At 51.0% G+C, this 57,671-nt stretch carries 44 protein-coding genes (2 of these 44 running past the window's edge); 17 read left to right on the top strand and 27 right to left on the bottom strand.

Annotated elements, in window-relative coordinates:
* The 3 genes in view from ACJ67_RS01060 to ACJ67_RS01070 are tightly spaced (at most 58 nt apart) and all read left to right on the top strand, a layout consistent with a single transcriptional unit that may run on beyond the window.
* Positions 1 to 2,885 carry the 3' portion of a DUF2126 domain-containing protein gene (locus tag ACJ67_RS01060; RefSeq protein WP_049637514.1) on the top strand. 406 nt of this gene lie to the left of the window's left edge, so only the last 2,885 of its 3,291 coding nucleotides appear in the window; its start codon lies beyond the left edge, outside the window; its stop codon occupies positions 2,883 to 2,885.
* A gap of 58 nt (positions 2,886 to 2,943) precedes the next feature.
* Positions 2,944 to 5,484, top strand: a complete 2,541-nt coding sequence (locus ACJ67_RS01065) for a circularly permuted type 2 ATP-grasp protein (protein ID WP_049637515.1) — start codon at positions 2,944 to 2,946, stop codon at positions 5,482 to 5,484.
* A gap of 8 nt (positions 5,485 to 5,492) precedes the next feature.
* Positions 5,493 to 6,380: a transglutaminase family protein gene (locus ACJ67_RS01070; protein ID WP_049637516.1), complete on the top strand. Its 888-nt coding sequence runs from the start codon at positions 5,493 to 5,495 to the stop codon at positions 6,378 to 6,380.
* Between the two features lie 152 nt (positions 6,381 to 6,532).
* On the opposite strand, the gene ACJ67_RS01075 is transcribed toward ACJ67_RS01070, so the two are convergent.
* On the bottom strand, positions 6,533 to 7,426 hold the full coding sequence (locus tag ACJ67_RS01075) for an N-acetylmuramoyl-L-alanine amidase (RefSeq protein ID WP_049637517.1): 894 nt from the start codon (positions 7,424 to 7,426) through the stop codon (positions 6,533 to 6,535).
* Between the two features lie 272 nt (positions 7,427 to 7,698).
* Here ACJ67_RS01075 and ACJ67_RS01080 point away from each other — a divergent pair, with 272 nt between their 5' ends.
* Positions 7,699 to 8,370 carry an HAD family phosphatase gene (locus ACJ67_RS01080; protein ID WP_049637518.1) on the top strand — a complete coding sequence of 224 codons (672 nt, stop codon included), beginning with the start codon at positions 7,699 to 7,701 and terminating at the stop codon, positions 8,368 to 8,370.
* On the opposite strand, the gene tmpT is transcribed toward ACJ67_RS01080, so the two are convergent.
* The 14 genes from tmpT to ACJ67_RS01150 all read right to left on the bottom strand — a co-directional run bounded on the left by tmpT (position 8,353) and on the right by ACJ67_RS01150 (position 20,956).
* Positions 8,353 to 8,991: a thiopurine S-methyltransferase gene (gene tmpT / locus ACJ67_RS01085; RefSeq protein WP_049637519.1), complete on the bottom strand. Its 639-nt coding sequence runs from the start codon at positions 8,989 to 8,991 to the stop codon at positions 8,353 to 8,355. The two genes, ACJ67_RS01080 and tmpT, sit on opposite strands and share 18 nt — an antisense overlap.
* A gap of 62 nt (positions 8,992 to 9,053) precedes the next feature.
* On the bottom strand, positions 9,054 to 10,301 hold the full coding sequence (locus ACJ67_RS01090) for a hypothetical protein (protein ID WP_049637520.1): 1,248 nt from the start codon (positions 10,299 to 10,301) through the stop codon (positions 9,054 to 9,056).
* A 177-nt stretch (positions 10,302 to 10,478) separates the two neighbouring features.
* Complete coding sequence (locus tag ACJ67_RS01095; protein ID WP_049637521.1) at positions 10,479 to 10,790, bottom strand: hypothetical protein; 312 nt, start codon at positions 10,788 to 10,790, stop codon at positions 10,479 to 10,481.
* A 57-nt stretch (positions 10,791 to 10,847) separates the two neighbouring features.
* Positions 10,848 to 12,878 carry a M3 family metallopeptidase gene (locus ACJ67_RS01100; protein WP_049637522.1) on the bottom strand — a complete coding sequence of 677 codons (2,031 nt, stop codon included), beginning with the start codon at positions 12,876 to 12,878 and terminating at the stop codon, positions 10,848 to 10,850.
* A gap of 127 nt (positions 12,879 to 13,005) precedes the next feature.
* Positions 13,006 to 14,757, bottom strand: coding sequence for a phosphoenolpyruvate--protein phosphotransferase (gene ptsP / locus ACJ67_RS01105; protein ID WP_049637523.1), 1,752 nt, complete (start codon positions 14,755 to 14,757; stop codon positions 13,006 to 13,008).
* Entirely contained in the window at positions 14,758 to 15,027 is a 270-nt protein-coding gene (locus tag ACJ67_RS01110; RefSeq protein ID WP_018986886.1) for an HPr family phosphocarrier protein, read from the bottom strand.
* Between the two features lie 12 nt (positions 15,028 to 15,039).
* A complete protein-coding gene (locus ACJ67_RS01115) occupies positions 15,040 to 15,447 on the bottom strand; it encodes a PTS sugar transporter subunit IIA (RefSeq protein ID WP_049637524.1) in 408 nt (135 codons plus the stop codon).
* A 23-nt stretch (positions 15,448 to 15,470) separates the two neighbouring features.
* Entirely contained in the window at positions 15,471 to 16,352 is an 882-nt protein-coding gene (rapZ, locus tag ACJ67_RS01120) for an RNase adapter RapZ (RefSeq protein ID WP_049637525.1), read from the bottom strand.
* 13 nt (positions 16,353 to 16,365) lie between these two features.
* On the bottom strand, positions 16,366 to 17,316 hold the full coding sequence (gene hprK / locus ACJ67_RS01125; RefSeq protein ID WP_049637526.1) for an HPr(Ser) kinase/phosphatase: 951 nt from the start codon (positions 17,314 to 17,316) through the stop codon (positions 16,366 to 16,368).
* A gap of 142 nt (positions 17,317 to 17,458) precedes the next feature.
* Positions 17,459 to 17,785, bottom strand: a complete 327-nt coding sequence (hpf, locus tag ACJ67_RS01130) for a ribosome hibernation-promoting factor, HPF/YfiA family (RefSeq protein WP_018986882.1) — start codon at positions 17,783 to 17,785, stop codon at positions 17,459 to 17,461.
* A 180-nt stretch (positions 17,786 to 17,965) separates the two neighbouring features.
* Positions 17,966 to 18,604: a DNA oxidative demethylase AlkB gene (gene alkB / locus ACJ67_RS01135; protein ID WP_049639699.1), complete on the bottom strand. Its 639-nt coding sequence runs from the start codon at positions 18,602 to 18,604 to the stop codon at positions 17,966 to 17,968.
* 32 nt (positions 18,605 to 18,636) lie between these two features.
* Positions 18,637 to 19,539 carry a hypothetical protein gene (locus tag ACJ67_RS01140; protein WP_049639700.1) on the bottom strand — a complete coding sequence of 301 codons (903 nt, stop codon included), beginning with the start codon at positions 19,537 to 19,539 and terminating at the stop codon, positions 18,637 to 18,639.
* Between the two features lie 24 nt (positions 19,540 to 19,563).
* The gene (locus ACJ67_RS01145) at positions 19,564 to 20,136 is read right to left on the bottom strand and encodes a hypothetical protein (protein ID WP_049637527.1); all 573 of its coding nucleotides are present in this window, start codon (positions 20,134 to 20,136) and stop codon (positions 19,564 to 19,566) included.
* Between the two features lie 247 nt (positions 20,137 to 20,383).
* Positions 20,384 to 20,956, bottom strand: a complete 573-nt coding sequence (locus tag ACJ67_RS01150) for a hypothetical protein (protein WP_049637528.1) — start codon at positions 20,954 to 20,956, stop codon at positions 20,384 to 20,386.
* Positions 20,957 to 21,195: 239 nt separating this feature from the next.
* Here ACJ67_RS01150 and ACJ67_RS01155 point away from each other — a divergent pair, with 239 nt between their 5' ends.
* The 3 genes from ACJ67_RS01155 (at position 21,196) to ACJ67_RS01165 (ending at position 23,729) form a co-directional block, all read left to right on the top strand.
* Complete coding sequence (locus ACJ67_RS01155; protein WP_049637529.1) at positions 21,196 to 21,657, top strand: FxDxF family PEP-CTERM protein; 462 nt, start codon at positions 21,196 to 21,198, stop codon at positions 21,655 to 21,657.
* 396 nt (positions 21,658 to 22,053) lie between these two features.
* Positions 22,054 to 23,286 (top strand): MFS transporter, encoded by a 1,233-nt coding sequence (locus tag ACJ67_RS01160; protein WP_049637530.1) that lies wholly within the window; start codon positions 22,054 to 22,056, stop codon positions 23,284 to 23,286.
* A 65-nt stretch (positions 23,287 to 23,351) separates the two neighbouring features.
* Complete coding sequence (locus ACJ67_RS01165; protein ID WP_049639701.1) at positions 23,352 to 23,729, top strand: DUF4186 domain-containing protein; 378 nt, start codon at positions 23,352 to 23,354, stop codon at positions 23,727 to 23,729.
* Between the two features lie 51 nt (positions 23,730 to 23,780).
* On the opposite strand, the gene ACJ67_RS01170 is transcribed toward ACJ67_RS01165, so the two are convergent.
* The 5 genes from ACJ67_RS01170 to metH form a co-directional block, all read right to left on the bottom strand.
* Complete coding sequence (locus ACJ67_RS01170) at positions 23,781 to 25,244, bottom strand: TolC family protein (RefSeq protein ID WP_049637531.1); 1,464 nt, start codon at positions 25,242 to 25,244, stop codon at positions 23,781 to 23,783.
* On the bottom strand, positions 25,234 to 28,422 hold the full coding sequence (locus ACJ67_RS01175; protein WP_082163879.1) for an efflux RND transporter permease subunit: 3,189 nt from the start codon (positions 28,420 to 28,422) through the stop codon (positions 25,234 to 25,236). The genes ACJ67_RS01170 and ACJ67_RS01175 overlap by 11 nt, the downstream gene beginning before the upstream one ends.
* 35 nt (positions 28,423 to 28,457) lie before the next feature.
* Positions 28,458 to 29,540 (bottom strand): efflux RND transporter periplasmic adaptor subunit, encoded by a 1,083-nt coding sequence (locus ACJ67_RS01180; RefSeq protein WP_049637533.1) that lies wholly within the window; start codon positions 29,538 to 29,540, stop codon positions 28,458 to 28,460.
* 222 nt (positions 29,541 to 29,762) lie between these two features.
* Complete coding sequence (locus ACJ67_RS01185) at positions 29,763 to 30,104, bottom strand: hypothetical protein (RefSeq protein WP_049637534.1); 342 nt, start codon at positions 30,102 to 30,104, stop codon at positions 29,763 to 29,765.
* A 921-nt stretch (positions 30,105 to 31,025) separates the two neighbouring features.
* Complete coding sequence (gene metH, locus ACJ67_RS01190) at positions 31,026 to 34,814, bottom strand: methionine synthase (protein ID WP_049637535.1); 3,789 nt, start codon at positions 34,812 to 34,814, stop codon at positions 31,026 to 31,028.
* Positions 34,815 to 34,998: 184 nt separating this feature from the next.
* On the opposite strand from metH, the gene ACJ67_RS01195 reads away from it, so the two are divergent.
* Positions 34,999 to 35,385 carry a CidA/LrgA family protein gene (locus ACJ67_RS01195; RefSeq protein WP_049637536.1) on the top strand — a complete coding sequence of 129 codons (387 nt, stop codon included), beginning with the start codon at positions 34,999 to 35,001 and terminating at the stop codon, positions 35,383 to 35,385.
* Positions 35,378 to 36,118: an LrgB family protein gene (locus tag ACJ67_RS01200; protein WP_018986869.1), complete on the top strand. Its 741-nt coding sequence runs from the start codon at positions 35,378 to 35,380 to the stop codon at positions 36,116 to 36,118. Before ACJ67_RS01195 ends, ACJ67_RS01200 begins: the two co-directional genes overlap by 8 nt.
* Before the next feature lie 800 nt (positions 36,119 to 36,918).
* Here the strand turns inward: ACJ67_RS01200 and waaA are convergent.
* On the bottom strand, positions 36,919 to 38,202 hold the full coding sequence (waaA, locus tag ACJ67_RS01205) for a lipid IV(A) 3-deoxy-D-manno-octulosonic acid transferase (RefSeq protein WP_049637537.1): 1,284 nt from the start codon (positions 38,200 to 38,202) through the stop codon (positions 36,919 to 36,921).
* A 396-nt stretch (positions 38,203 to 38,598) separates the two neighbouring features.
* Between waaA and ACJ67_RS01210 the strand changes: the two genes are divergently transcribed.
* The 5 genes from ACJ67_RS01210 (at position 38,599) to ACJ67_RS01230 (ending at position 44,994) form a co-directional block, all read left to right on the top strand.
* Positions 38,599 to 40,764: an adenosylcobalamin-dependent ribonucleoside-diphosphate reductase gene (locus ACJ67_RS01210; protein WP_049637538.1), complete on the top strand. Its 2,166-nt coding sequence runs from the start codon at positions 38,599 to 38,601 to the stop codon at positions 40,762 to 40,764.
* Between the two features lie 268 nt (positions 40,765 to 41,032).
* Positions 41,033 to 41,725, top strand: coding sequence for an NrdJb (locus ACJ67_RS01215; RefSeq protein ID WP_049637539.1), 693 nt, complete (start codon positions 41,033 to 41,035; stop codon positions 41,723 to 41,725).
* 312 nt (positions 41,726 to 42,037) lie between these two features.
* Positions 42,038 to 42,922, top strand: a complete 885-nt coding sequence (locus ACJ67_RS01220) for a phage exclusion protein Lit family protein (RefSeq protein ID WP_049637540.1) — start codon at positions 42,038 to 42,040, stop codon at positions 42,920 to 42,922.
* A 71-nt stretch (positions 42,923 to 42,993) separates the two neighbouring features.
* Complete coding sequence (locus tag ACJ67_RS01225; protein WP_049637541.1) at positions 42,994 to 44,580, top strand: LA2681 family HEPN domain-containing protein; 1,587 nt, start codon at positions 42,994 to 42,996, stop codon at positions 44,578 to 44,580.
* Between the two features lie 84 nt (positions 44,581 to 44,664).
* The gene (locus ACJ67_RS01230) at positions 44,665 to 44,994 is read left to right on the top strand and encodes a hypothetical protein (RefSeq protein WP_156171617.1); all 330 of its coding nucleotides are present in this window, start codon (positions 44,665 to 44,667) and stop codon (positions 44,992 to 44,994) included.
* Positions 44,995 to 45,166: 172 nt separating this feature from the next.
* Here the strand turns inward: ACJ67_RS01230 and ACJ67_RS01235 are convergent, their stop codons facing one another.
* The 6 genes from ACJ67_RS01235 to ACJ67_RS01260 all read right to left on the bottom strand — a co-directional run bounded on the left by ACJ67_RS01235 (position 45,167) and on the right by ACJ67_RS01260 (position 53,648).
* Positions 45,167 to 46,336 (bottom strand): Wadjet anti-phage system protein JetD domain-containing protein, encoded by a 1,170-nt coding sequence (locus ACJ67_RS01235; RefSeq protein WP_049637543.1) that lies wholly within the window; start codon positions 46,334 to 46,336, stop codon positions 45,167 to 45,169.
* Positions 46,336 to 49,785: an SbcC/MukB-like Walker B domain-containing protein gene (locus tag ACJ67_RS14555; RefSeq protein ID WP_082163881.1), complete on the bottom strand. Its 3,450-nt coding sequence runs from the start codon at positions 49,783 to 49,785 to the stop codon at positions 46,336 to 46,338. The genes ACJ67_RS01235 and ACJ67_RS14555 overlap by 1 nt, the downstream gene beginning before the upstream one ends.
* Positions 49,782 to 50,441 carry a DUF4194 domain-containing protein gene (locus ACJ67_RS01245; protein WP_049637544.1) on the bottom strand — a complete coding sequence of 220 codons (660 nt, stop codon included), beginning with the start codon at positions 50,439 to 50,441 and terminating at the stop codon, positions 49,782 to 49,784. The genes ACJ67_RS14555 and ACJ67_RS01245 overlap by 4 nt, the downstream gene beginning before the upstream one ends.
* Positions 50,438 to 51,928 (bottom strand): Wadjet anti-phage system protein JetA family protein, encoded by a 1,491-nt coding sequence (locus tag ACJ67_RS01250; RefSeq protein ID WP_049637545.1) that lies wholly within the window; start codon positions 51,926 to 51,928, stop codon positions 50,438 to 50,440. The genes ACJ67_RS01245 and ACJ67_RS01250 overlap by 4 nt, the downstream gene beginning before the upstream one ends.
* A complete protein-coding gene (locus ACJ67_RS01255) occupies positions 51,907 to 52,797 on the bottom strand; it encodes a YafY family protein (protein WP_156171618.1) in 891 nt (296 codons plus the stop codon). The genes ACJ67_RS01250 and ACJ67_RS01255 overlap by 22 nt, the downstream gene beginning before the upstream one ends.
* Positions 52,798 to 52,961: 164 nt before the next feature.
* Positions 52,962 to 53,648 (bottom strand): hypothetical protein, encoded by a 687-nt coding sequence (locus tag ACJ67_RS01260; RefSeq protein ID WP_049637547.1) that lies wholly within the window; start codon positions 53,646 to 53,648, stop codon positions 52,962 to 52,964.
* Positions 53,649 to 54,124: 476 nt separating this feature from the next.
* Between ACJ67_RS01260 and ACJ67_RS01265 the strand changes: the two genes are divergently transcribed.
* The 3 genes in view from ACJ67_RS01265 to ACJ67_RS01275 are tightly spaced (each overlapping or abutting the next) and all read left to right on the top strand, a layout consistent with a single transcriptional unit that may run on beyond the window.
* The gene (locus ACJ67_RS01265) at positions 54,125 to 54,856 is read left to right on the top strand and encodes a TnsA endonuclease N-terminal domain-containing protein (protein WP_156171619.1); all 732 of its coding nucleotides are present in this window, start codon (positions 54,125 to 54,127) and stop codon (positions 54,854 to 54,856) included.
* Positions 54,823 to 56,775 (top strand): DDE-type integrase/transposase/recombinase, encoded by a 1,953-nt coding sequence (locus ACJ67_RS01270; RefSeq protein ID WP_049637549.1) that lies wholly within the window; start codon positions 54,823 to 54,825, stop codon positions 56,773 to 56,775. The genes ACJ67_RS01265 and ACJ67_RS01270 overlap by 34 nt, the downstream gene beginning before the upstream one ends.
* Positions 56,772 to 57,671, top strand: partial view of a TniB family NTP-binding protein gene (locus tag ACJ67_RS01275; RefSeq protein ID WP_049637550.1) — the 5' portion only. It continues 132 nt past the right edge of the window; 900 of the gene's 1,032 nt are visible here — the first part of the coding sequence; it begins with the start codon at positions 56,772 to 56,774; the stop codon falls past the right edge of the window. The genes ACJ67_RS01270 and ACJ67_RS01275 overlap by 4 nt, the downstream gene beginning before the upstream one ends.

Here is a 57,671-nt window from a genome sequence, read left to right on the forward strand (position 1 = left end):
AAAAGGTGATTCAACCGGAAATGGGCATCGTCGATTTTCTGGTGGCGGTCAACCAGCATGTACAGGCGGCAGTGGGATATACCGTGCGCATGGAGCCGGGCATACAGACGCCAGAAGAAACCCTGACCAAGTTGACCGGTTCCTGCCGGGATTCCGCCTGGTTGCTGGTGCAGATCATGCGCAATCTGGGCTTGGCCGCCCGCTTTGTCTCCGGCTACCTGATCCAGCTTAAGGCCGATGTCGCCGCGCTGGATGGCCCCAGCGGGACGGATAAGGATTTTACCGACCTCCACGCCTGGACTGAGGTATTTATCCCTGGTGCCGGCTGGGTCGGGCTGGATCCGACGTCCGGCTTGATGGCAGGTGAGGGGCATATCCCGCTTGCTTGTACGGCGTTGCCTTCTTCGGCCGCACCGGTGACGGGATATACAGATGTGGCGGAGGTGACGTTTAACCATGAGATGACCGTGACGCGCATTCACGAAGACCCGCGTGTGACCAAGCCTTACAGCGAAGAGGACTGGCAGGCCATCCTCAAGCTGGGAGACAAGGTAGATGTGCAGCTCAAAAAGCAAGATGTGCGGCTGACGCAAGGCGGTGAGCCGACATTTGTCTCGATTGATGATATGGATGGCGCCCAATGGAATACCCAGGCGCTGGGTGAGCATAAACGGCAATTAGCCGGTGACCTGGCCTTGCGTCTGAAAGCGCATTTTGCGCCCAACGGCTTTTTGCATTACGGCCAGGGCAAATGGTATCCCGGCGAACCGTTGCCTCGCTGGGCGATTAATATTTACTGGCGGTCCGATGGCAAACCAGTCTGGCGCGATGCCAGTTTGTTTTCTGCCGAGGGCGTCAGTGATGGCTATGGGGTGAAGCAGGCACAGATGTTTGCGACGCACCTGGCAGGCATGCTGGGCTTTCCTCCGGCGTGTGTCATTCCCGCTTATGAGGATGTGATGAGCTTTGCACAGCAGGAACAGCAACTACCTGCCAATGTCGATCCACTCAAGGCTGACCTGAAAGATGCGTCCGAACGTAAACGACTGGCCAGCTTGCTTAACCAAGGCTTGGGGCAGATTGTGGGTTACGTCATGCCGCTCAAGCCGGACGAAAGCCGCAGTGCTGGCGAATGGTTGACTAGCAAATGGCCGTTACGGCGTGAGCATTTGTACCTGCTGGGCGGGGATTCGCCAATGGGCTTGCGCTTGCCGCTGTCTTCATTGCCCTGGCAACTGCCTGCGGATATTGAGCCAGAGTTTCCGCTGGATCCGTTTGCTGACCAAGAAGCTTTGGAGACATCGAAAACGCCCAAAGTCAGGCTCAAGCACAAAACCACCCAGCCGCTGGCGCGCGAGGTGGTACACACCGCATTGTGTGTGCAGGTGCGCAACGGCCGCTTGCATGTGTTTATGCCGCCGGTAAACCGTCTTGAAGACTATCTGGATTTGTTGAGTGCCATTGAGCAAACCGCCAGTGACTTAAAACTGAAGTTGTGGCTGGAGGGCTATACGCCGCCGCGTGACAGCCGCCTCAAGTTGCTTAGTGTGACGCCGGACCCCGGCGTGATCGAAGTCAATATTCATCCAGCCAGCACCTGGAAAGAGCTGGTCACCAATATGAATGTGCTGTATGAAGAAGCCCGTTTGTGCCGGCTGGGGACGGAAAAATTCATGCTGGATGGCCGCCATACCGGTACGGGTGGCGGCAACCATGTGACGCTGGGAGGCGAGACCGCCGCCGATAGCCCGATGTTGCGGCGTCCCGATGTGCTGCGTAGCCTGATTACTTACTGGCAGAACCATCCGGCACTGTCTTATTTGTTCTCGGGCACCTTTATTGGCCCCACCAGCCAGGCACCGCGTGTGGATGAGGCGCGCGATGATAATTTGTATGAGTTGGCGATTGCCTTCCAGCAAATGGCGCAAGCCTTGCCGGTTGGCGAGGAGAGCCAGCAGCCTTGGCTGGTTGACCGCTTACTGCGTAATCTGCTGGTGGATTTAACCGGTAACACGCATCGCTCTGAGTTTTCCATCGACAAACTGTATTCGCCTGATGGCCCGACCGGCCGCTTGGGTCTGGTGGAATTCCGCGCTTTTGAAATGCCGCCACACGCACGCATGAGCTTGCTGCAAGGTCTGTTATTACGTGCGCTGGTGGCCCGATTCTGGAAAACACCTTATACCGGCAAACTGGTCCATTGGGGGACCGAGTTGCATGACCGCTGGATGCTGCCGCACTTTGTAGCGCAGGATATTGCCGATGTGGTGGCCGATTTGCGTGAGGCCGGTTATGCCTTTGAGCAGCGCTGGTTTGAACCATTTGTTGAGTTCCGTTTTCCGCGCTATGGCACAGTGGCCTATCATGGTGTGGAGCTGGAGTTGCGTCAGGCGATAGAGCCCTGGAATGTGCTGGGCGAAGAGATGGCGGGCGGCGGCACGGCGCGCTATGTGGATTCCTCGGTGGAGCGCATGCAGTTGCGCGTGCGCGGCCTCACCGATGGACGCCATGTGGTGACCTGTAACGGACGGCCTTTGCCACTGCAAGCCACTGGCCATGCGGGGGAATATGTGGCCGGGGTGCGCTTCCGTGCCTGGAGTCCGTGGTCGGCCTTGCACCCGACGATCCCGGTGCAGGCGCCACTGGTATTTGACCTGGTGGATACCTGGAGCGGAAAGTCCTTGGGTGGATGTACTTACCATGTTTCTCATCCGGGTGGCCGTAATTACAATACTTTCCCGGTCAATGCCAACGAAGCCGAGGCGCGGCGCTTTGCCCGTTTCTGGGCGCATGGCCATACACCGGGTAAGGTGACTGTGGTAAAAGAGCCACCAAATCCGCGTTTCCCGTTTACGCTAGACCTGCGTTGGCAGCCGAATGTGTGAACATCCTGTTACACTCAGTGTCTTGTTAGATAATCCCTCAACGATCACTTAACGACGCATGCAACCGGTGCTTAACCAGCTTTATTTCTCTGACCGCTATAACGAATTGTTGGATAGCCAGGGCCAGCCACGTCCGCATTGGCAGGCGCTGGTGTCGCAATTGGAGAGCGAAGAGCCGGCCGTCATGCGTAAGCGCATGGAGGCGGTGCAGCGGCAGATCCGCGATAACGGTGTGACCTATAACGTCTATGCGGACACGCATGGCGTGCAGCGGCCCTGGGATCTGGATGTGTTGCCGCTGATCATTCCCTCGCATGAGTGGCAGGAGATTGCCGCCGCGGTGGCACAGCGCGCCACCTTACTCAACCAGGTGTTGCTGGATATCTATGGCGAGCAGCGGCTGTTTGCCAGTGGCCAACTGCCGCCTGCGCTGATTTATGGCCATAATGGCTTTTTGCCATCTTGTGTCGGCATTCCGCATTACGACAATATTGCTTTGCACAACTATGCTGTCGATCTTGCGCGTTCCCCCAACGGGCAGTGGTGGGTGTTGTCTGACCGTACGCAGTCGCCCACAGGCGCGGGTTATGCGCTCGAAAACCGTACCATTATTTCCAGTGTGTTCCCCGAAATGTTCCGCGACCTCAATATCGAGAGGTTGAGCGGCTTTTTTGCCAGCATGCGGGATAGCCTGGCGCATTGGGGCCACCGCGTGGCACAAAATCAGGCACAGACGGTCCCTGGCATTGCCCCACTCAGCCAGGGGGAGCCGCCACTGGTCGTGATCTTGACCCCAGGGCCGTATAACGAAACCTATCATGAGCAGTCATTTTTAGCTGGGTATCTGGGCTATCCACTGGTGCAAGGCAGCGACCTGACCGTGCGTAACGGGGTGGTCTGGCTCAAGACTATCGCCGGGCTCAAGCCTGTGCATGCCATTTTGCGCCGGATAGACGATGATTACTGTGACCCGCTGGAGCTGAATGCCGAGTCACTGTTAGGCGTTGCGGGACTCACGCAGGCCGCACGCCTCGGCAATGTGCTGATTGCCAATGCGCTGGGTGCGAACCTGTTGCAGTCCGGGGCTTTGCTCGGCTTTTTGCCCAATTTGTGCCAGTCCTTGCTGGGCGAATCGTTGCGCATGCCTTCGGTGGCGACCTGGTGGTGTGGCGAATCCGCTGCGCTGGAATATGTGATCGATCATCTGGATGACCTGGTGATCAAACCCGCGTATCCGCAGGTGCAATATTCGCCGATTTTTGGCGAAGATCTGAATGCGGCACAAAAAGAGGCGCTGATTGCCAAGCTGCGCGCGCAGCCAGGACACTATATCGCTCAGGAGCAAGTGGATATTTCGCAGGCCCCTGTGCTCAGCCATCATCACCATCAAACGCAAATGAGTTCGCTGGCCGTGAGTTTGCGCGTGTATGCGTTTGCCACGCCCAATGGTTATGCCATTATGCCGGGTGGCCTTTCCCGGGTCGCCAGTGGTAAAGATTGCCGGGTGGTCACCATGCAACGGGGCGGGACCAGCAAAGATACCTGGGTACTGTCAGAGTTTACCCAGTCGCCCTTTAGCCTGTTGCGCAAAACCACTTCCAGCCAGGACTTGGTGCGTGAAAATCGCTCGCTCTCCAGCCGCATGGCAGAAAACATGTTCTGGTATGGCCGTTATTCGGTACGCAACCTGCAAAAAGCCATGATGTTACGTGCGACCTTGCGCGCCTTGCTCGAATATACGCCGGAGTCGCGCGAAGGCGAGTGGCCCACCATGCAGGGACTCTGCCAGTGGTTTGACCTGTTGCCTTCACCCAAAGATGAAGAAGAGTGGGCGACATGGCAGCCGTATAGTGATGATGACATTGAGCCTTTGCTGGTGCAGGCGGTGTTCTCGCAGCAGTCCGGTAGCCTGGCCACCAGCGTGCAACAGTTGTATCAACAGGCGTTTAACCTGCGTGAACGTATCTCCAATGACCATTGGCGCACCGTGAACGTGTTGTCCCGGCAATTTATTACCCGGCATGCGCATGCCACCCTGCAGGATGCGATGTCGTACATCGAGCAGGCGGTGAATCATTTTGTCACCTTGACAGGCTTTGCTATGGACTGGATGACGCGTGACCTGGGCTGGCGTTTTATGTCGCTGGGGCGGCGCATTGAACGCTTGCAATTCATGTGTGTACTGTTGAGCCGCGCCTTGCAAATGCCTCAGCACAGCAACCTGGAATGGTTGTTACAAGTGACCAATAACCTGGTCACTTACCGTGCCCGCTATGCCTCGCAACCCGAGTGGTTGCCCGTGCTTGATCTGTTGCTGATGGATGATAATAACCCTAACTCTGTGGTGTTCCAGATCAAGGGGCTGGTCAAATACCTTGAAGAGATGGACGCGCAAGATAATGCGGGCGGGATCGCCGCCGAGCTTCAGGACTGCTGGCAAGCCCTGCTGCAACTGGATCCTGATCAATGTTTCCTGCCAGGCGACGCGACATTGTCGGCCTGGTTAAACCGCACCTACGATGTGACCCTGACTTTGTCTGATCGGCTGAGCTTGCGCTTTTTCAGTTACGCCAGCCCGGTGGTAATGTCAGGACATTAAGGCCCACGATGCGTTACCAGGTCGAACATCAAACAGTTTATAGCTACGATTTGCCGGTGATTCAATCACAGCAATTGCTGCATCTCATGCCACGGCAGACGCCTTTCCAGCAATGCATTTCTTATACGTTGGCTTGCGAACCACAACCCGCCGAACAGTCACGGCGGCAGGACTTTTTTGGCAACAACAATGATTACTTCACCATCATGACGCCCCATCAGGCGCTAGAGGTCACTTCCAGATTTCAGGTTGATATCCAGCCGCGGCCGCTGATGGCTGATTTTGTGCAAAGTCCGCCCTGGGAGCAAGTAAAAGCCCTGTTAAAAGACCAGGACACCCAACATCTGGATGCGGCCCCGTATATCTATGCCACAACCCGGGTGACTTGTAGTGAAGCATTGGCCAACTTTGCCCTGAGCTGTTTCACGCCGCAGCGGTCGCTACTTGAGGCTGCCATGGCCTTGACGCAAAAAATTTATACCGAGTTTGAGTTTGACCCCCAAGCCACCGATATCTCCACCCCCCTGGATACGGTACTGGAAGGCCGCCGCGGCGTCTGCCAGGACTTCGCGCATCTGATGATAGGCGCGCTACGCTCTATCGGCCTGGCTTGCCGTTATGTCAGCGGGTATATCCTCACCCATCCGCCCGCTGGCCAGCCACGCATGATCGGTGCAGATGCATCGCACGCCTGGCTGTCAGTGTATTGCCCGGTCTACGGCTGGGTAGACTTTGATCCTACCAATAATTGTTTGGTCCAACAGGAACATATTACTGTGGCCTGGGGCCGTGACTTTGGCGATGTGTCACCCATGCGCGGCGTGGTGCTGGGAGGCGGCGCGCAGCAACTCACGGTGAGTGTGACTGTGACGCCACTGGAATATGCGGTGGCTTAAACGCGATCAAAAACAGAGTTTCTCCTGTGTTTTCAGCCAACCTTTGATATTGATCAAACCTGTATGCGGGCACATTGTTTAATCTAAGGCCTTGAGAGATAGGTAAGTCCACAATTCGCCCCGATCCATCGGGGCATTTTTTTGCCTGGTGCTTATCCGTAACGCTTTTTATATTCGTCTTTCAGCAACTGCCTGAACTCCGTCATGGTCATCGACAAGGCACCGCCAGGATCATTCTTTCGCCAGCGTCCTATGCCTTTGGGGCCTGCCACTTCGTCATGGCCCAGCACATAGTCAAAGTTAAATACACTGGGATTGTTTGCCTTGGCCCAGACTAAAAACTCAATTAACGTCGTTTCCTGTGCTTTGGTATAAGGCAAGTAAGCGCCGGCCAGAATATTGTCCTGGTTTTGCGTGATCACGCGTACTTTTTTGGCATCCAAAGGGTATTTGCGGCCAGTGTCCCAATAGGTATAAAACTTGCCGTCATATACATCGAGCCGACCTGGATTAGTGATTTCAATCCCCACCAAAAAATTGGAGACCCCATTGCGTTTTGCGCCATCAATGGTCCAGGCACTTTCACCGGCATGATAGCCCCATTGGTTGAGCGGGTTGGCCTGCACCAACTTGCCGTCGGTGCCTATGCAGCAGAAAAAATAGGGGCTGCTTGAGATGGCCGTGACCGCATTTTCAACACCCTTGGAATATTGGCCAGCCGTAAAGTGGATGATGGCACCAGAAGGATACCCTTTAGGGTATTCTCCCTGCGCTGCACGTTTGATATCAGCGCGTATCAGGGCTTCGGGGTACCACAATTTTTTTTCGCCGAGCGGGTAGCGCTTTTTTGCCGGGGCCGCCTCTTCAACATGCAAACTGGGGCGGGGCGGTTCGGGCGGCCTGAATTCTTCAGGCATAGGCTCTTCGAGCAATTGCGAGAGGATTTCAATCTGGCTAAGCGCCAGCGCATCCACTTTGGGGTCGGCGGATAATCTGGCAATTTGCATGGCAGACCAGCGCAAGGTATACAGTTTTGCTTTATCCATCAGGGGCTCCTTAACGATATGCTTCGCTATTGACTGCCGTCACATGCTGCTGCTCCCATCCTGTGGCGGGTCGCTTCATGGCATGACGTTCCGTGATGCAAAATCTGAATACCGTGGTGTCATGTGGTTTTATATTAACCAGCCTTTGTTAAGTTGTGTAGGAATTTCAAGCTGGCAAATTTTAAATAAATGATCGATTCGTGAAAGTGTCTGTTTCACCGCAACGCAGTCGCGATAAAATGCTGTTTTGTCTGGTGGCGGGTGTTGTTTAAGTGATTAAAGCAGCTATTTTTGATATGGACGGTCTGTTGATCGATTCCGAGCGCATTATTATGCAAGGCTGCATACAGGCCGCAGCTACCATAGGGATTACCTACACACAGGCCGAGTATGTGGAACTCGTTGGGCGTGTCTGGTCAGACTCCACCCGGCTCATGACGCAGCAATTGGGCAGTGAGGCTAACTTTCAACACGTGATGCAGGGGCTGAATGCCTTCCTGGAAACGCGAGACCATGCTTTTCCATTGAAAGATGGCGTGCAAGCATTGTTACAGTATTATCAGTCGCATGGGATTATTTGTAGCGTGGCGTCTTCATCACCCATTCCTCATATTACACATCGGCTGACGCACACCGGCGTACTGGATTATTTCAGCCATGTGACGAGTGGCCAGGAGGTTAAGCGCGGCAAACCGCATCCTGATATTTACTTACTAGCGCTTGAGAAACTGGGGCTGCCCGCAGACGAATGTATCGCGTTTGAAGACAGCGAGCTGGGCGCACAGGCGGCGATTGCGGCTGGTTTGCGTGTGGTGGTGGTGCCTGACCTCAGGCAACCCAGCGAGCAGGTGCGGGCAAACGCACACCAGGTGGTAGAAAGCTTGCAACACTGGCTGGAGCACCATGACAGCCTGGTTGGATGCGATTTATCGCGGACGCAGTAACCAGGCCGTTTCTTCAGCAGGGTATTGGCCCTTCATGCCTTTCTCCTGGTAAGTACTGGCCCGTTCTGTCAGCACATAGTGTGGCTCATAGTGGGCGCTAACTTCTGTTCTGCTCACACTAAATGGCGGGCCAGGCACCAGCGACTGATCATATTGAAAGCTGATCAGCAGTTGCGGTGCCGTTTGCGTGATGGACATCAGATGACGAGAATATTGCTTGCGCATTTCGTCTGGCAAGGCAATGAGTGCTGCGCGGTCATAAATGGCATCCACAGTGCCTAGCTGGTCTTGCGTTAACGCGAAAAAGTCGCCCTGCAATATCTCTATCTGCTCGGTACGATAATGTCTCAGTGAGCCTGATTGCGTGATCTCTGGGGCTAGTTTGAGTTCTGTAAAAAAAGCGTCCACTGCTAACTGGCTCAGTTCAGCGCCAACCACCTGATACCCTTGCGCCAGCAACCAATGCATATCCAGTGATTTACCGCACAGCGGAACAAAGACGCGCTGACCAGCCTGCAACCCCAGAGCCTGTAAATGTGCCAGCAAAAACGGGTTGATATCACCCTGGTGAAAGCCTATCTGCTGGTTCTGCCAGCGCTGGTGCCAGAAGTCGTGTTGCATGGAGGTCTCTGCTTACTCAAAACAAGTAGTATAAAACAGTCGCCCGCGGTGCACCGGCAAAATTATTTGGCTCCCAGCTGGCTCAGCTTGGCTTGCGCTTCCAGTACGCCTTCTTCCACCCCGGCGGCTTCCGTGAGTTTAGCCACATTGTCGCGTGTGAAAAAGCCATCAAAACCATCGTAGCGCTGCACGTATTCGATAATCAACGATGAATGTTCGGAGGCATTAGAGAATATCTGTTTCAGGCCTTCTTCCTTGGAGCCAATCACATCGAGTAAAAAGCCTTTGCCCTGGCTGGCAATCGCATCCACCACAAAATCGATATTCTCCTTGCCATCGCGCGTGCCGTCTTTCACCGACAGGGCAATATGATGCAGGCGTGGGCCATAATTACGCACAAAAGTCTCAGTAGGCGAAGGTAGTTTTTCCAGGTGATTGACAAAGTAAGGTGTGTTGTTGGCAGTAAATACTTTGGCCGGGCTTTTGGTTTCGGCAAACCCATGTGCACTTTTGGTGACGTTGGTGGATGAGTTCTGGTCCCAGATATTGTAAGCACCCCAGAAAAAGTAACTGGACCAGGACAGGTATTCCAGGATCGCCACTTCGCGGTTCTGGCTATATACGCGCGTGGCCAGATGGTCCACAGGCAAAATCAGGTCATCTATACGCAGCTTGGCCTGTTGGTCCTTGGCCTGCTCATAGGCGGCCTGCACATCCGGGCGTATGGTACTGATGCCCAGTGAGTACACACGTAATTCACCTGGATCGCGTTTCATATAACCAACAATATTATGCGTATAGGGCGACGGCTTGCTGATCGCGACATTGCCTGGCAGTTCCAGCTTACGCACTTCGTCCTGCGTAAAGAAGCGGAACTCGCGTTCCTCCTGTAATCTGACTACTTCATGCATATTGGTGACACGGATAATCTCACCCATATATCGGCTGTTCGGTTTACGCGCGCCCACCGGGTAAATCTCGTTGAGTGAGCGGAAAATGCCGCGCAGGTTGGGGTCCTTGACTTCGCGCACCAGCAAATCCGGCGAGTTGAGGTCTATGCGCAGGATATGCGTCCAGTGCTTTTCACTCTCCAGCGTCACAAGATAATGGTAAGAGGTCATTAAAGACAGTTCGGCGATGTACTGGATCGAATGATCCGGGTCCACCGTGATCATCAGGGCATCAATCTCCTGAATCATGTCGGTCAGGCCCATCTGGTCGCGTTCTTCTAGCAGTTTTTGCAGATACTCCTCAAAGAAAGCCGAGTTCTGTTTATCACCGTGGCGCGCAAAATCGAGAGAGTTAATCATGATGCTTCAGTATTAAAGGTAATACTACGTTTAAGCAAGGTACGTTCCCGCTGCGCAATCAGCGCCTAAGCCTGTCCACTAGCGCTTTGCAAGCAGGTTTGTATAAAGACATCGCCAACAGCCTGCATTAAAAAGCAACAGGGCAACCTTGGTTGCCCTGTTTTAGTGCTTTAAAGTTTAACGGCCTTTACCACTGAGTGAGCCACGTTTGAGGATAGGGTCATCATAGGCAATGCAGCGGCCTATGCCCAGAAAACTTGGCCGCATCCCCAAGGGGCAACTATTGCTGCGCTCAAACTGCTCTACTTTGGTTTTCGCGACTTCTGCTTTTTTGGCATCCTTGAACTCCCAGTAACCGTTGGAGTGCAGGATCACTTCGTCGCCTTCAACGGTTTTGGCTTGTATGTCATCCTCTGCAGGCTGGGCGGCAAAACTGTATGAGCAACTGAGGCATACTGCAATCAGAAGCCAGCGAGCTGTGTGTAACATAGGGCGGTCCTTGAGTACGTAATAAATAAAAGCCAGGTCTGCACGACCTAGCTTGGGTTATTGTGACATGCCATTATGCCTGAGCAAAGCATCCATGCTCGGTTCGCGGCCTCTGAAGGCCACAAACGATTCCATCGCCGGACGAGCACCGCCTTGTGCCAGTACCTCATTCTTAAAGCGGCTTCCCGCTTCTTCAGACAATACGCCCAGTTCTTCAAACAGGCTGTAAGCATCCGCAGAGAGTACCTCTGCCCATTTGTAGCTGTAGTAGCCAGCCGCATAACCACCGGCAAAAATATGGCTAAAGCTGTTGGGGAAGCGGTTCCACTTCGGTGGACGTAATACCGCCACTTCTTCACGTACTTGCTCTAGCACGTCCAGGGCGGTTTGTTTGCCTGCCGGATCAAAGCTGCTGTGCAGACGCATATCGAATAATGAAAACTCGATTTGGCGCACGGTTTGCATGCCAGCCTGGAAGTTTTTGGCCGCGACCATTTTGTCGAATAGCGCACGTGGCAGTTGCTCACCACTGTCGACATGTGCCGTCATATGGCGCAACACGTCCCATTCCCAGCAGAAGTTTTCCATAAACTGGCTGGGGAGCTCTACCGCGTCCCATTCCACACCCTTGATGCCGGAGACACTATATTCCTCGACCTGGGTCAGCATATGGTGCAGGCCGTGTCCAAACTCATGAAACAGCGTGATCACTTCGTCATGGGTGAAGAGCGCAGGCTTGTCGCCCACCGGTGCGGAGAAGTTGCAGGTCAGGTAAGCGACGGGCAGTTCAATGCCACTGGCTGTTTTGCGGCGCGTGATACATTCATCCATCCAGGCGCCGCCACGTTTGCCATGACGCGCATACAGGTCGAGGTAGAAATAGGCAACTGGCTGGCGTTGCTGGTCGCTAATTTCGTAGAAACTTGCATCCTTATGCCATAAGGGCGCGTCGGTTTTGCGTACCTGCACGCCAAAAATGGTTTCAACCACTTTAAATAATCCGGCCAGCACTTTGTCTTCCGGGAAGTATTGTTTCACTTCCTGATCAGAGAATGCGTATTTTTCTTCACGCAGTTTTTCGCTGATATAGGCCACGTCCCAGGCCTGCATATCGCTAAAGCCCAGTTTCTCGGCGTAAGCTTTGAGCTCGGCCATGTCTTTTTCAGCGTATGGTTTGGCGCGTTTAGCTAACGTATCCAGAAACTCAATCACTTGTTGTGGTGTATCGGCCATTTTGGTGGCCAGTGACAGCTCGGCGTAGTTTTTAAAGCCTAATAGCTGCGCCTCTTCCTGCTTCAGTTTGAGCAGGTCGGCAATTAAATGGGTGTTGTCCCATTCCGGTTTGCTGAACTCAGAGGCGCGGGTGGCATAGGCGCGGTAGAGGGTTTCGCGCAATGAGCGATTGTCGCAATACTGCATCACCGGCATATAAGACGGGAAATGCAGGGTAAACAGGTAACCGCTCTGGCCGTCCGCTTTTGCAGCTTCGGCAGCTGCTTGCAGCGCGTCATCAGGCAGGCCTGTTAACTCAGCAGCGTCTGCAACCACATGCTTGAAGTCATTCGTGTTGTCCAGAATATTCTCTTCAAACTTACTGCCCAGTTTGGAGAGCTGTTCGGCAATTTCTTTGAAACGCACTTTTTCCGCAGGTGGCAGCTCGGCACCGCCGAGTTTAAAACCACGCACTTCGTTATCGATGATTTTCTTTTGTGCCCGGCTGAGTTGGGCGTATTCGGCACTGGCTTGGATCGCTTTGTATTTGTTATACAGGCGTTCGTCCTGCGACAGGTCGCTATAAAAGTCGGTCAGTTTGGCCAGGTTTTCGTTGTAGGCTTCACGCAACTCCGGCGTGTTCACCACTGCGTTCATGTGTCCGACCGGTCCCCAGCTACGCGACAGTTTTTCCGAAAAATCTTCAATCGGCTGCACGAAGTGTTGCCAGTCAGGGGTCTCTGTGGCCGTTGCCAGTTGCTCGACCAGGGCGCGGCCTTCAGCAAGCAAGGTGTCGATGGCCGGAGACACATGCTCCGGGCGGATGTCATTAAACTTAGGCAGGCCAGTAAAAACGAGTAATGGGTTAGTGCTCACAACGTTATCCTTTGATGAATACAATGCTTGATAGAGGCTATTATTAGCCAAATGTTCGCGTGTGGGTCATTGTATATTTTGATGATGGTGATGAATTTTGCAAATACAAGGACAGGGCTAGTCCTTGTTACAACAGCTCACCGTTAAATTTTTTAATCAGGGGTTCAATTTTTTCCAGGTCACTAAACGACAGGATCTTTTTGGCCTGTTTGGCCAATATGCTTTCTTCGCTTTGCAGAATTTGTGATTTCACGCTCAGGATATGGGAAGGATGCATGGACAACTGTCGCATGCCCATACCGACCAGCAGGCGCGTCAGCTTGATATCGCCCGCCATTTCACCACAGACCGAGACCGGTTTCTGGTATTTTTCTGCGGCTTGTATGGTGAGTTGTATCAGGCGTAACACGGCCGGATGCAACGGGTTATACAAATGCGCCACCGCATCGTCAGCCCGGTCAATCGCCAGAGTGTACTGAATCAGGTCGTTGGTGCCTATGGACAAAAAGTCGAGTTCTTGCGCAAACGCTTCAGCATTGATGGCCGCCGCTGGCACTTCTACCATGCCGCCCATGTGTATCTGCTCGTCAAACGGGATGTTTTCCTTGCGCAGTGACTCCTTGGCCCGCTCAAGTAACAGCCTGGCCTGGCGCAGTTCGGCCAGGTTAGACAACATGGGGATGAGGATTTTGACCTGCCCGTAACGTGATGCCCGTAACAGGGCGCGGAACTGGGTGTGGAAAATATGTGGCTCAGCCAGGCAGTAGCGCACAGCACGCAAACCCAGGGCCGGGTTAGTGGCAGTGACCACTTCGTCCGGGTTCAGTTGCTTGTCTGCACCGATATCCAGCGTACGGATGGTCACCGGATAGCCTTTCATGGCCTCGGCCACGTGCTTGTAGGCCTCAAACTGCTCCTGCTCGCTGGGCATCTCGCTGCGGTTCATAAACAGGAACTCGGTGCGGTACAAACCTACCCCCACAGCGCCAGACGCTTTTGCACTGATCACGTCTTCGGGGACTTCAATATTGGCCAGCAAATCAATCGCTACGCCATCGACAGTCACCGCTTTAGTGGTTTTGATCAGTTGCAGCTTTTGTTGTGCTAGCTGCCACTGGTTTTGCTTGAGCTTGTATTCGGACAGGACTTCCGGGTCCGGGTTGACAATAACAACCCCGGCGGCGCCATCGACAATCATCAATTCGCCGTCGTTGATGAGGTCACGTGCGCGTTGCAATGCCACAATCGATGGAATATTCAGGCTGCGAGCCAGAATCGCAGTATGTGAGGTCACGCCGCCGACATCGGTGATAAACGCCGCAAACTGGTGATGCTTGAACTGGATGGCATCGGCCGGCGATACATCATGTGCCACCAGGATCATGGCACGCTCTTGCCGGGCTTGCAGTTTCTTTTCGCTGGCAGCCAGCTGGTCTCGGCCCAGCAACACTTTGATCACACGTTCAACAACTTGCACCACGTCCTGTTTTCGCTCACGCAAGTAGGCATCTTCAATGGCGTCAAACTGGGCCACGATATCATCCATTTGCTGCTTGAGCGCCCACTCGGCATTGCATAGCTCATCGCGGATAATGGCCTTGGGTGCCTCGGAGAGCGACTTGTCACTGAGCATGGCCAGGTGCGTGTTGATAAAAGCACCCAGCTCGGCGGGAGCGTTTTTGGGCAATTGTGACTTGAGTTGCTCAAGATCGTGTTTGACCAGGGCAATCGCGCGTTCAAAACGGGCGATTTCGTCATCGACACCGCTAGCCTCAATCTTGAAGTGCACGACCTCCAGCAAGGCATGGGAAATCAGGTGGGCATGGCCAATGGCGATGCCACTGGACACACCGACGCCGTGCATGCTGAAACTGGTCAATTACTCACCCTCACCAAAGTAGTCATTCACCAGCGCTTGCAGTGCCGCCAATGCCTGTTCTTCGTCCGGACCGGTGGCTTCAATGTCGATGATGCTGCCTTTGGCTGCAGCCAGCATCATGACACCCATAATACTTTTGGCGTTGACACGACGGCCGTTTTTTTCGACCCAGACTTCGCTTTTGAACTGGCTGGCCGTTTGGGTGAACTTGGTCGAGGCGCGAGCATGTAAGCCGAGTTTGTTAATGATTTCTACAGAGAGTTTGGCCATAAGTGTTTAAAGTTATTGTGCGTGATGACAAGTGGTTTTGGTGAAGTGGACGACGCCATCGCGGCCGCCACTCAGTGCTTTCTGGATGCAGGAATGCAGGCCTTCGTGGCGGTAATTGAGAACGCGGACCAGCATGGGCAAATTCACTCCGGCAACGCCTTCGATTTCATCTGGCGTTAGCAGGCGAGTGACAATATTGCAGGGCGTTGCGCCGTAAATGTCTGACAACACTAATACCCCTTGGCCGCTATCGAGGTTTTTAACCAGTGCCTGTGCTTTGGGCAATATTTCGGCTGGGTCGTCATGTTTGGAGATTTCCAGGAAATCCAGCTGTGCCGGGCGATTGCCCATCACATGCGTCGCGCAATCAATCAGGCTAGGCCCCAGGCTGCCATGCGCAATAATCAATACACCAATCATAAGTTTGCTCTCAGAATCCGTAATTAAGGGGTGGCGGTGACAGGCGCATCGTGCAATTCACGATGACGTGTCATCACTTGATGCTGTTGCTTGAAATAGGCGCCCAGTTGTTCCACCAGATAGACGGAACGGTGTTGCCCCCCGGTGCAGCCGATGCCGACAGTGACGTAGCTGCGATGATCGTGATAAAAGCTTGGTAACCATTTTTCTATATAGTGCTGAATGTCTTGCTGCATTTCAAGCACCATGGGTTCGTTTTGCAGAAATTGCTGGATAGGCGCTTCCTTGCCATTGTAAGGGCGCAAAACCGGGTCGTAATGGGGATTAGGCAGACTACGCACATCAAACACAAAGTCAGCATCCAGCGGGATGCCATGTTTAAAGCCAAATGAGATAAATGACAGCACCAGTGAGTGGTCGCGCGCTTGCTGGTAGCTTTGCTCGAGTTGCAGCATCCAGTCACGCGTATGATGACGCAATGCATTGGCCGACAGGTTGCTGGTATCTACATGATGGCCCAGGTTACTCAGCCCGGATAACAGGTCACGTTCGTGATTGATGCTTTCGTCCAGCGCCTGGTCAGGCGTACTCAAGGGATGTTTGCGCCGGGTTTCGGAAAAACGTTTCACCAGCGTCTCGCGGCTGGCATCCAGAAAAAGCAGGTGAACAGCAATGCCCTGTGTTTTCAGCGTTTGCAGGATATCTGGCAGCGATTCAATGGCAATGCTGCGGCTATCGATACTCACAGCGACTTTGGCCGCGTCACGGTCAGCCACATGGTTTTGGATGTGGGGCAACAAGGTGGCAGGCAGGTTATCAATACAATAATAGCCGCTGTCTTCAAACACGCGCAAAGCAATGGTTTTACCCGAGCCCGACAGACCTGTCACGATCACCAGCTGCATGTACCCAACCTTTTCATCTTAATTTGCTTTCCCGGAGCATGATTTGTTTTTGCCGTTGCGTCAGCTGTTTGGTGGCATTCACGCCGCGCAGCAGCAACATATGGTTGCGCACGGCGGCTTCAACCAGTACCGCGATGTTGCGGCCAGCCGCAATGGGGATAATGACCTTGCTGACTTCCACATCCAGCACGTGCTGGGTTTGACGGTTGGCGCTCAGGCGGTCCAGGTCTTGCGGTTTCAGTTCATCCGCCAGTTCCAGCTGTATCATCATGTCCAGTGGTTTAGTCGGTTTGACCGCATTATCGCCGTAGAGTGCGCGGATATTGAGGATACCCAGGCCACGCACCTCTAAAAAATCTTGCAGCAATTCCGGGCAGCGGCCTTCTATGCGTTCCGGCGAGATACGGTAAAAATCGACAATATCATCCGCCACCAGGCGGTGACCGCGCGAGATCAGTTCCAGCGCCAGTTCGCTTTTACCAATCGCGGCGCTACCGGTGATCAATACGCCAAAGCCTTGCACCTCCATAAACACGCCATGCATGCTGGTGGTTTCTGCCGTGGCCACCGCCAGGTAATGGCTCAGCAACTCCATCAGCTGCGGGCTAATCAACGGTGTAGTAAACAAGGGAGTTTGTGTTTGTTGCGCGGCTTCGAGCATGATGGCAGGGACTTTTTCGCCGTTGGCGACCACCACCATGGCCAGGTCTGTTGAAAATAAATTACTCACCGCCTGCTGCACCGCGAGTATGCTCAAACCGCCCAGGTAATCCATTTCGGCACAGCCCAGCACTTGTACGCGATTGGGATGCACAAAATTCAAATGACCGACCAGCGCCAGCGACGGTTTGGTCACGGTGCCTGAAGTCAGGATTTTTTGACCACCAGACTCGCCAGCCACCCATTTCAATTTGAGTTTGCTGCGTATCTGTTTGTACAAATCAGCGACAGAGATTTGCGCCATACGGGGTGTCAACATGTCCACAAGTGATTGAGGCTCATTTTACAACTGAATAGCAGGTGGTGGGAGTGAAACGACGTAAAAGTGATACAGAAGTGGTTGTTTGAATTCTCTACCCGAGCGGGTAGAGAATGTGAGGCAAAACTTAGGAACTCAACTGGTGTTTCACTGCGCCACCAGATTTATGGTGGTCACCGTTTTTTTCCTTGTGTTTTAATACCTGACGGTCAAGTTTGTCAGTAAGCATGTCGATGGCACTGTACATGTTCTCATCGGTGCAGGCAGCGTGCAAATCGTTGCCTGGAACGTGCAGTGTGGCTTCAACCTTTTGGGCGAGCTTTTCAACAGACATGGTGACTTTGACATCGATCACATGGTCGAAGTGATTGCTGATACGCGTAAATTTGGATGAAACGTAATCGCGTAATGCCGGAGTGATTTCTAAATGATGTCCAGTAAGTTGTAAATTCATGACAAACTCCTTTTCTCAGAAATGGTGCCTTTCCAGAGCCAATTGCCTTATCAATTGGATAGAGAGGACAGTTTCAGTTTACTCTTTTGAGAAACAGATGCAACCCGGAAGTGAAGTGCTTTATTGATGTTAATCAGGTGTTGCGCAGACTTTTTATCAACTCCATCATTGAGCGCAAAATCATCCCGCCTTTCTCAAGGTGAGATTGATACGGCAGTTGCCTGTCAGAGAATGTGTGCCTGCCTTAACGGGGCTAACACCATGGTAAAACCTTCGGCTGGCACCTCCCCAGACCACCACATCGCCATGCTGTAGCGGAATTTTCACCGGTTTGTCACTACGCTTGCTGCCCCCAAACAGAAACGTGGCCGGCAGGCCAAGTGAGACAGAGACAATCGGCTGAGTGAAGTCTTTTTCGTCTTTGTCCTGATGCAGACCCATTTTGCAGCCCGGCGCATAGACATTGATCAGGCAGCTATCAGGCACAAACTGGGAATAGCCCGCTTTACCGGCGGCCTCTGCTGCCAGTTGCAAAATCACTGCGGGCAGGGGAGGCCACGATACATTGGTTGATGGGTTGACGGGGCTGTAACCATAGCCTTGTGCGTTACTCACCCAGCCTAGTGCCCCCATGCTGCTGGTTTGCACCGACATCACATAGCCCATGGGGGTCATCATGTGCTGCGGTGGGTGTGCGGTCAGATGGTGTTTTACACAGGGCCACAAGGCATGCATTTCTGGCAGCGCAAATCCAGGCAGCCAACAGGCGCCTTCCGCAATTGCAATTGAGTGTGGGCGTTGTTCGGTAAATAAATCCATCGTCATGGTTTGCGTTCGAAGAGAAAAGTGGATTAGTGCATCCACTCGATACGGACATTCTTTTGCCGCGCAAGTTTTTCCATATGCGGGATGGCGCGTTCCAGATTTAGCAAATGATCCGATGCCGTTTCCTGATGAAAACCTAGCACCATCACAGGATGCCGTGCACTCAATAATTGCTCAAACAGTTGCACCAGCTGTTTGGCACTGGTGTAGTCGGCCAGGCCAGCGTTATTGGGGCATTCCATGAGTTCAACACTCAGTGCAAATGGCTGCTCAAAAGGCGTGCTCTGTGGATGTAACTGTTTAAGCAGGCGGACCAGGCGACTGTCTTTGTGCCAGCGGGTGGTGAGCAAGTTAGCATCAATATAAGAGCTATCCCAGATAAACCGGTTAGCTTCCAGTGCCGCTTGTAATTTGGGGCCAAATTGCCATGCCCCGGCACGAAAGTGACGGGGGCGTTGAAAGCCATTGGTGACCAGCAGATCACTGCTGCAAGCAACGAGTTGCGTCAGTTCCAGTTGGTTGTAAGCATATTCGAGGCTCACTGAGTAACCACAGCTTGCTTCGCGGCAGTCCTCTTTGGCATCGGAGATGGAGGGAGCCGTTTGAAAGGTGACACCGCAGTATTGCACCAATGAACGCATGGGATGCAGATGCAGGCCGACTGTATCCTGCGGCAGGAATGTGCTGCGGATATGGCTGCCGATTTGCGCACGGTTGGCGCCAGGTTGCAAAAAATAGGCCGGGTTAATCAGATGTAATAAGGGGATGTGCGGAAATTTTTCCCTGAAACTGCGCATGGCATGCAGATTGTCTTCCTCTAGCGACAGGCCTTCCCAATCGACTGTGACCCAAAGCTGCATGGTTTCCCCTGCCTTTAGCGGTAAAGCCAGGCAAGCAATCAAGACCGTGAACACTATTTTTACAAGCATGTCCGCGGTCTTTGCATGCATGGGCTAATTCTGAGCGCATTTAATGAAGTGTTGTACCATTCTGCCATCCATCATTTGCGAGGTTTGCTTGGTCAACCGACATTCTTTTTCGGGATCCAGCGTCCACTCGGTATTATCAATTTCTGTGTAGCGGTCTCTGTCCCATGACCAAACGGAGTCATGGCCGCGCGTGGGTTCCTCGCCCATTTCTTTGAGTTTTCTGTATCCGCTTAATTTCTTATCCAGAATTTCCAGGGTATGCGTAGCCGGGTGAGTCCAAATAGGCTTCGCTGTCTTTGCTTTCACAGGAAACATCCACATTGGGCAGTAATGCGCGGTGCAGACACACATATGCGCAGGCTTCACCAGGTAAGCTTTTGAGGCAGCATTCAGGTGAACGATCTCAGCTTCAAATAGATCATGCGGTTTCACTTCCTGGCAACTGGCAATGCGGCTTGGCCCTACTTCTTTGGTCAGGTAAGCGGTAATGTTTGCAGGCAGTTTAGCGGGATTCTGGAAGTGTTTTTCTATGCTGTATTCTTCAGATGCCATTAAGGCTGACGGGAACAGGAATAAAAGCAGGAAAAGTGTTTTCATGAAAATGACTCATTGATTGCAAAGTAGTATTTTCCAGCAAATTTGAGTTTTTTGCGCGTGTATCTTCAATTTTTACAATGCTAGGTGCTTGTTTGCAAGGAGCAAACACGAAGAGGGCGCGCGTCATCTATTTAATTTGGTATTTTTACTGTTTTATTAGTTGATGCGTATGAGGCAAAGCTTTATTGAACAATTTTTGAGTCAGCGTGAGGTACACCCTAAGCTGACATTTTGACAGGAAGAAGGCTTAAGTTGATAAAGGTTGTGCTGCGGCTAAAAGGTAGGTGCGTACGTTATCTAGGGAGCTGTACACAAACTCATCCTTCACTACGATGTAAGAGAGACACAATGAAACTCCCTGTATGTGCTTAAACTTTGGCTCGAGTGATTGTTTTACATGACCACCACTATGCACTAATACATTTCTAACAATACGTAGTTGATTTATACAGGTGTAATTGTCCTTAACTGCATCAAGATTAATTCCTGCATGCTGGGTTAGATAGTTGTGCATGCATTTACGGTCATCTCGACCTTTGGCATCCCACCATGGGAGGCTCAAGTTGTGAAGGTTTTTGTAAGTATCACATAGCTTTATCAGCCAAAACTCTAGAAGGCTGTATGAGTCGATAACCATCCCTGGCTTGATAAGGTGAGAGAAGCCATGGTATTGCGCCTGTGATAACTCAGAGTCAAGGTCTTGAACCTCAAGCGGGGTCTGACTCTCTTCCTTTGTGGCATCATAGTAGACTGCAAAGAGCTTATTGAAATAGTTCTCCAGACTTTTGCAAGAAGAATCAATTTGTGCGGTGAGTTTCATTTCCTAGTCCTACCTGGTTGAGTGCTTGTGTTTAAACAAAACCGAAAGCTACATCTGTTGCTACAGCTCGACGGGAGGCACGGGGGGATTGGCTCCGCCCTAAATCTATTAATGTCCTTACGAAAATTTGCTGTGGAATTTTTCTATTTGGCCTATCCGGGCTATTGTTGAGAGTATATGCCTCTATTAGAATGCATATCGCAGTAAATATTAATAATAAATCACTTTAGGAGAACACTATGCTCGGGAAAGCATTCTTACTTGGAGGAATGTTAGTTTCATTTGGAGCTAACGCGGCTGTTATAGATTTTGATGTCAATGATATTGACCCAACAAACGCTACTACCATTTTACAATTACCTAGCCAGAACGGCGTCTTCAATTTTGCTGGTTACTTAAACACAGGAGGCGAAGTCCAAACAAATCAAAACCCAGGTGATACTTTTGGTTTGTATTTGGGTAGCACTTTATTGAAGCCACTAAGTAGTTTTACTTTTGACAGTACAAATGTGGGCTATTCATTTGACTTCAAAAACTTAGCCGCAGGAAGCTACACTTTACGTTTCAACATAAATGGCAATGCAACTGCTAGAGCTTTCGATTTAACTTCAACGATAACTCCGGTTCCAGAGCCTGAAAGCTTTGCCTTAATGGCAGTTGGTCTCGGTATACTTGGATTAATTGCACGTCGTAAGGCGTAATGTTATGAAACGGATTCTTATTGCAGTGACAGTTTTAAGCCTATTATTGCCCGGTTGTGTGGTTGTAAGAGACCATTGTCCACCCGGACAGGCTAAAAAGGGTAATTGCTAAGGCGAACGCTTATTTTCAAAAGAAAGACTCAGGGTAACCCCTTGGGTCTTTTTTGTTTGCTCTAGGCAAACTCAGGGAATGGATAAAACACGTTGTTGCTGGTAATGCGAGGTATTAGGGTGCATACAAGGGAGGCGGGTGCGCCTCATCTATAGCGGCAGAGTCGCACGAGGTCAACGACGGCTCATCAGCTTTCGCCTACTGCCTGATTCACTGCACCCGCCCTGGAATTGTAGGGCATTCCACGACATTCGGCCATGCATGCATAGCGTATAATTCGTGCTATGTCTTTATCCATCCGTCAGATTCTGGCCCATCAGGGCTATGCGCTTCCCAAGTTGCTCACTTACCGTATTTTCATGGTGCTGTCTTACCAGATGATGATGGTTGCGATTGGTTGGCATGTTTATCAACTCACGCATGACCCTTGGTCTTTGGGCCTGATTGGCCTGGCCGAAGTGATTCCGTATATGGGTAGCGCATTATTTGCCGGACATGCCGTGGATCACTATTTTTCCCGTCGTGGATTTGCAATGGTCTCGGCCCTTTTCCTGGCCATGAATGCTGGTTTGCTGGTGTGGATTGCCCAATATCCCGGACCGCATACTGCGACATGGATTTATGCCACGGTAGCCTTGACCGGGTTTGCGCGCGCCTTGATTTCACCAAGCTACAACACCCTGTTTGCGCTGATTATTCCGCGGGCTTCCATTGCCAAAGCCTCTGGCATCGGCAGCTCCATGTTCCAGATAGGCCTGATTGTCGGCCCCGCCATCGGCGGCCTGCTGGTTGGCTTTGCCGATACATATGTGGCCTATGAAATTTCTGCCTTGTTGGCGCTTGGGGGCGCCGTGGCTGCGCTGGCTTTGCGTGTCCAAGAACACCGCAGCCATGCGCCTATGCGGGTGTTCGCCAGCATAGGCGAAGGCTTGCGTTTTGTGCGGCGCACGCAAGTGGTGCTGGCGGCGCAGCTACTGGATATGTTCGCTGTGTTGTTTGGCGGGGCGGTTGCCATGCTGCCAGCCTTTGTACATGACATTTACCAGATGGGTCCGGAAGGGCTGGGCGTACTGCGCGCTGCACCTGCTTTGGGCGCGATTGTGACCGGCATCTGGCTGGCAAAACATCCTATTCACAAACATAGTGGCCGCTGGTTATTGCTGGCTGTCGCCGGATTTGGCCTGTGCATGATTGCGTTTGGTTTGTGTCGCACCTATTGGCTGGGTATTATCATCCTGGCGATGTCTGGCATGATGGATGCAGTGTCTGTGATCTTGCGGCAAACCATTTTGCAACTGGCCACGCCAGATGGCATGCGGGGGCGTGTGTCAGCCATCAATGGCATTTTTATCGGCTCGTCCAATGAGCTGGGGGCATTCGAGTCCGGACTCACAGCCAGGCTGATGGGCCTGGTGCCTTCGGTGGTCTTTGGCGGATGCATGACGCTTCTGGTGGTCGGCGTGACTTGGTTTAAAGCGCCTAAATTAAGAGATTTGCATCTCATGGATCTGCATTAGTACCTCGTGATAGGGACTCGCTATAACTAGTCAGCTCCCTGCAGTATGGTTGAAGGGTTATGTTCATGCGTGATCTGGATCAGTTATTTCAAGCTTTGCAACGCTCCACATTCCGCACAGGTTTTCGCCTGAATGCTAAAGACCAGCACTATCTGCAGCAAAAAGGCTTGTCAGTGGTGCTGGATCATGCCGAAAAATTCATTGCCGAACGGTTGGCACCGGCGGAGATTGCCAATGATGGTCAACAAACCCCCATGCGTGGTCATCCGGTGTTTGTGGCGCAACATGCCACCGCCACTTGTTGCCGTGGCTGTTTAGCCAAGTGGCATAGGCTGCCCGCAGGCCGTGCGTTAACGCTGGAAGAGCAGGCGTATGTGGTTGTGGTGATTGAACGCTGGTTGCAAAGTGTTATGGCTGATCCAGCAAGCGCTGAAGAAGAATAAAAAAGGAGAAGGCCGTGAGGCGCTTCTCCATGACACGTAGTCCTGATTACCTTATGGATTCGGCGTTGGCTTGGTTTCAGCGGTCTGCCAGCCGCCACCCAGCGAGCGGTATAAATCCACCACGGCCGCCACTTGCTGCTGCTTGGTTTCTATCAGCTCCATCTTGGCATCCAACGCATCACGCTGTGTCAGCAACACTTCCATGTAGTCTGCACGCGCGGCTTTAAACAACTGGTTGGCCACGTCAATTGACTGCGTCAATGCCTCTACCTGCTTATTCTTCAACTGGTAGTTTTTATCCAGGTTGTCGATATTGGCAATCTGGTTTGCGACTTCCATATAAGCATTGATGATCTTTTGCTCGTAGTCATAAGCCGCCTGGATCTGCATCGCATTGGCACTCTTGTACTGTGCCTCAATCGCATTCCGGTTAATCAGCGGTGCCACCAGCTCGCCACCAAAACCGGCCATGACTGAAGCCGGAATATTCAGCAGGTATTTCGGATCAAACGCCTGGAAGCCCAGCCCGGCGCGGATAGAGAACGACGGGTAGAAGTTGGCTTTGGCTACATCAATATTGAGCTTGGCGGCCGAAAGCTCCAGCTCCGCCTGGCGAATATCCGGGCGATTCGACAGTAACTCCGAAGGCACGCCAGTTTGCACCACCTTGTTTTGCATGGACATGAAATTTGCCGATGCACGTGTGATGGGTTGTGGCGTCCTACCCAACAGGAAGTTGATGCGGTTTTCGGTTTCAACAATGCTTTGCTTCAGCACATACTGGCGGCTCTGGTTTTTCTGTACTTCTGCTTCAAACCGTTTCACCGCCAGAGAGTTGGCGCGTGCATATTGCTGCAACTGCTTCACCACTTCGAGCGCGTTCTGCTGGATCTGGATATTCTGGTCCAGCGTGGTCAGCTCGTTATCCAGTGCGATCAATTCATAGTAGGCATGCGCCACCTCGGCCACCAGGTTGGTGACCAGGAAGTTTTTACCTTCAATGGTCGCCATGTACTCCATGACGGCCACTTTGGTTGCATTGCGCAGTTTTTTCCATACGTCCAGTTCCCATGAGGCCACCAGGCCAAACTGGTAGTTGCCGAGGAAACGCGGATTGGAACGGCCTTCCTTGATATCCAGGTTCTCTTCCACCGCCCCGTTACGGGTGTACTTGCCGACTTTCTCTTTATCGGCGCTGGCGCCGATGCCGACAAACGGTAAGTACTCCCCCTTGCGGGCCTGAATTTCATTCTGGGCAACACTAATGCGTTGCGCCATCATATGAATTTCCTTGTTGTTGTTGACGGCAGTGTCTATCAGTGAGACCAGGTGAGGGTCATCAAAAAAGTCCTGCCATTTCACCGCGGCACTGTTGCCTGCTGGCGCCACGGTTTCCTGATATTGCGTAGGCAGCGTGGTATCCGCCTGTTTGCTGTTAATCAGCGGGATGGCGCAAGATTGCAGCATCAGCGACACTGCACCTGCCACTATCCAATATATGTGCTTATTCTTCATCGTCATCATCATCCTGATGGGTGTTGTAATGGTAGGTCTCGGTGAGTGGTTCTGTCTCTTCCTTGCGGATCAGGGATTTGCCATCAGCCAGCGTGCCAAAAATGTAATAGAGGCCAGGGATGATGATCACGCCAAAGATGGTCCCGAACAGCATGCCACCCATGGCCGAGGTGCCGATGGTCCGGTTACCCACGGCACCGGCACCGGTGGCAATCACCAATGGGATCAGGCCGGCAATAAACGCGAATGAGGTCATCAGGATAGGGCGGAAGCGGGTTTTTGCCCCCTCAATCGCCGCATCGCGGATAGACATACCCTGGCCATGTTTCTGTACCGCAAACTCCACAATCAGCACGGCGTTTTTACCTAACAGGCCAATCAGCATGATTAAGCCTACCTGCGCATAAATGTCATTAGCGAGCCCAAGCGCCTTGAGCAGGAACAGCGAGCCGAAAATACCGGCAGGCAATGACAGGATGACGGCAAACGGCAGGATAAAGCTTTCATACTGCGCGGCCAGCACCAGATACACAAAGCCCAGCACCACCAGGAAAATCATCAGCGCTTCGTTACCGCGTTTTTCCTCGTCGTATGACAAGCCCTCCCAGGCGATGTCATAGCCTTTGGGCAAGGTGGCCTTCGCCACCTCTTTGACCGCAGCAATGGCAGCAGCCGTGGTGTAGCCAGGGGCAGGTTCAGCACGGATGGCGGCTGAGTTATACAGGTTGTAGCGGGTAATTTCGTTCGGACCCTGGCGCTTTTTCAGTGTCATGAAGGCCGAGTAGGGCACCATTTCACCATCTTCATTTTTTACAAAGTAGTTCAGCACGTCACTGGGGTAACGGCGGAACTCAGGTCCTGCCTGTGTATACACCTTGAAGAAGTTATTAAAGCGGATAAAGCCTTGCTCATAAGTACTCCCGATCAGGATGTCCAGGTTGTTCATGGCATCTTCAATCGAGACCTTTTTCTGCATGGCCAGCTGGTTGTCAATGATCAACTCATACTGCGGATAGTTGGCAGCGTAGAATGTAAACAGGCCGGTCAATTCCTTGCGTTTGCCCAACGCAGCCATAAACTCCTTGTTCAACTTGTCAAAGACATAGTAGTCAGCCGTGGTCGTTTTATCCAGCAAACGTAATGAAAGGCCTGAGGCCGCACCATAACCCGGTACTGCAGGTGGCTGGAAATACTCCACCACCGCACCAAAGTTCTTGGTTTTTTCTTCCAGCTCTTCGATGATTTGTTTCACCGACTGCTTACGCTCAGACCAGTCTTTCAGGTTGATAATACAAGTACCGGCGTTAGAACCGCGCCCTTCGGTCAACACTTCATAACCGGCCAGAGACGACACAGACTCGACGCCTTCCACCTGTTTGGCCAGTGTTTGCAGATGACGCGCCACCTGGTTGGTGGTTTCTAGTGTAGACCCCGGTGGTGTCTGGATAATGGCGTAGATCATGCCTTGGTCTTCACCTGGGATAAAACCAGCAGGCAGCGTTTTGTCGACATAGAAAATACCAGCAGAGAATAATGCCAGGACCAGGAAGGTCACACTGCGCAAGGTAACCACTTTCTCCAGGAAGTTGGTATAGCGACCGGTGACCTTCTCAAAGACCCAGTTAAAGCCATCCAGAAATACTGAAATAGGCGTTTTGCGTTTGGGTTGGCCGTGGGTATCCTTGAGGATCATGGCGCACAAGACCGGTGTCAGTGTTAACGCGACGATACCGGACAGCACGATGGAAGACGCCATGGTGATCGCAAACTGGCGGTAAAACACGCCGACCGGACCTGGCATAAAGGTGATCGGGATAAATACCGACGTCATCAGCAAGGTAATTGCCACAATGGCGCCACCGATTTCACCCAAGACACGTTGTACTGCTTTATAGGGCCCCACATGGTCCGAGGCCATTTTGGCATGCACGGCTTCTACCACCACGATGGCGTCATCCACCACCACGCCAATCGCCAGTACCAGGGCAAACAGGGTCACCAGGTTGATACTGAGGCCAAACGACTTCATGACAAAGAAGGCACCAATCAGCGAAATCGGTACCGCCAGCGTCGGGATCAATGTCGAGCGCCAGTCGCCAAGGAAAATAAAAACCACGATGGCTACCAGAACAAACGCTTCGCCCAAGGTGTGGATCACTTTTTCAATCGATGCATCCAGGAATTTGGAGACGTCGTAGTTGATTTCATAATCCATGCCGGCCGGGAAGCTCTGTTTTAGCTCCTCCATTTTGGTTTTCACGTCAGCAATCACTTCACTGGCGTTGGTACCATAGTTCTGCTTGAGCACAATCGCGGCGGAAGGGTAGCCGTCCTTGTTGGAATAAATGTCGAAGAACTCACTGCCCAGCTCTACTTTCGCCAGGTCTCTCAGATGCAGGATTTCGCCGTTGGCATCGGCACGGATAATGATGTTGCCGTACTCTTCAGGCTTGTTGTAACGGCCCTTGTACACCAGCACGTATTCTTTTGACTGTGCGTAAATCCCCGAGCTTTGACCCAGGCGGCCAGGACGGCCAATCACGCTCTGGCTGCTGATCGCATCCATCACCTCTTTGGTGGAGACCTTGTATGCCCGCATACGCTCGGGGTTGAGCCAGATACGCATGGCGAACTGGCGGCTACCCAGGTTTTGTGCCTGTGCAATGCCGTGTACACGCTGGATTTCAGGAATCACGCTGACGTTCACATAGTTAAACAGGAATTTCTCGTCAGCGTTTTTATCTTTACTGTACAGGTTCACATACATCAGCATGCTGGGCTGCACGGTGTTAACGATGACCCCCTCTAACTGCACCAGCGGGGGGAGCTTGCTCATGACCTGGTCCAGCCTGGTTTTCACCAGCACCATGGCAGCGTTGGGGTCTACACCCAGGTCAAAGATCACCTGTATCGTCGCTTCACCGGCACTGGTGGCGTCAGACACAATGTACTTCATGCCTGGCACCCCGTTGATGGCTCGCTCAATCGAAATCAGCGAAGACTGCACCAGTACGTCGGCACTGGAGCCTGGAAAAGCCAGCGTTACAATGACGCGGGGTGGCGCAATTTCAGGAAACTGCGAGATAGGCAGGGTTTTAATCGATAAAAACCCCATAAAAATCATGACCAGCGATAACACTATCGCCATCACTGGTCGTCTGAGAAAGATGTTTAGCATGGATGTGTCACTTTCGTGTGATGTCGGCCTAAGCCTTATTCTGCGTAAAGTTCGAGCTCAGGCAGGACTTTCTCGGGTGCCTTGTAGTCGATATCGATTTTCTGGCCATTCTTCACGCGGCGAAGCCCCTCTAGCAGTACGGTGTCCGTGTCCTTGAGGCCGGATTTGATAATGAACAAATGCGGCACTTCGGCAGCGATTTTAACCATGCGCTGTTCCACCTTGTGGTCCTTGGTCACCACATAGACAAAGGTCTTGTCCAACACTTCAAAGGTGGCTTTTTGCGGGATTAGCATGGCGTTGGGGTAAGGCACATCCATGAGGATAGTGCCGGTCTGGCCATGGCGTAGGAGGCGGTTAGGGTTGGGGAAGTCTGCCCTGAATTCGATGTTACCGGTTTTGTTGTCAAAGTCGGCTTCCACCGTTTCAATCGCCCCCGGCTGGTCAAAAATGGCGCCATTGGCCATGCGCAGTTTGACCGGCACGCCTTTCTCCTGCTTCTGGTGCAGCTTGAAGTCCAGATATTCTGCTTCTGGTACGTTGAAATACACCCACATGCGGCTATTGTCAGACAAGGTCGTCAGCAAATCACCTTCGTCCAGCAGGCTGCCTTTTCTCACCAGCAAATGATCCATGATGCCGGTAAAAGGGGCATTGATGTTGGTAAAGTTCAGGTGCGTTTGCGCCAGTTGTACCTCGGCATTGGCTTTGTCCAGTTTGGCTTTGCCCAACGCCAGTTCGTTTTGCGAAACGATGTTTTTCTCAGCCAGAGCCTTGGTGTTTTCGTATTCAATCTGCACAGTTTTGGCTTCTGCCTGTGCTTTCAGCAAATCCACCTGGTATACGTTAGGCATGATTTTAAACATTGGCTGGCCCTGTTTGATCACCTGACCTTCACCTGCGTATACATCCTGTAAATAGCCGCGTTCCAGTGCACGTAACTCAATATGCTGGATGGCATGAATCTGGCAGACATACTCCTTGGTGATCATGGTGTCTTTGTGCCAAGGATGGGTGACCTCCAGTTTTGGCGGCGCCTCTTCATGCGCCTCCTCGTGGTGACAAGCGCTGAGCAGGGAGCCAAGCAAGCCTAAAACGATTAAGTTCTGTTTAATCATAAGTGTGTTCTTATCTTGAAAATGAAGAAAGTTACTTGCACAAATCAGGGGGCGGTGTATGCCTGGCTGCATAAGCCACGCTGAATCACTAAGCTATTCTTCTCTCACTGCTAAAACGTACACCGTTGGTAGGCACAGTTCTGGCGCCACAGCGCAGGTGCTGTCATCGTCGAGGGAATAAGGGCTGGCGATCAGCGGCATCATGGCTGATGCAAGCGCGGATTACACCTGGGGCAGGGCGGGAGGTGCGCGTGAGTGTAGGTGCCGAACACACACCGGGCGTGGAATCACGCGACGGCGAGGCAGCGCCAGTAAAGCAAAGGGAATCACGCAGGCAATGGTCATGCTTGCGGGAGGAGAAATGAGTGGCGTCAGCGAGGTCAGGGGTGACTCGCCGTCCCCTGTATATTCCACCACTTCCGCGACGCGCACACGGACCGTGTCGTCACTGTAACCAGAGTGATCGGAAAACTCTGCGACTAATGCAAAGCCGAGCACAGCCAGCAGCACTGTGACGACCCACAGTCTGAGTTGCAACGCGGCGGTGTTCAGATGTTTATGCATTAAGTGAGTAACGGGAAATAATCAAATTTCTTTAGAGGGTTAACAGTGAGGGCTGTGATCAGCGCTACTTTTTATACCTTTACAATGCTTACATTAAACCCTTTTACATAGCAAATGACAATAAGCGAAAACGCGTAGTTCGAAGAAAAACGGGGTTTGTAAGCTGGGTGTCAGTTTCAGAAGCATTTATTACAATTTATGGATCTATATCGCGATGGAAGAGGACTGAGGTCTCCTCTTTTTGGCCCGAGGCTAGATGAATAAATATTCTTTTCGCCTCTAGGCGAGTTACTTTTCTTTGCTTGCACAAAGATAAAGTAACCAAAAGAAAGTGCACCCTAGCTTCCGCTTATTTCCTGCGTTGCTCACCAAAATAAGCGCTCGCAGAACTCATCCTAGCGGCCTGCACACAACGCCGGCCACTGCGGGATTCGGACAGCCGCTCGCTTAATCTTATTTTGCCTGCGCTACTCGGCGCGTCAGATAGGGGCCCAACAAACCATGAGCGCCACGATTTGTGAACTGAATAACAGAATGTGTGTTTTTTTAAACGTCCAAACTTCTACGCTGTGAGTTTGGCGAGACAAATCCCATCCCATCACGCTTGATTTCATTGCTTGGCAGGCGGAATAAGGTTGCAGCTTGTTTGAATCCCGCAGCAGCTTACGTTTTGTGTAAGCTGCCAGGTTGAGTTCTGCAACCGCGACTGACGAGTAATGAAATCAAGGGAGCCGAAGGCCGTGATGGCTGGGTGCCCTCTTCTTTGGTTACTTTCTGTGGGGCAAGCAACAGAAAGTAACTCGCCTACAGGCGAAAGAGAGCATGACAAACAATCACCAACTACACGCGTGCGCATACATGCCCACGCTACCGTTATTGCAGAGCGCACAGTAGTGCGCTTTTTGTTGTGCAATTAACCCCTTACCCTAGGTTCGGCGCTAACCATCTCTCCAACCAAGCCTTATCCACATTCCGTCTCTGTGCCATGTCTTCCAGCTGGTCATTGCCAATCTTATCCACACTGAAATAGCGGGACTCAGGATGCGCCAGGTAGAACCCACTCACGGCTGCCGCCGGGATCATGGCATAGCTATCGGTGAGTTGCATGTCGATCTCGGTGGCTTGCAGCACCTTAAACATCTCGGACTTGACCGTGTGGTCCGGGCAAGCAGGGTACCCTGGTGCCGGACGGATGCCTTTATATTGCTCTTTGATCAGCGCTTCATTGCTCAAGTCTTCATCCGCAGCATAGCCCCACAGGTCTTTACGCACGCGCTCATGCATGTATTCGGCAAACGCTTCTGCCAGACGATCCGCCAGTGACTTGAACATGATGGCGTTGTAGTCATCGTGGTTTTTCTCAAACTCGGCCAGGCGTTTTTCCATGCCAAGGCCCGCTGTCACCGCAAACAGCCCGATGTAGTCTTCCACGCCCTTAGGTGCAATAAAATCTGCTACACACTGGTTGGGTCTGGCGACACCGTCGATGACCGGCTTTTGCGTTTGCTGGCGCATGCCGTACCAGGTCAGGGCGACCTGGCTGCGACTGTCGTCGGTGTAGATTTCGATATCATCTTCATTAACGCGGTTGGCGGGCAGCAAGGCAATCACGCCATTGGCGGAGAGCCAGCGGCCATCAATGATGCGCTTGAGCATGACTTGCGCTTCGGCGAACACTTTGGTGGCGGCTTCGCCGACGATTTCATCTTTTAAAATCGCTGGATAAAAACCAGCCAGGTCCCAGGTCTGGAAGAACGGACCCCAGTCGATGTATTGCGCGATGAGGGCGAGGTCGATATTTTTGAACACGCGGCGGCCAATGAATTTGGGTTTTACCGGCGCAGCAAGGCCAGTAAATTCCAGTTTGGCAGCGTTGGCACGTGCATCGGCCAAGCTCAGCATGGGCACGCCTTTTTTGTTGGCATGCTGAGAGCGGGCTTTTTCGTAATCAGCCTGGATCTCGGCTAAATAAGCACCACGGGTTTCCGGTGTCAGCAGGTTTTGCATCACGCTGACCGAACGCGAAGCATCCGGCACGTAAATAACCGGCCCTTCATAGTTAGGCGCGATTTTCACGGCGGTATGCGCGCGTGATGTGGTCGCGCCGCCGATCAGCAATGGCGTCTGATTTTCGACAAAATGCGGGTCGCGCTGCATCTCTTTGGCGATATAGGCCATTTCTTCGAGCGATGGCGTGATCAGTCCGCTGAGGCCGATAATGTCCGCATTCTCACGTTTGGCCATCTCCAGAATTTCGGCCGCAGGCACCATGACGCCCATGTTCACCACTTCGAAGTTGTTGCACTGCAACACGACAGAAACAATATTCTTACCGATGTCGTGCACATCGCCTTTGACCGTGGCGATCACCACTTTGCCTTTGGGCTTGGCGACCATGCCGGTGCGGCGTTCTTCGGCGGCTTTTTCTTCTTCAATAAACGGGATTAAATGCGCCACGGCGGATTTCATCACGCGCGCAGATTTCACCACTTGTGGCAAAAACATCTTGCCTTGACCGAACAGGTCACCGACCACGTTCATGCCGTCCATGAGCGGGCCTTCAATCACATGGATAGGGCGGCCGCCCTTGCTCATAATATCCTGACGCACTTCTTCAGTGTCGGCGACGATAAAGTCGGTAATGCCATGTACCAGCGCATATTCCAGGCGCTTGGTCGCTGGCACCGGATTCTCGGGTGTACCGCGCCAGGCCAGCGTGGCTTCGGCTTTTTTGCCACCTGCGACCAGCGTGCCAGCGATTTCAATCATGCGCTCGGTGGCCGCTAATGGATTATCAGGATCCACCACACGGTTAAGCACCACATCTTCCACACGCTCGCGCAATTCCGGGTCAATATCATCATACACACCGACCATGCCAGCGTTGACGATACCCATGGTCATACCTGCTTTAATGGCGTGGTAGAGGAACACGGTATGAATGGCCTCACGCGCTGGCTCGTTGCCGCGGAAGCTGAAGCTGACGTTGGACACGCCGCCAGAAATCCGCGCATACGGCAGGTTTTGCTTGATCCAGCGCGTAGCTTCGATAAAGTCGACGGCGTAATTGTTGTGTTCTTCAATGCCGGTCGCGATGGCGAAAATATTCGGGTCGAAAATAATATCTTCTGGCGGAAAGCCAGTGCTCACTAACAAATCATAAGCGCGTTTACAGATTTCGGTTTTGCGTGCAAAGGTATCGGCCTGGCCTTTTTCGTCAAACGCCATGACGATGACCGAAGCCCCGTAGCGGCGGCACAATTTGGCCTGGCGTAAAAACTCGGCTTCGCCTTCTTTCATTGAGATCGAGTTGACGATGGCTTTGCCCTGCACGCACTTCAGGCCAGCTTCAATCACGCTCCATTTAGAGGAGTCGATCATGATGGGCACGCGGGCAATGTCCGGCTCAGAAGCGACCAGGTTGAGGAAATGCGTCATCGCCTTGACCGCATCCAGCATGCCTTCATCCATGTTGATATCGATGACCTGTGCGCCGTTTTCCACCTGCTGGCGCGCCACGCTGAGCGCTTCTTCGTATTGCTCGTTGATGATCATGCGCGCAAACGCTTTGGAGCCGGTGACGTTGGTGCGCTCACCGACATTGACGAACAAGGATTGCTCATCAATCACAAACGGCTCCAGGCCTGACAGCTTGGTCGTGACCGGCAAAGTTGGCACCTGCCGCGGCGGCAAGTCTTTGATCGCGTTATAAATGGCATTGATATGTGGCGGCGTAGTCCCGCAACACCCACCAGCAATATTAATAAAGCCGCTTTGCGCAAACTCTTTGACCAGGCTGGCAGTGATGTCTGGAGTTTCGTCAAAGCCAGTGTCAGACATCGGGTTGGGCAAACCTGCATTGGGATAGATACATACGAAGGTATCGGCTACTTTGCTGAGCTCTTCGGCATACGGGCGCATCAGGGTCGCACCCAATGCACAGTTGAGGCCCACGGTCAGTGGTTTGGCGTGGCGTACCGAATGCCAGAACGCGGTCACAGTCTGGCCGGACAGGATACGGCCAGAAGCATCAGTCACGGTACCCGAGATCATGATCGGCCAGGTCTTGCCCTGTTCTTCAAAGAAACTGTCGATGGCAAACAGCGCGGCCTTGCAGTTGAGCGTATCAAAAATGGTTTCCACCATGAGGATATCCGCCCCGCCTTCGACCAGGCCACGAATTTGCTCCAGGTAAGAAGTCACCAGCTGGTCAAAGCTGACGTTACGGGCCGCAGGGTCGTTGACATCCGGCGAGATGGACGCGGTTTTTGGCGTGGGCCCCAGGGCGCCCGCGACAAAACGTGGCTTGTCCGGTGTGCTGTATTTGACACAGGCGGCCTTGGCCAGTTTGGCGGCCTGCACGTTCATCTCATACACCAGGTGCGCCATATGGTAATCGTCTTGCGCAACGCTGGTGGCACCAAAGGTATTGGTTTCAATGATATCGGCCCCGGCTGCCAGGTATTGCTCGTGGATTTCCTGAATCACGTGCGGCTGGGTCAGGGTCAGCAGTTCGTTATTGCCTTTGACAAACAGTTCGCGCTCACCAGCAGGCCCCTGAAAATCCTTGAACCGCTCGCCACGATAATCGGCTTCTGTCAGCTTGTAGCGCTGAATCATGGTCCCCATGGCGCCATCCAGGATCAGGATGCGCTGGGAGAGGGCTTCACGTAGCCATTGCTCAGTGGCAGAAACCGGCAGCTGTGTCATGCGTTTCAACTTGAAAATAAAAGCAATATTTTATCACAAGGACAACGCCACCCCTTGCACCTCGGCCACAGGACTTGTCGCATTATGCATTACTCCCGACCTTGCTCGCACCGATAGGCGAATTCAACAAATGTCTTTAACATATCGCTGATAAGGCGCATGGCGCATATAAACGGATCACCACATGATTTCAGGCTTGGTACAACTTTTCTTATGGCAAGGGCTGGGCGAACTGCTCAGCAAATTCTTTTTACCCGGCATCCCCGGCCCCGTGTTGGGCCTATTATTGCTGCTGGCATTTTTATGCTTGCGCGGCCAGGTGGATAAAGACCTGGCCGAGGTGGCGGACAGTTTTCGCCAGCATCTGGGCCTCTTGTTTGTGCCTGCCTCAGTCGGTGTCTTGCTGTTTTTGCCAGAGTTAAAGACCCATGCGCTGGCAGTGAGTACGGCGCTGGTGGTCAGTGTGATTTTGACCATTGCAGTCACCGCCATTGTGTTGAAGGTATTCTGGTATTTTTCACTAAAACGCAACAAAGGCAACGCTTTGCACAGGGAGCAGCGCCATGAATAAGCGTTTGCCGATTTCCGACATCTGGGTCTACCTCTCGGGCGATCCGTTGTTTGCGCTGATTATTACCTTGGCCACTTACCAGCTGGGCTACCTGCTGTATGTGCGTGCCAAGCGCAATCCACTGGTCAACCCGGTTGCTATTTCCGTGATCCTGACTTGCCTGGCGATAGACGTGTTGGACATGCCCTATGAAAAGTATTTTGAAGGCGCCCAGTTCGTGCACTTTTTACTGGGCACCGCGACCGTGGCACTCGCAGTGCCTATCTATCACGGGTTCAAGCGCATGCAGGGCAAAATTTTCCATATCTGGGTAGCGCTCACCGTGGGCAGCACAGTCTCAATTGCCAGTGCAGTAGCCATTGCCAAACTGATGGGGGCAACTGACAACATTGTCGGAAGCATGTACGCCAAGTCAGTCACGGCCCCGATTGCCATGGGCATTGCCGAGCGCTTGAGCGTTTCACCGACACTCACCGCAGTGTTTACTGTCATTACAGGCATGCTGGGCGCGATTCTGGCGCCTTACATCCTCAATGCTGTCAAAGTACAGCAATGGTGGATACGCGGCACCGCGATTGGCGTGGGTGCACACGGGCTGGGGATTACGCGAGCGTTTAGCGTGAATGAAGAGGCGGGGATTTACGCCAGCATGGCCATGGGGCTCAATGGCGTGATCAGTGCCATAGGATTGCCGATAGTGTTGACTTATTTACGGCCGCATCTGGGGTTTTGAAATGTGGTTGGGATAACTCCCACTGTAGTCATTTCATCTGATGGTCGTTCTGACGTAGGGTGTAGCAGGGGTTTCGCAGAGCATGCTCTGCGCCTGCGGAACGGCTGGCTTATGCAGAAGCCAGCGCGCCCTGCAAGGGGGAATCCAGGCGAGGTTAACATTAAGTTGTAGGGTGGGTATGCATGCCCACGCGGAGGACTCGTGGTTGTTTGTGATGTTTTCTTTCGCCTCTTGGCGAGTTACTTTCTGTTGCTTGCCCCACAGAAAGTAACCAAAGAAGAGGGCACCCAGCCATCACGGCCTACGGCTACCTTGCGTTGCTCAACAAAGTGGGCGGCCATCGAAACTCGCCCTAGTAGCTTGCACACTACGCAAGCCACCGCGGAACTCGAACAGCCGATGCCCGACATCCCCCACTTCGTCTGCGCTACTCAGCGTGATGGGATGGGATCATCTCGCCAAACTCGCATCGTTGTAGTTTGGACCGTTGAAAAACACCAATTCCTTTACTAAATCCACGGACCGCTGCGCCCATCTGGTGTTCGGGGCCCCTATCTGCCGCGCCGAGTAGCGCAGACAAAACAAGAGTAAAGGGAGCGACTGTTCGAGTCCCGCAGCAGCTCACGTATTGGGTGAGCTGCCAGGTCGAGTTTCGTGACCGCTTGTTTTGGTGAGCAACGCAGGAAAGAAGCGGAAGCTAGGGTGCACTTTCTTTTGGTTACTTTATCTTTGTGCAAGCAAAGAAAAGTAACTCGCCTAAAGGCGAAAAAGAAGGCTGAAAAATTCTTGGAGTGCTCCAGTCACTGTGCGCTAGAAGAATTAACTTTTAACAACTGCGCTATCGCCATCATCAACCTCTCCGTTGTCCCTCTATGCTGCGCCGTAAACCCCTTCGCCGCCTGCGACATCGTCGCTACTTTCCCCTTGTCCGCCGCCAAGGTGGCAATCATGTGATGCAACTCACTCACATCACTTAATTGCACTGCGGCATCCGCCATGACTGCCGTTTGCGTGACCTGCGCAAAATTAAACATATGCGGCCCCAATATCGTTGGTACGCCCATGGCCGCCGCTTCAATCAGGTTTTGCCCGCCCAGCGGTTGCAGGCTGCCGCCCATCACCGCGAAATCACTGGCGGCATAATAGGTATACATTTCCCCCATGCTGTTACCCAGCACCACTTGCACATCCATATTCAGTGGCTGGGTCAATTCAGTGCGCAATACATAGCGTAGGCCACGTGCCTTGAGCAGCGACTCCACCTCGGCAAAACGTTGCGGATGGCGGGGCACCAGCAGCGTGAGTACGCCGGTGCCTTGCACGGCATCCAGTATCAGTGATTCTTCGCCCTCGCGCGTACTGGCTGCCATCAATACGGTGCGGTCTTGGCCAAGCAACTGCCTGAATGCAGCACCTTTGTCGGCGCTGTCTGCTGGCGGGGTCACGTCAAATTTCAGGTTGCCGCAGATCATCGGATCTTTTGCACCCAGCGCTTGCAGGCGTTCGGCATCGGCAGCGGTTTGGGCGGCGACCAGTGCCAGTTGTTGCAGGCCTTGGCGCGTCAGGCTGCCCAGTTTGGCATATCCGGCAGCGGATTTTGCCGAGAGGCGTGCGCTCAGCAGCGCGATGGGGATATGCTTACGCGTCGCGTGATCAATCAAATGGAACCAGAGCTCGGTTTCCATCAATAAACCTAATACAGGCTTGAAGTGCGCAAGGAAGCGTTTGCTGGCGCCAGGCGTGTCTATCGGTAAATAGGCTTGCAGCACGCGTCCACTGGTGATCTGCTGTTGAAATAGCTGGCTGCTGGTGTCGCGGCCCGTCGGCGTGCCGTGGGTGATGAGTATCTGGTGCTGCGGATACTGTTCAAGCAAGGCGAGGATCAGCGGTTGCGTGGCGCGCGTTTCGCCAACCGAGACGCAATGTATCCAAATCAAAGGCGCCTTGACGGTGTGTGTGTAAAAGCCATAGCGTTCGCGCACATGCTGGCGGTATTCGGGTTGTTTCAGGCTACGCCAAAGCAGCTTGAGTGGCAGCAGCAGCGCTACCAGTGTCATGAGTAGGGAATACACGAATTTTGGCATGGCGCTATTCTCGCATTAATGCTACCAAAATGGGTGCTTCTGGTCGTTGTTTAGAGACTTGTTGTATTGCCGACACACCCTGAAAAACAGGTGAGTGATGACTCACCTATGCGTTGGCGCCTGTTTCTTTCATACTCAAAAAAATGCAAGCCATACCCCACAAAAAAAATCACAAAAAAAGCATTGACGTCAACAAGCTATAGGCATAAATTATTGCCAGCAACACAAGATATTGTGTTTGACCGGCGCCGCTGCTCAAGCCATAGCGTGCGGCAAAATAAGCGTATAAACGCTTGCCACAGGCCGGTCTCGTTGCAACGCGTTGTTTACCGCAGGGTTTTTCCGGTGCACAACGCGTTATCAATTTAATAAGAAACACCAAGGTGGGAGAACTCGATGCTGAAAGCAGTTGAACAAAAGAAAGTCCATTCAGAAGAGGTCGCTGTGGAGATTCCAGTGCAACCTGTCTCACTCGATATTTGGGATAAGAAATACCGTCTCAAAACCAAGTCCGGTGAGCATGTAGATAAAGACATGGACGATTCTTACAGCCGCGTGGCACGTGCGCTGGCGGACGTCGAAACCACTGAAGAGAAAAAGCACGAATGGCACGAAAAATTCTTGTGGGCGTTGCGCCGTGGCGCGATTCCGGCAGGCCGTATTACCTCCAACGCTGGTGCGCAAGAGCACAAGCCAGCCACCTCTACCATTAACTGTACTGTGTCTGGCGTGGTCGAAGACAGCATGGACGATATTCTGGGCAAAGTGCACGAAGCTGGCCTGACGCTCAAAGCCGGTTGCGGCATTGGTTATGAGTTTTCTACCCTGCGTCCAAAAGGCGCGTTTGTCGCGGGTGCCGGTGCTTACACCTCTGGCCCATTAAGCTTTATGGATATCTACGACAAAATGTGTTTCACCGTGTCTTCTGCCGGTGGCCGCCGTGGCGCGCAAATGGCGACTTTTGATATTTCACATCCAGACGTGACTGACTTTATCAAAGCCAAGCGTGAAAATGGCCGCCTGCGCCAGTTCAACCTGAGCTGCCTGATCACCAAAGAATTTATGGAAGCCGTCAAAGCCGATGCCGAATGGCGTTTGGCGTTCCCGGTGACTGAAAAAGAAGCCATTATTGATGGCCTCAATGTCAACGACGAGTCACAAGTGGTGTGGCGCGACTGGCCGATCAAAGGCAAGTACCTGACCAAAACCGAAGGTCCCGAAGCCGGTAAAGTGGCTTGTCGCATCTACAAAACCATCAAGGCGCGCCGTCTGTGGGATGTCATCATGTCTTCCACCTACGACTTTGCCGAGCCCGGCTTTATCCTGATCGACCGCGTCAACGAAATGAACAACAACTGGTTCTGCGAAAACATCCGCGCCACCAACCCTTGTGGTGAGCAGCCATTGCCGCCTTACGGCGCTTGCCTGCTGGGTTCAGTGAACCTGACCAAGTTTGTGCGCGAGCCATTCACCGACAACGCGCATTTTGACTGGGACGAATACCGCAACGTTGTGGCTGTGTTCACCCGCATGCTCGACAACGTGGTTGAAATCAACGGTTTGCCACTCGAGCAGCAACGCCAGGAAATCGCCCGCAAACGCCGTCACGGCATGGGCTACCTGGGCCTGGGCTCAACACTGACCATGCTCAAAATGAAATACGGTGATGAAGATTCAGTGAAATTCACTGAAGAAGTGACCCGCATCATGGCCGAAGTGGGCTGGGAAGTCGGCGTGCAACTGGCTGAAGAAAAAGGCCCGGCACCGATCATGGACGAGAAGTTTGAAGTGACCGCCGACATGCTACGCGTGCGCCCGGAAATGGCCGCTGACGGCATCAAGGTCGGCCAGAAACTAGCCGGTAAAGTGTTGCTGGGTAAATACAGCCGCTACATGCAGCAGTTCCCAGAAGGCCTGCGTAACCAGATCGCGACCAAGGGTGTACGCTTTACGCACCACAGTTCCATCGCGCCTACCGGCACCATTTCACTGAGCCTGGCCAACAACGCCAGCAACGGTATCGAGCCGAGCTTTGCCCACCACTATGCGCGTAACGTCATCCGTGAAGGCAAAAAGTCTAAAGAGAAAGTCGACGTATTCAGCTACGAGCTGCTGGCTTACCGTGAACTGGTGAACCCAAACGCCATGCCGTTCAGCGACAAGCCAGAAGAGCAATTGCCAGACTACTTCCTAGATTCATCCACCATCATGGCCAAAGCCCACGTGGATATTCAGGCCGCTGCGCAAAAATGGATTGATAGCTCCATCTCCAAAACCATCAACGTGCCAACCGACTACGACTTTGAGGATTTCAAAGACATCTACCTCTACGCTTACGACAAAGGCCTCAAAGGTTGCACGACCTTCCGTTTCAACCCTGAAGCGTTCCAAGGTGTGCTGGTGACCGAGAAAGACTTAGAGAGCACCACCTACAAGTTCACGCTCGAAGATGGCACCGAGATCGAAGCCAAGGGGAATGAAGAGATTGAGTACGATGGCGAGATTCATACGGCGGCGAATTTATTCGATGCATTTAAAGAAGGCTACTACGGAAAATTTTAGTGTTTGACTGCTGCGCTCGCCATTGCGGCGTTACAAAGCAGTTTTAAATCCTCATGTACTTGCTTGTACACTCCGGTTTAAAACCGTTTTTTGCCTGGCACTGGCTTCGCTCGCGACGGCAACCATCTGAAATTTTAGCCGTCATTCCGACGAAAGTCGGAATCCAGTGGCTCAAGGTTTAAAGCAAAGGCGCTGGATTCCATGTCCAGCATGGAATGACAGAAAACAAAGGAATGGGAACGCCAAAAAGACCCCACAGGAGAACAACATGGCAATCAAAATCGACAAAAAAATCACCGCATACAAACTGGTGACCGATGAAGACAAAAAAGCAGCCGAGGCCGCAGCAGCGCCTGTCACAAACATCATTCAAATGGGTGAACCCTTGAGCCGCCCAGACATGCTCGTGGGCAACACCTACAAGATCAAAACGCCGGTGACCGAGCACGCGCTCTACATCACCATCAACGACGTCATCATGAACGAAGGCACGCCACAAGAGCACCGCCGCCCGTTTGAGATATTCATTAACTCCAAAAACATGGAGCACTTCCAGTGGATCGTCGCGCTCACCCGCGTCATGTCCGCCGTGTTCCGTAAAGGTGGCGATGTCACCTTCTTGGTCGAAGAACTCAAAAGCGTGTTTGAACCTAGCGGTGGCTACTTCAAAAAAGGCGGCAAGTTTGTGCCTAGCCTGGTGGCCGAGATTGGTGAAGTGGTCGAAAAACACCTGCAAGAAATCGGCATGCTTAAAAAACCAGGCTTAGACGAACACCAGCAAAAACTGGTAGAAGAGAAAAAAGCCGAATACCTGGAAAAACACGCCAAGTCGGGTGAAGAATCAAACGACGAAGGCTTCCCCAAAGGGGCGCAGCTTTGCAAAAAGTGTAATACCAAAGCAAGCATATTGATGGATGGATGTATGACTTGCTTGAACTGCGGGGATAGTAAGTGCGGATAAGAGAAAGCCAGCTTCGCTGGCTTTTTTGTTGTGAGCGACAGTATAAGTTGCAACTTTGTCCTCAAAAGCTGCAATTGATGTCCTCATAAATTGCAATATTAAGACCCGCAGAAGCGGGTTTAATATTATTTAAACGTGATGTGGTAGCGGTTGCAAAACTTCTTTTGGTCACTAATGCATAGTGGCCTTATGATTAAATACATGGCATTACGGCTTAATGGAGTACATGCACAAAAAACGCGGAAAAATGCCCATAGCCAATGACCTATTAAAATAAAAGTGTTCTAACTTTAATACAAGTCACTTCAAAAAATGAACGCTCCGCGCTCTCCAATCTTAACTCTTGAAAATGCGATTGCTGGATGCGCCTTTCGTATTGCGCCTGAACGTAATCATGAGCTGGCCGAATTTCGCGACTCCAGAAATATTAAATTATCTCTTGTCGATGAGCGTGATTTTAATATCAGAGTTCTACTCGATAAGAATGAAATCATCATTGGCATAGCAGCGCTCGAGTTTCTCTGGGCAAGTTGCCATGCTCACTTGGTCATTTATCATGAATACGGTCTGGCACAAAAAAGCGACGCTACTACATTTGACACTGGTGGATCAGATCGTCGACTCAATGCAATGAAGCTTCTGAATTGGGCTGGCCATAATATCCAGAACAGCGGTAAAGAGCTTTGGCCTGCCGATCTTCCTCAACCAGTTCGATATCCTGTACCGCTTAGTGATATTCATGCTGCGAATGAATTATTTCTTTGTGCCATCGCCTGGATCATTCATCACGAACTTGCGCATCTACGGTTAAATCACCAGGCGCTATCTTCACCTTGTACGATCGTGGAAGAAAAAGATGCTGATTTGGAAGCTACGAAATGGATTCTTGATAAATGCACGGACTCAAAAGAGACTCGCAAACGAACTTATGGCATCGCCGCTGCCATATTGGCATTGCAAGGTTTTCAAAACGAAGATCAATTTGTTTCGCTTAAAACACATCCCTCAACTTTGGAGCGCATTGATTATTGCTTAACGGCCGCTAATATTGATGACGATGATGAAATCTATGCGTTCTCTGCGGTCACGATGCAAATACAACTCGCACATCGTGGTATTCATAAGAGTCATGCAGGAAGCAATTTTCGTGAACTTTACTCAGAGTATTTAATTGAATTTTCCAAAGCATCAAGTTAAAGATACCTATTTGATAATACTCTGTGCACATCTATTCAAGCTTACCGCTATTCATCTCGATTGGGAATTAAATGGACCTTAAAAAGATAGACGCTACACTGGCTCATCTCTCTGACATGGTAAGCATGGGAGCGTTTGATGAAGCATTCAACGGTGCTGAAGCGCTATATGCAATTATTTGCTATCTTGATAAAAATGCCATTTATTTCACAGTCTTATCTAATCTCGCATCGATATATATAGATATAGGTGCGATGAAACCCTGCAAGATCTCAGCACAAAAAGGGTTGGATATTTTGATGCTTCATCCTAGTGAAATCGCTGAACAAATTGGAGAGCATCATTATTTTTATAACCTGAGCAATGGAAAATTCAACTTAATAGAAAATAAAAATCCCTTTGATCATACTTTCTCGACGATTGAACAGCTTATCGAAGTAAAAACACTACTCTGGAAAGCCATCAAATCTTACGAGCAATCGCATCACACTCGTGCTGATCCAAAATTTATTGTTAATTTAGGCAATGCATTGAATCAACAATTTCGATTATCTGAAGCTTTGGCTTGCTATGATGATGTGAATCTTCTGCAGCTGGATATTCCTCAATCCTGGATAAATAGATCTAGGACGCTCATGATGCTTAATACGGTCAGTAATTCTTACTCCATACAAATGCTGGAACAAGTTAAAAATGGGTATGAAAAAATATTATCTTCTCCAGAAATTCCACCGCCATGGCTGGATTATTACAAACAGCAAATTGAATATTTTCAATCTGAGCTTACTGAGGCTTGCAGAAGAGATAATATCCAATACGATCCGCATGACTTAGATAAAACAAAAGCTGAATACAACGATTTAAGCGATTACAGAAAATTTTGTTTGGCGCATAACCTGACCTTATCGGAGCATGGTCTATATTGCGCATGCGCGGGCAGTGCCAGAGATAATTTAACGATCCCTACTTTGTCCGGGGTTGTTGGTGACTTTGTAGTACCCATGGAAATGGTACTCAATCGATTGAAATCAGAGTTTTCATTTGCAAGACATTTGTATTATGGCTATTTATCCGAAGAACCTGATGATGAATTGCTTCATGACTCTTGTTTTTCAGAGCTACTCAACGATGAATTGCTTGGTATCGATGTAGAGAAACTCAGAACTGCGTTTAGAGGATGCTTTGGTATATTGGATAAAATCGGAGTGGCGATTTGTGAGTTATTCGACGTGTATCCGCCGAATGATAGCGTTTCTTTTCAGAGTTTTTGGCAATTAGACAGAGATAATCGAAGAGCAAAGTTTAATAGCATTAAAAATCCGGGCCTATTAGCCTTGTACAGTATTGCCACAGATTTGAACGATAGAAAAGATGGTGAATGGTCATTTCTTAAAAAATTAAGAAACGATTTAGAACATGAATTTGTTGTGATTCATAAAACAGAAACGCCTAGTGATATCTATAAATCTTATGATTTTATGAGCCAAATTGTCTTTATTCAGGAAAAAGACTTCCTCAATCATCTTAATAGACTTCTTCAATTAACCCGTTCAGCTATATTTTCATTTGTTTTTGCCGTTAGAGATAAAGCGTTGAAAGAAAAGCAAGACGATAAACTGTATTTTCCCAACTCAATTCTTCGCAAAGATTACATTTAAATTTAAATAGATCACGAGAAGCAGTATTTGTGAGAAACATGCAAATCTGCACGCACCATTAATCACAATCGAAACACTAAAAGTATGAATAAAATGAAAAGCGTTACATACCTGGGAACTTTCGCGGCGACCTTTCTTATTCTGTGCACAGGATGCAGTCATAAAATCGAAGAGACATATGAGTCAATTTCTAATCCAAAACTCAAGCTTGAAATAAACAACAAAGAGGCAACGATCTCTTCTGACAGTGGTTCAATTAAATACGAGGTGGCAGCAAGTGGAAGCAACGGATTCCGTTTAAAACGTCCAGGCAGCTCCTATGAGCTTGGGTTCGATCGTCAAGGAAATACATGGGTTTGCGATCAATGTGTCCAACCTGAGCATACCCTGCCAACCACTTGGGAGAAGAAATGACATTCAGCACATGTTTTTTCGACGCACTAGCAGAAGCCTAAAATTCAACGCTTGACGAAGCAATTAAGTGAATGACGTACCGGTCAGGCCCCGGTATTGTCGCGATCAGCGTTGATGCTTTGGCGTCATTTACCTTGAGTGTTAAGCATCTGCAAATGCTTAGTTAGTACATTTATAGACTTTCCTGCTCAACAACGAACTCAGCTTCACTAATTGCATCTCCTAGTTCCGACCATCCGGCTACTGCAGAAAAGTGTCTGATTTGTGCCAATGTATGCTGAGTAGCTTTTCGCCTCACATTTTTAGGAACGTCATCAGGGTGCATCTTCCATGGTAACAGTTTGTATCCAGCTGAGTTAGCATCGCTGGCCAAGGTGGCGGCAATTCTGAATCCACCTTCATCCACATCTCCCCAATGATACAGGGGTACATCATTTGAAAGGCTTCCAAGCAATCTACGGTACATTGCTCGCCAAGCAGGGGATGGCATCCCGGCAGTGTAGATCAGCAGCACATTTTCATCGCATCGCTGGCGTGCCTCGCTATGAAAGGTAGTAAGGTTCTCGATGGTCATCACCATACTTGGAGTGCTGGCTAATCGAAGGACCGTTTGCGCCGGTAATCCACTGTATGGTTGATCCAGGCAAGCTGTGACGCGTTCACGCTCTATAATCACATTCCCAGCAAGTCTGGCGGGATGCTCCTCCCGGAAAAGCCCAAGTTCCTGCAAGACGCCGGACTCTGGTCGAATATCACCATCTAACCCTCCAACGAGCAAAACATCCAATGGAGCAATCAGCTTCTCTATACGCTTGCTGTCTTTAAACAATTGGCTGCTGAATTTTCGCACAGGCAAGGACATTGTTTGGGTAGATGGGGCGTTTTGGCATGCCACTATCGTGCGAATGGCATCCATCCAATCCTGATATTTTTCCGGCCCAAGGCTTCTCACCTTACGTAGCTTTTTCCAACGATCAATAACTTCCTCTAACACTGGGTAGTCGGCAACGAATGGCTGCAAATGCTCCCTTGCCTCATCGACCTTGTCGTCGGAAAGACGGATTCCCAGAAAGGCTGCTAGATTTCGTCTGTCGACAAGGTTAATTCGCTTGATAAAACCTTCACCGGACTTCTTTCCATCCCAGACAAGTTCAACGGCTCCCTCGGCCCGCGCAGCCCGCATTGTTTCCTCGAAAGATTCCTTTTTTGGTAGTGAGGAAAAGCCGCGATATTCAGCCAGGGTTGATTCAGTCAATGCCGCCTGGCGTGATCTTCGACCCGCATTACACATCTCAGCGGCAGAGAGTAGTTTGCTTAACAGGGAGTGAGCTAGTGTATCCATTACTCAGCCAACTCCCTTTGCCTCGCCATTGCAATAGCCTCTGCTCGCATGACTTCTATTTCCTGCTCGACGAGATTAGGGTTGAATTCCGGTAAGTCTTCCTTGAATTGGATGCGGATTTCTTCAGAAACGTTGTGCCCTTCAAACCTGACCGTGTTATTTTCAGGATCGCGCAATATGTCATAATATCGCCGCAGGAACGCAGTAAGAATTCCAAGATTTTCTCCTGGGCTGGCCATAAATACCTGCAGGCCTAATTGCTCCAAGTAGCGCATGGTAGCAACAATGTTAGTAATATCCATCTTGTTAAAGGCTTCGTCTAGCAGCATCAGGCGCAGCCCGTCATGATTTCCACGATCCAGCCTGTACGCCGAGGCAAGTGCGGCACCGGCGATCACATACAAGGGAGAGCGATGTTCGCCGCCAGATCCAGGGCCCAGACGTTTGCTGAGGTGACCCACGACCTTGTTTTCTTTTGTGATAGTATCTTCGCGCAGAATCTCAATATCGAAGTCATAGAACTCTCGATAGTCATCCAACGGACTCTTAATGCCTGCCGCACCTGGAGCAGCCTTTTCATTTAGTAATTCCTTGAATTCTTGCGGCAAATCTCCCGCACCGCCCAGCAGGTCTTGCGTCGGGCCATAGGCCGCCACATCCTTGATAAACTTGAGCAAAGACGCTAAGTGTGGTTTTACCACGCGACGGAAGCGGTAACGCTCGCCATTCGAGAATGATGGACATTTGCTCAGGACTTCATTCAAGCGACTCATAGTGTCTCCGAGCCATTCAAGGTTGTCATTCAGCGCAATCGCAACGTCATTTCGGAATGTCTCCTGCGAGGTACGGTATGCTGCATCCATTTCTTTGCTGTAACCGGCAAGCTCTGTCTTCTCAAGACGCTGAAGCAGTTCGGCAAGCCATTTGTGTGCATCCCGCCATTCACTGGTGTCCGTCAGGGTCTGTTCCTTGTAGTTCGTAAGGAATGCGCCGAACTCCTTCATGCCACGAACGATGGAGTCATTCATACGGTCTTTGGCACGTTCCCGCTGCTTATCGCAATGTGTCACCCTTTCCGGCAGCTTATCGTCGAACATTTCAATTACTCGATCCCATTGAGACAGCCAATATTCGTGGTCATACTCTGGGTTCTTCCGAGCCTCCTCGGCCGCATTTACAGCAGCTTGAACTCTCTCTTTAGCCTGCTCCTCATCCTTAACCAACTGAATGAGTTTTTCTTCGATCTTACCGACTTCTCGGTTAAGGCTATCCTTTATAATGCTAAGTTCGGATGCTTTGTTTATCCATTCCTGTTCCTGCTGTCCCATACGGACATATTCTTCATCAGCCATGCCCTCCAACAGCGAGGCATTCGACGACGCTTCGCGCTGCGCTCGATCCATTTCGACCAACGTTTCCGTCATGGACCTGACGATCAAATCCTCATTGGCAATAAGGCGCAGACTATCTATCAACGGTTGCAGACCTCGAATAGCGTTCTTGATAGCAGATATTATGGAAGCCGCCGCGGCAACTTCTTGTTGTACAGCTGCGATATGAGCGGGGCTACCTGTTCCGATCATAAAACTACTCTTGGGTGTTGGTCGCATCTTTTCGAAATCAGCGGCGGAAACCAGCATGCCGTCTGTCGTCATAGTTCTCTTTCCGGAGAGCGCCTCTGTATCCGTTGTCACTCGCATGATGTCGCCAAGCTGACGGCGAAGGAAGGCTACGGCAGCTGGGTGGTCTCCCTCAATCAGTTCTGCAACAGTGCCGGGTTCTGTATTTCGCCCTGTCTGCTGTCGGCTCGCCATGGCGATCTTCGCGCCGTAGACCGCTCGCTGGCCATTCATGCCGCGATAGATACGAAAAGCTTCCTTTTCCTCGTTGGGTTCGACCAATAAAGCCTGCAAATTGATGTTCAGGTAGGACTCGATCACCGGTTGCCACTCTAAATCAATGATTCTGACTAAGTCGCATACTGGCGTTGGATGCAGACCGTGATCCTGTAGCTCGGTGAGTAATCTTTGCACATGATTAGCCAGTTGTGGTCGTCCATCCTTGACCCTTTCTAGTGATGCCTGTAAGTCCTTGTGATTTTTGTCGGATTCTTCCAGTTGCTGGTTAAGCAAAGTCATTTGCCTCTGAACTTCGGAAAGCGCCTGCTCCGCACTCTTGATGGCTGGACGTATCGTGGTGTCCACGTCGTCGCTGGTCAGGATTTGCTCCCGCTCGGCCAAAGTGCGAATATCTTCTGCAGCAGCCGACATGGTTTCTGCCTGTCCTTTCAGGACTTCGGACTTGGCAGCTTCCGCCAGAGTCTTCTGAACGAGCTTTAGTTCGCTGCGAAGACTCTTCTCTTTCTGCTGTACCAGTTGCGTGTCAGCCTGAATTCTCGACTGCAAGACGCCATAATCTTTATGTGCGCCATGAGCTTCCTTCAAGGTCCGGTATCGCAGCGCCTCCTGGCTAGCAGAAGAGATATCGTCTTCCACTCTCTTCAGCTCATCACGCTTGGACTTTTGCTCATCCTCGACCTGCATTTTAGAGTCGATGGCTTGATTGTGGGCCTCTGTTGCAATCTCTAAGGATGTCATCTTACTCATGACATCCCATGTTGCCAGGCGGCCGCACTCCTCAGCCGCCTTAATGAACTCGGCTTCTACTTTTTTTCCATCGATGATTTTTCGCTCAATGTCGGCAACAAGTTGAGAGAGCTGCCGAAAAGTATCGGTGACCTCGCGGAACTTCCTAATATTGGTCGGGCGCGACTCCAGCACATCGTTTCGGACGATATGATCGACGGTGCGGTCGAAACGCATGCGTAAGGCGAAACGAAAAGCTCTGACAAACGATTCCATTTCTGGGACATTTCCCGAACCACGCAGTGCCAGCAGTACAGCTTTAATATAGCGTTGGGTATCTGGGTATAGCGAATCTTCTCCAGTAATCTTTTCCTTATCGCGCAGTTGATGACGGAAACTTGACCACTCGCGGGGCCGCTCCCGCCCGTCGACTACTTCCAGGTGATCGCTCATCTGAAGTTCGACTCCTGGCAACAAATATCGGCCAAGGACGTCATGACCATCACGATCCGAAGAGGCGCCGATACACACTCCCATTGTCAACGGAGCACCTGTTACCGTGTCTCGCCAGATTAATGAGATATACGTTGTGGCATGGTCTCGCGCTCTATCCTCGGCATTTTCTCCGTATTGCCCCAGGCAGTAGGCGCGAAGCGTGCGTGACGTGCGTTGCTCCTCATCTGCTTGAGCATTCAGGGCGAAATTGCGAGTATTTGCTCCAAGCATGGCTATCTGAACCGCGTCTAGCATCGAGCTTTTGCCACTGGCGTTTGGTCCGAAAATACCGGTGATTTCATCCACCAAAATCTCTTCCCTCTCAAACAGGAAAAATTGGACTAAACGGATTTTTTCCAGTTTTTTCATTCAGTCACCTCATGATCGTCTTCCGACTCAGTATCCTCAATTCGAGGCATATGATCTAACTCCTTCCATTGGGCGAGGCGAAGTAATGCCATTTCTCCGAGGATGTCAGCGATTGCTGGTCGGATGATGACGGCGTAAGGCAGTGTCTGATCGGAATCCCCCCTCTGTACCAAGCTTTCGTCGGACTTTTTGGCAATTCCCCATCGCTTCATAGTTCGCATCAGCTCGGAAAATTCGCCTTTGCCTGGCAGTTCGCGCCCAGTCATTAAACGATATTTCTCTTCAAGCTCTACTAAGTCACAGACGACCTCGCCATCATCGGTAAATTGGCCAAGCCGTGCGCCTTCATCATAGAGTGCTCGCAGCACGAGGGCGAGCAAAGTCTGAGCCACGGATGCCGTGCCAGCCTTTGCGTACTGGGGCTTGGCATAGACATAGCGCAACTGTCGGTTGACATCTAGTGTGATGCCCAGTGGGGCGAGGGCTTCCCTGAAGTCACGTTCGAAGCCCTCGATCAGCCAATAAGTGGCGCGGCTATGACGGTCCGCATAATAAATGACCTGTTCTACGACAAGTCGGTAAGCTGCAGACTCGAACTCCTCCGACGTATGTTGCCCATTGGTGCGGGCGGAAAGATTATCCCAGTAGTGACTCATTTTTTTGACTCCGAAGATCCGGCAGTGGCTTTTCTTGATTCAACGATGAAGGGACGGCCGGAAATTCCATTCCCCTGGGTTTCTAATGTGCCTGTAAAGCGTACGCGGAAACCCTTGGCTAGTGTCATCGCCGAAAGCATTAGCCGCCTGCTGTCGGCGCTCATAGCCATGCTGATGGACGACAGAGCCTGAAAGTTGCGCACATTGCTGACGGACTCCATATTCAGTTTTTCGCTGGACAAATGTTCTTTTGAGTCCAGTTGCGAGCGTACATATTCAGCAAGTTTAGGTGCAGAGACAGACCGTGCTTGCTGCGCACGCAACATCACCCTAGACTTTGCCAACTCTCTTTCAGATGGCACATGCCGACGTAGATTGGAGGGCGCTGGGCGCTCGATATGTTTGCGCGGCTCTGCTAAAGCTTCTCCGCTAACTAACACCCGTACAGGGAAGGGGTCACCTAGCCCTTGGGCATTGGATGACAACACGGCTTCAATTGCTTGCTTTACCATGTGATCGACTGGTCTCAGGGAGCGTAGCCGATATTCGAGGTAAGCGAGAGCTCGACGGTTAGCCATCCGGATCTCGTCATCAAGGCGCTCAAGATACTCGTCGATGCGACGTAAATCCTGCAACCTCTGTATATCCCGCTCAAATAGCATCTCTGCCCGGCGTCGATCGCCCGCACAGCGCCTGGACTCATACCAGCCAATCAGACGCGCTCGATGTTGTTCGGATTCCTGAATTTCACCCACTGCTCGGAGGATTTGTGGTCGGCGAGAAAGTGGATGTTCCTTTGTCCTAAGCTCTCGATAGTCACCAATGAAGACGTTTTCAATATACTGATTGAAAAAGAGCCGCACATATTGTGCCGTAGCGGTTTCTTTCGACAGTGAGTCCATGATGTCGCGCACGGTGGTGCCAGTGTTGCGCACATGTTCCATCAAACTCCGCGCCTGATCTGCCGTTTCAGAGAGCGTGTCGCCATCTGCCTGTCCATCAAGCACTTGCTGGATGTTGAGTTCTATGGAACGAATTTTGCCAGAGACGAATACAGGGCCGGTCTCAGCAAAAGACACCATAAAGGTGAGAAACTTGCTCACAGCAGGTCGCATCGTGACGCGCTTCTCAAGACCAAATGATTCCATGCGAAACCAACCACTATCGGACAGGCGGTTGAATATCATGTGCGCTCGCACCGAAAAATCCGTCTCTAGCGGCTGACCATCCTCATTTTCCCAAGAGTCCTGACTCAGCAACTCATCTTGGATGTCCTGTAGTATTTCCCTAACTGCGAACCCCTTGCTCGGTGGTAGGGGAGCATCCGGGCCAAAACGGTTGGCATGCAAAGTGCATAAAAGCGCCCAGTATCGCTGACGGTTTGGCGATGCCAGTGGTGCGAAGATTCTCTCAGGCAAGCGCTCGAATAACAGGTTAGCAGCCGAGCCTACTCCATTTCGAGACGTTATGTTCCAGGGAATAGCCATGGGTGCACCTCCTCGATATTCGAAATTGCCAGTTGATACTCAGGCGGCTTCTGTTTCTTTATATCCGTAGCCGCGCGTATATCCTGGATGAAGTAGTTAACCAGAGCCCCTCGGCAAGTATCAGTGCGCGCCGCAGTGTTGTTGAAGTATTCAAATCGGATCACGGACTCTTGTGCAGCAGTCAGCTCTGGATGTGCAACGAGTCGCACCTGCACATAGGTCACCCAAGCTACGTCATCTATCTCATCCCTTTCTGAATCGTCGTCGAGCAATACAGCCGAGACGATACGGCCAAGCGCATAGTCTCTGAACTGTTGATGTTCTGAACTGAACGCTCGGGTGTGCCAGCGTCGGCCTGCCTGTACCAGGCTATGTGGTGAGATTATTCGCTTGTGTGGCTCTGGATCGCTCATGGACATATAGCTGATCTCAATTCTCCGGTGTAACCGAATAGCCTCTGTTATCGACGAAAAAATGCGAGGGGTTGGAGCTGAGATACTTGGATAAGCTGACCATGCTCCTCTATGGAGGGAAGGCTCTGTTGAAGCGTATGGCAATCCGACCAAGGCCAGATACTGGTTCAAGGATGCCGAAACGTTATGATGCCCTTTAGCAGTCCTTGGCGCAGCTGTGAAGGCTGTCTCCGTGGCGTGATAGCTTTTAGTGACATTATCCCACTCTAACCAATCTGGATGAAGATCGCGAAATTCCCGAATCCACTCGCTAGCGCGCACCCCTTTTAGGTCGAATATCTCACGTAGACGGGCGTTATTAAGCCTGCCTTCCCATAAAAGGATGGCTTCCAACAGAAATAGTCGCCGCACTAAAGAGGATGGTGTCTTCATCTTACGGAAAATTGTATCATACAATTTTCCGTAAGATATGCCTGGTTATAGATTATTTGTTAGATTGATCGGCTAACACGAAATGTAGCTTAATGCCGTGCTTCTTCAGAAGCATGTGGCCATACCCATAGTTTTTAATGTGGCTTACTTAGATATAATAAATTCCACTTTTTATTATTTTCATCTTATTAGTAAAGCACCAGAATCGGCGTGAGGATGATTTTTGTAAAAATACCGGAACGAATGGGACCGTGTTTGATGTCTTCATCCTCAATTTTGATTAGCATCTTTTTGATGGTATGGAAACTTGGTTCATTTTGACAAATTAATGCCTCCCTCAATAAGGCCAGTAATGCTATGAATCCATATGGCGAAGGGTTTCTAACCAAGCCTTCGTAAAACGCCGATTCTGAAATTAATTGTTTTCGCCAGAACAGTGTGGATGAGTTTGCATTTTCGAGAATGATATGTTTACGTATCTCGAGGGGAAGTGACTCAAAAACCTCTCTGACAAACTTCATTGTGATTTCTTTCTCCATGTTGGCTAAGTCAAAAAACTCATCTGTCAGCCAATGGATGGTGCCAGGATATTTTTCTTCAACTAATTGAGCAATTCCTTTTCTACCACCCTTCTTTTCCTTAATCGTTGGCATTGTCTTGCCAAGACGGTATTTCTCCCAAAGTCTCGCACGTTGTTTATTGAAGTTTTCCCTGTCCACAGTGGACGGTGCAAATTCCTTTTCTAATTCATAAGCCGTTTTTCCACTCGCCTCTGCAACAGCGTTAAACCAGGTCTGCACTCTCAATTGCTGCAGGGCTTTGTTCTTTTTTGGCCTGCCAACTGATCTTTTTTTGACTGATTTTGATTCGACCATCGCGAATTCCGAGTATACACAGAGGAATTTAAAGGCATTTTATGCTAATAGTGTCATATTTTACATGAATAACTTGATACTAATGTGCAGTCTTGATTATTGAAAGTCCTAGGTTAGTTTGAAATGGAGACCCCCATTAAATGCAACCAAACGCAGGGTGTCTCAAAAGGTCAGCAACCATCCGGTTGTTGTAAACAAGAGAGGAACTAGTTCAGAAGAGTTGATATAGCCAAGAATGTCTTTTGCGGACATGAAATGCAAAACGACCCAAGTAGTGCAAATACTTGAGTCGCTTTTAAGAACATCTGTTTGTGTACCAGATGATTCTATTCTACGACACGTTAGCTGCTAGTCAAGAGCCTTAACGCGGGTAGTCTCGCATTTCTTCTGGAAAGGTGGTTTCAGCAGGCTGTTTTGCTGATGTCATCTTCAATTCGCTCACTAGATCGTCTCTAGATTTTTTCTAGGAGGCTTTTATGAGTTATTTAATACCATCAGACTGCTCGGTAACGAGCATCGCTTTTGCCCCACCTGGGGAGTTAAGCCGCAAGGTTGTGAAGCGGTCGAATGCTAGGGTGACCTTCAAATACCCGAGCTGGAAAATGCAGACCAGTCTGCAGTGCGAATCTGAAAACGAGCGCAACTGCATGCTGTATCTGGACATGAGCCCTCATGTCATCAGCTTCAGACCGCAGCCCTGCGAAATCCAGTATGTCATGAATGGGCAAGACCATGTCCACTATCCTGACTTCCATGTTGAGACCAATGGTGGTCAACACCTCATTGAGGTTAAAACCTTATCGGGTCTGGATCAGCATATTCGTGATCGCTCAGATCTGCTGACAAAGCTGTTGCCGAATCACGGATTCCAGTACCACCTAGTGATTGCTGAGTTGATTGATAACCCGGTGTTTCTGAGTAACGCCTGGTACATCAAACGCAATGGCAAGATTCAAATGCCTATGTTGGCCCGTGAGCAACTTCGTCGGCTTTTTCAGAGCATGGGTGGTATTCCATGGCGCTCTCTGCAGAGTACTTCTGAAAACCCGTACCTCAACCAGTACGTGTGCCAACTGATTCTGGAAGGGTTACTAGTCGTTGACCTTACAAAGCCCATTACAGCTGAAACATTGGTTGCCTGGGTTAATTATCAACATGCGGAAGGAGAAGGAACATGGGCGTCGCTTATTTCCAAAAAGGTGCAGTAATTTCGTTCAAAGGACGCGTGTCTACGCTCAAGCGTGAAGTGGGTGAAGCCCTATGGCAGCTTGAGGATTCACAGACGGGCTATCTTGAGACTTCTAAGTTGGATGAAATGTTATTGGCGCTTGAGTCCGGGGATCTGACTTTTATTTTGGAGCGTGACAAGTTTGTCAAAACACCCCCTACTAAAGCACTGCTGATTGATACCACTGATGCAGGATTTGATCTTGCCAAGCTCAAACGTGGATGCGTGAAAGCAGTAGAGGGTCTACCCGCGACCAAGGCAATGTATCAAGCCGCCTTACAGGAGTTTTGGAATACCCATAGTTTGACGCAGCCGATTCCCCACTGGATCACGGTGCGAAGATGGGTATTGAAGTTCATGAAAGGGGCACGGGATATTCAAGCTCTTTTGGAACAGCATCAACGCAAAGGTAATCGTCGCAACCGCTATCCTGATGCAGTGATTGAAGTGGTTGAGCGTTTTATTGATAACGTCTACCTGACCACATCACGCCCAACCCAAACAAGAATTCTGGAGTTGGCCACAGCGGATATTCAGGAGCGCAATCAATGGGCGATGCAAAGTGGCAAGTTACCTCTCCCATCTGCGCGGCTGGTGAAGCGTTTAATTGATCAAATCCCGGCCTTTGACCGAGATGTTGCCCGTCGCGGGGCGACTGTCGCGCGCAGAATGTATCGCGGCAAGCTCAACCATATCGAGACCAATCAGCGGCTAGAGGTGGCTGAGATTGATCACACCCAACTGGATATCTTTGTGGTGGATGACGCTGGTATTCCACTGGGGCGGCCGTGGCTCACGGTTTGTATTGATAAGCATACCCGTTGCATCTTGGGTATTTATATCGGTTTCGAGTCGCCTAGTTATCTGTCTGTCGCCAGATGCTTGAAGCATGCGCTGAAACCTAAGCTTTCTCTGCAAACGGAATACCCGAGTATTAAAAATGCCTGGGAGGCGTTTGGTGTGATGAAAACACTGGTGGTGGATAACGGAATGGAGTTTCACAGCGATAGCTTTGAAAAGGCCTGCTATCAGTTTGATATCGAGATCAAATATACACCTCGTAAGTCTCCCTGGTACAAGGGCAGTGTTGAGCGTTTTATGAGAACGATCAACGATGGTATCAGTCATGGTAACCCTGGGACTACGTTCAGCAACATCTTTGAGAAAGAGGATTACGACCCAGAGAAACATGCCGTGATTCGCTATGAAAAATTCAAGGAAATCGTTTTCAAGTGGATTGCTGACTATTACCACCAGAAGCCTCACGCAGGTCTGGAAAGGGTGAAACCGGCGGATGCTTGGCGAAATGCTGACTCACTCAGTAATACGCCAGTCGCCACCAATCTTGAAGTCATCGACATGTTGTTGGGCAGACGCGATGAGTGCTCTCTCACGCATAAGGGTATTCAGGTGAATAACCTGCTCTACAACTCACAGGAAATGATCCTCTGGCGTAAGCAGTGTGGCGACAAATTGACGGTCGAAGTCTTAGTTGATGAGGGCAATCTTGGCCAAGTGCATATCAAGCATCCAGTGGATGGTAACTATGTCGCGGTGCCTGCGCTGAATCAGGCATACGCCCAAGGCTTATCGCTTTGGCAGCACAAGCTTTATCGCAAGTATGCCAAAAACAGAATCGGCCAGGATAACGAAAAAGGATGGATGCGTGCTTCCAAAGACATCCACGAAATGGTGATGGCTGAGGTTGGTTTTAAAAAGACCAGCGCAAGGCTGCGAGCCAAACGGGGTCGTCTGATTGAAGATCAAAAGCGTACCCAACACATCGTCGAGCAGTATCACGAAGCTGAGGCTGAGTTGATGCCGGATGCCATGATGATGTCTTTATCCCTAAATGAAGTTGAAGGTTTTTCCGCAATCGTACAGGAGCGTCGTAAATGAATACACAAACTATGAACCAAAAAAATATCCGTAATTGTATTGATGAGATGTTGATACAGAGTTCAACCTTTATGCGTGCCTCAACACGCCTTGAGCAGCATTTCAATAATTCTGTCGGTGCGTTTGAGCCACTCGGGATTGCGGTGGTTGGAGAGTCTCGCAGCGGTAAGTCCAGAGTGATTGATGCTCTTATGCTCAAGCATAAAGAAGATCGCACTCAAGAAGGCTTGCGGGTCCCCATTCTCAAAGTCACCACCCCAGCCAAACCGACTGTCAAAGGATTCGTGGACGCGATGCTGTATGCGATTGGTGACCGCGTCAAGACTGGCCGTGAAACCGAGATCACGAAAACAGAGCGACTGAAGCTACTGCTGAAACAGGCCGGTACCACGTTACTGGTGATTGAAGAGTTTCAGCATTTTTATGATCGAGGTTCGCGTAAGGTTCAGCATCACCTGTCTGATTTCCTGAAGAACCTGCTGGAGGAAACCAAGATCTTTTTGGTCGTCGTTGGTCTGCCAACTTCCATTAACGTGATTAACCAGAACGAACAGTTGAGTGGTCGTATGCTGGGTGTTATCAAAATGCAGCGTTACAACTGGTCGAATAAGGACTCTCAGTATGAGTTCATCAGGATTCTAATGGGGTTTAAGTCTGGGTTGAGAGGCTTCAAACTGCCTGCGATCGGTAATGAGAATATTGCCTTCCGGTTTTTCTGCGCGTCCGGCGGTTTGATTGGTTATGTCGTCAAGATTCTCAAACAGGCGGTATGTGATGCCATCGAGGAGGATAGAACCGAAATCACCATGCGACATCTGGAGGAGGCTTTCAGTAACGCTATATGGCTAGAGGGTGTTTCGTTTGCGCATAACCCGTTTGCATCATCGTTCGATCCT

The organism is Methylophilus sp. TWE2 (assembly GCF_001183865.1).
Taxonomy (GTDB): Bacteria; Pseudomonadota; Gammaproteobacteria; order Burkholderiales; family Methylophilaceae; genus Methylophilus.

What these genes read in the sequence shown, in the direction of transcription:
- ACJ67_RS01220 (WP_049637540.1), top strand. Translation starts at nt 42,038, where the DNA reads ATGAACGCTCCGCGCTCTCCAATCTTAACTCTTGAAAATGCGATTGCT.
- ACJ67_RS01110 (WP_018986886.1), bottom strand. Translation starts at nt 15,027, where the DNA reads ATGGCCAAACTCTCTGTAGAAATCATTAACAAACTCGGCTTACATGCT.
- ACJ67_RS01150 (WP_049637528.1), bottom strand. Translation starts at nt 20,956, where the DNA reads ATGAAACTCACCGCACAAATTGATTCTTCTTGCAAAAGTCTGGAGAAC.
- ACJ67_RS01070 (WP_049637516.1), top strand. Translation starts at nt 5,493, where the DNA reads ATGCGTTACCAGGTCGAACATCAAACAGTTTATAGCTACGATTTGCCG.
- ACJ67_RS01160 (WP_049637530.1), top strand. Translation starts at nt 22,054, where the DNA reads ATGTCTTTATCCATCCGTCAGATTCTGGCCCATCAGGGCTATGCGCTT.
- ACJ67_RS01270 (WP_049637549.1), top strand. Translation starts at nt 54,823, where the DNA reads ATGGGCGTCGCTTATTTCCAAAAAGGTGCAGTAATTTCGTTCAAAGGA.
- ACJ67_RS01260 (WP_049637547.1), bottom strand. Translation starts at nt 53,648, where the DNA reads ATGGTCGAATCAAAATCAGTCAAAAAAAGATCAGTTGGCAGGCCAAAA.
- ACJ67_RS01115 (WP_049637524.1), bottom strand. Translation starts at nt 15,447, where the DNA reads ATGATTGGTGTATTGATTATTGCGCATGGCAGCCTGGGGCCTAGCCTG.
- ACJ67_RS01250 (WP_049637545.1), bottom strand. Translation starts at nt 51,928, where the DNA reads ATGGCTATTCCCTGGAACATAACGTCTCGAAATGGAGTAGGCTCGGCT.
- ACJ67_RS01090 (WP_049637520.1), bottom strand. Translation starts at nt 10,301, where the DNA reads ATGATTAACTCTCTCGATTTTGCGCGCCACGGTGATAAACAGAACTCG.
- ACJ67_RS01145 (WP_049637527.1), bottom strand. Translation starts at nt 20,136, where the DNA reads ATGAAAACACTTTTCCTGCTTTTATTCCTGTTCCCGTCAGCCTTAATG.
- ACJ67_RS01140 (WP_049639700.1), bottom strand. Translation starts at nt 19,539, where the DNA reads ATGCTTGTAAAAATAGTGTTCACGGTCTTGATTGCTTGCCTGGCTTTA.
- ACJ67_RS01210 (WP_049637538.1), top strand. Translation starts at nt 38,599, where the DNA reads ATGCTGAAAGCAGTTGAACAAAAGAAAGTCCATTCAGAAGAGGTCGCT.
- ACJ67_RS01200 (WP_018986869.1), top strand. Translation starts at nt 35,378, where the DNA reads ATGAATAAGCGTTTGCCGATTTCCGACATCTGGGTCTACCTCTCGGGC.
- ACJ67_RS14555 (WP_082163881.1), bottom strand. Translation starts at nt 49,785, where the DNA reads ATGAAAAAACTGGAAAAAATCCGTTTAGTCCAATTTTTCCTGTTTGAG.
- ACJ67_RS01245 (WP_049637544.1), bottom strand. Translation starts at nt 50,441, where the DNA reads ATGAGTCACTACTGGGATAATCTTTCCGCCCGCACCAATGGGCAACAT.
- tmpT (WP_049637519.1), bottom strand. Translation starts at nt 8,991, where the DNA reads ATGCAACACGACTTCTGGCACCAGCGCTGGCAGAACCAGCAGATAGGC.
- ACJ67_RS01095 (WP_049637521.1), bottom strand. Translation starts at nt 10,790, where the DNA reads ATGTTACACACAGCTCGCTGGCTTCTGATTGCAGTATGCCTCAGTTGC.
- ACJ67_RS01180 (WP_049637533.1), bottom strand. Translation starts at nt 29,540, where the DNA reads ATGATTAAACAGAACTTAATCGTTTTAGGCTTGCTTGGCTCCCTGCTC.
- alkB (WP_049639699.1), bottom strand. Translation starts at nt 18,604, where the DNA reads ATGGATTTATTTACCGAACAACGCCCACACTCAATTGCAATTGCGGAA.
- ACJ67_RS01195 (WP_049637536.1), top strand. Translation starts at nt 34,999, where the DNA reads ATGATTTCAGGCTTGGTACAACTTTTCTTATGGCAAGGGCTGGGCGAA.
- ACJ67_RS01155 (WP_049637529.1), top strand. Translation starts at nt 21,196, where the DNA reads ATGCTCGGGAAAGCATTCTTACTTGGAGGAATGTTAGTTTCATTTGGA.
- rapZ (WP_049637525.1), bottom strand. Translation starts at nt 16,352, where the DNA reads ATGCAGCTGGTGATCGTGACAGGTCTGTCGGGCTCGGGTAAAACCATT.
- hprK (WP_049637526.1), bottom strand. Translation starts at nt 17,316, where the DNA reads ATGGCGCAAATCTCTGTCGCTGATTTGTACAAACAGATACGCAGCAAA.
- ACJ67_RS01230 (WP_156171617.1), top strand. Translation starts at nt 44,665, where the DNA reads ATGAATAAAATGAAAAGCGTTACATACCTGGGAACTTTCGCGGCGACC.
- ACJ67_RS01225 (WP_049637541.1), top strand. Translation starts at nt 42,994, where the DNA reads ATGGACCTTAAAAAGATAGACGCTACACTGGCTCATCTCTCTGACATG.
- hpf (WP_018986882.1), bottom strand. Translation starts at nt 17,785, where the DNA reads ATGAATTTACAACTTACTGGACATCATTTAGAAATCACTCCGGCATTA.
- ACJ67_RS01075 (WP_049637517.1), bottom strand. Translation starts at nt 7,426, where the DNA reads ATGGATAAAGCAAAACTGTATACCTTGCGCTGGTCTGCCATGCAAATT.
- ACJ67_RS01215 (WP_049637539.1), top strand. Translation starts at nt 41,033, where the DNA reads ATGGCAATCAAAATCGACAAAAAAATCACCGCATACAAACTGGTGACC.
- ACJ67_RS01185 (WP_049637534.1), bottom strand. Translation starts at nt 30,104, where the DNA reads ATGCATAAACATCTGAACACCGCCGCGTTGCAACTCAGACTGTGGGTC.
- metH (WP_049637535.1), bottom strand. Translation starts at nt 34,814, where the DNA reads ATGACACAGCTGCCGGTTTCTGCCACTGAGCAATGGCTACGTGAAGCC.
- ACJ67_RS01235 (WP_049637543.1), bottom strand. Translation starts at nt 46,336, where the DNA reads ATGGATACACTAGCTCACTCCCTGTTAAGCAAACTACTCTCTGCCGCT.
- ACJ67_RS01165 (WP_049639701.1), top strand. Translation starts at nt 23,352, where the DNA reads ATGCGTGATCTGGATCAGTTATTTCAAGCTTTGCAACGCTCCACATTC.
- ACJ67_RS01065 (WP_049637515.1), top strand. Translation starts at nt 2,944, where the DNA reads ATGCAACCGGTGCTTAACCAGCTTTATTTCTCTGACCGCTATAACGAA.
- ACJ67_RS01170 (WP_049637531.1), bottom strand. Translation starts at nt 25,244, where the DNA reads ATGAAGAATAAGCACATATATTGGATAGTGGCAGGTGCAGTGTCGCTG.
- waaA (WP_049637537.1), bottom strand. Translation starts at nt 38,202, where the DNA reads ATGCCAAAATTCGTGTATTCCCTACTCATGACACTGGTAGCGCTGCTG.
- ACJ67_RS01265 (WP_156171619.1), top strand. Translation starts at nt 54,125, where the DNA reads ATGAGTTATTTAATACCATCAGACTGCTCGGTAACGAGCATCGCTTTT.
- ACJ67_RS01175 (WP_082163879.1), bottom strand. Translation starts at nt 28,422, where the DNA reads ATGCTAAACATCTTTCTCAGACGACCAGTGATGGCGATAGTGTTATCG.